55 protein-coding genes, 4 tRNA genes and 1 riboswitch (1 of these 60 running past the window's edge) are annotated in these 57,671 nt (G+C 42.1%); of the genes, 18 read left to right on the top strand and 41 right to left on the bottom strand.

Features of this window, described 5'->3' with window-relative positions:
• The 3 genes from mobQ (ACZYT3_RS06625) to ACZYT3_RS06615 all read right to left on the bottom strand — a co-directional run.
• On the bottom strand, positions 1-1,119 hold the 5' portion of the coding sequence (mobQ, locus tag ACZYT3_RS06625) for a MobQ family relaxase (RefSeq protein ID WP_020990945.1). The gene continues 774 nt to the left of window position 1, outside the view; only the first 1,119 of its 1,893 coding nucleotides appear in the window; its start codon is at positions 1,117-1,119; its stop codon lies beyond the left edge, outside the window.
• A 149-nt stretch (positions 1,120-1,268) separates the two neighbouring features.
• Positions 1,269-1,475 carry a DUF3847 domain-containing protein gene (locus ACZYT3_RS06620; RefSeq protein ID WP_071430988.1) on the bottom strand — a complete coding sequence of 69 codons (207 nt, stop codon included), beginning with the start codon at positions 1,473-1,475 and terminating at the stop codon, positions 1,269-1,271.
• A gap of 12 nt (positions 1,476-1,487) precedes the next feature.
• Complete coding sequence (locus ACZYT3_RS06615; RefSeq protein ID WP_071430990.1) at positions 1,488-1,703, bottom strand: DUF6471 domain-containing protein; 216 nt, start codon at positions 1,701-1,703, stop codon at positions 1,488-1,490.
• A gap of 224 nt (positions 1,704-1,927) precedes the next feature.
• Between ACZYT3_RS06615 and ACZYT3_RS06610 the strand changes: the two genes are divergently transcribed.
• The gene (locus ACZYT3_RS06610) at positions 1,928-2,155 is read left to right on the top strand and encodes a hypothetical protein (protein ID WP_257356361.1); all 228 of its coding nucleotides are present in this window, start codon (positions 1,928-1,930) and stop codon (positions 2,153-2,155) included.
• A 63-nt stretch (positions 2,156-2,218) separates the two neighbouring features.
• On the opposite strand, the gene ACZYT3_RS06605 is transcribed toward ACZYT3_RS06610, so the two are convergent.
• The 4 genes from ACZYT3_RS06605 to ACZYT3_RS06590 form a co-directional block, all read right to left on the bottom strand.
• The gene (locus ACZYT3_RS06605) at positions 2,219-3,520 is read right to left on the bottom strand and encodes a DNA primase family protein (protein ID WP_108980486.1); all 1,302 of its coding nucleotides are present in this window, start codon (positions 3,518-3,520) and stop codon (positions 2,219-2,221) included.
• Positions 3,492-4,121, bottom strand: coding sequence for a CHC2 zinc finger domain-containing protein (locus ACZYT3_RS06600; RefSeq protein WP_101693965.1), 630 nt, complete (start codon positions 4,119-4,121; stop codon positions 3,492-3,494). Before ACZYT3_RS06600 ends, ACZYT3_RS06605 begins: the two co-directional genes overlap by 29 nt.
• Positions 4,122-4,191: 70 nt before the next feature.
• Positions 4,192-6,249: a recombinase family protein gene (locus ACZYT3_RS06595; RefSeq protein ID WP_101692893.1), complete on the bottom strand. Its 2,058-nt coding sequence runs from the start codon at positions 6,247-6,249 to the stop codon at positions 4,192-4,194.
• Positions 6,240-6,548: a transposon-encoded TnpW family protein gene (locus ACZYT3_RS06590; RefSeq protein ID WP_180956844.1), complete on the bottom strand. Its 309-nt coding sequence runs from the start codon at positions 6,546-6,548 to the stop codon at positions 6,240-6,242. Before ACZYT3_RS06590 ends, ACZYT3_RS06595 begins: the two co-directional genes overlap by 10 nt.
• Positions 6,549-6,702: 154 nt before the next feature.
• Here ACZYT3_RS06590 and ACZYT3_RS06585 point away from each other — a divergent pair, with 154 nt between their 5' ends.
• The 3 genes from ACZYT3_RS06585 to ACZYT3_RS06575 are packed head-to-tail and all read left to right on the top strand — an operon-like array spanning position 6,703 to position 9,637.
• Positions 6,703-7,635 (top strand): hypothetical protein, encoded by a 933-nt coding sequence (locus ACZYT3_RS06585; RefSeq protein ID WP_071430998.1) that lies wholly within the window; start codon positions 6,703-6,705, stop codon positions 7,633-7,635.
• A 56-nt stretch (positions 7,636-7,691) separates the two neighbouring features.
• The gene (locus ACZYT3_RS06580; RefSeq protein ID WP_464088112.1) at positions 7,692-8,600 is read left to right on the top strand and encodes a hypothetical protein; all 909 of its coding nucleotides are present in this window, start codon (positions 7,692-7,694) and stop codon (positions 8,598-8,600) included.
• A gap of 11 nt (positions 8,601-8,611) precedes the next feature.
• Positions 8,612-9,637, top strand: a complete 1,026-nt coding sequence (locus ACZYT3_RS06575; RefSeq protein ID WP_071431002.1) for a virulence RhuM family protein — start codon at positions 8,612-8,614, stop codon at positions 9,635-9,637.
• A 48-nt stretch (positions 9,638-9,685) separates the two neighbouring features.
• Here ACZYT3_RS06575 and ACZYT3_RS06570 read toward each other — a convergent pair whose 3' ends face one another.
• The 15 genes from ACZYT3_RS06570 to ACZYT3_RS06500 form a co-directional block, all read right to left on the bottom strand.
• Positions 9,686-10,057, bottom strand: a complete 372-nt coding sequence (locus tag ACZYT3_RS06570; RefSeq protein WP_071431004.1) for a TnpV protein — start codon at positions 10,055-10,057, stop codon at positions 9,686-9,688.
• A complete protein-coding gene (locus ACZYT3_RS06565) occupies positions 10,041-10,394 on the bottom strand; it encodes a hypothetical protein (protein WP_464088111.1) in 354 nt (117 codons plus the stop codon). The genes ACZYT3_RS06570 and ACZYT3_RS06565 overlap by 17 nt, the downstream gene beginning before the upstream one ends.
• Positions 10,391-10,753: a hypothetical protein gene (locus tag ACZYT3_RS06560; RefSeq protein WP_464088110.1), complete on the bottom strand. Its 363-nt coding sequence runs from the start codon at positions 10,751-10,753 to the stop codon at positions 10,391-10,393. The genes ACZYT3_RS06565 and ACZYT3_RS06560 overlap by 4 nt, the downstream gene beginning before the upstream one ends.
• Before the next feature lie 26 nt (positions 10,754-10,779).
• Positions 10,780-12,261, bottom strand: a complete 1,482-nt coding sequence (gene mobQ, locus ACZYT3_RS06555) for a MobQ family relaxase (protein WP_464088109.1) — start codon at positions 12,259-12,261, stop codon at positions 10,780-10,782.
• The gene (locus ACZYT3_RS06550) at positions 12,258-12,578 is read right to left on the bottom strand and encodes a DUF3847 domain-containing protein (RefSeq protein ID WP_250841644.1); all 321 of its coding nucleotides are present in this window, start codon (positions 12,576-12,578) and stop codon (positions 12,258-12,260) included. Before ACZYT3_RS06550 ends, mobQ (ACZYT3_RS06555) begins: the two co-directional genes overlap by 4 nt.
• 300 nt (positions 12,579-12,878) lie before the next feature.
• Positions 12,879-14,573: an AlwI family type II restriction endonuclease gene (locus ACZYT3_RS06545; protein WP_464088108.1), complete on the bottom strand. Its 1,695-nt coding sequence runs from the start codon at positions 14,571-14,573 to the stop codon at positions 12,879-12,881.
• Between the two features lie 9 nt (positions 14,574-14,582).
• A complete protein-coding gene (locus ACZYT3_RS06540) occupies positions 14,583-15,431 on the bottom strand; it encodes a DNA adenine methylase (RefSeq protein ID WP_464088107.1) in 849 nt (282 codons plus the stop codon).
• A 150-nt stretch (positions 15,432-15,581) separates the two neighbouring features.
• Positions 15,582-15,866 (bottom strand): hypothetical protein, encoded by a 285-nt coding sequence (locus tag ACZYT3_RS06535; RefSeq protein ID WP_177455750.1) that lies wholly within the window; start codon positions 15,864-15,866, stop codon positions 15,582-15,584.
• A 148-nt stretch (positions 15,867-16,014) separates the two neighbouring features.
• Positions 16,015-16,215: a helix-turn-helix domain-containing protein gene (locus ACZYT3_RS06530; protein ID WP_231357949.1), complete on the bottom strand. Its 201-nt coding sequence runs from the start codon at positions 16,213-16,215 to the stop codon at positions 16,015-16,017.
• A gap of 70 nt (positions 16,216-16,285) precedes the next feature.
• Positions 16,286-17,218 (bottom strand): RNA polymerase sigma factor, encoded by a 933-nt coding sequence (locus ACZYT3_RS06525; protein WP_250841643.1) that lies wholly within the window; start codon positions 17,216-17,218, stop codon positions 16,286-16,288.
• A 324-nt stretch (positions 17,219-17,542) separates the two neighbouring features.
• Positions 17,543-19,462, bottom strand: a complete 1,920-nt coding sequence (locus ACZYT3_RS06520) for a GLUG motif-containing protein (protein ID WP_464088106.1) — start codon at positions 19,460-19,462, stop codon at positions 17,543-17,545.
• A gap of 372 nt (positions 19,463-19,834) precedes the next feature.
• Positions 19,835-20,419 carry an HAD family hydrolase gene (locus ACZYT3_RS06515; RefSeq protein ID WP_464088105.1) on the bottom strand — a complete coding sequence of 195 codons (585 nt, stop codon included), beginning with the start codon at positions 20,417-20,419 and terminating at the stop codon, positions 19,835-19,837.
• Positions 20,420-20,460: 41 nt separating this feature from the next.
• Positions 20,461-21,348 (bottom strand): beta-propeller fold lactonase family protein, encoded by an 888-nt coding sequence (locus ACZYT3_RS06510; RefSeq protein WP_464088104.1) that lies wholly within the window; start codon positions 21,346-21,348, stop codon positions 20,461-20,463.
• A 7-nt stretch (positions 21,349-21,355) separates the two neighbouring features.
• Complete coding sequence (locus ACZYT3_RS06505; protein ID WP_464088103.1) at positions 21,356-24,487, bottom strand: ABC transporter permease; 3,132 nt, start codon at positions 24,485-24,487, stop codon at positions 21,356-21,358.
• Positions 24,487-25,191, bottom strand: a complete 705-nt coding sequence (locus ACZYT3_RS06500; protein WP_294560995.1) for an ABC transporter ATP-binding protein — start codon at positions 25,189-25,191, stop codon at positions 24,487-24,489. Before ACZYT3_RS06500 ends, ACZYT3_RS06505 begins: the two co-directional genes overlap by 1 nt.
• A gap of 247 nt (positions 25,192-25,438) precedes the next feature.
• On the opposite strand from ACZYT3_RS06500, the gene ACZYT3_RS06495 reads away from it, so the two are divergent.
• Entirely contained in the window at positions 25,439-26,104 is a 666-nt protein-coding gene (locus ACZYT3_RS06495; protein ID WP_464088102.1) for a response regulator transcription factor, read from the top strand.
• Positions 26,091-27,512: a sensor histidine kinase gene (locus ACZYT3_RS06490; RefSeq protein WP_464088101.1), complete on the top strand. Its 1,422-nt coding sequence runs from the start codon at positions 26,091-26,093 to the stop codon at positions 27,510-27,512. Before ACZYT3_RS06495 ends, ACZYT3_RS06490 begins: the two co-directional genes overlap by 14 nt.
• Here ACZYT3_RS06490 and ACZYT3_RS06485 read toward each other — a convergent pair.
• Both ACZYT3_RS06485 and ACZYT3_RS06480 read right to left on the bottom strand, forming a co-directional pair.
• Complete coding sequence (locus ACZYT3_RS06485) at positions 27,507-28,862, bottom strand: HAMP domain-containing sensor histidine kinase (RefSeq protein ID WP_464088100.1); 1,356 nt, start codon at positions 28,860-28,862, stop codon at positions 27,507-27,509. The two genes, ACZYT3_RS06490 and ACZYT3_RS06485, sit on opposite strands and share 6 nt — an antisense overlap.
• A gap of 55 nt (positions 28,863-28,917) precedes the next feature.
• Positions 28,918-29,577, bottom strand: a complete 660-nt coding sequence (locus ACZYT3_RS06480; RefSeq protein ID WP_294560999.1) for a response regulator transcription factor — start codon at positions 29,575-29,577, stop codon at positions 28,918-28,920.
• A gap of 214 nt (positions 29,578-29,791) precedes the next feature.
• On the opposite strand from ACZYT3_RS06480, the gene ACZYT3_RS06475 reads away from it, so the two are divergent.
• From ACZYT3_RS06475 to ACZYT3_RS06460, 4 genes are all read left to right on the top strand, one after another.
• Entirely contained in the window at positions 29,792-30,511 is a 720-nt protein-coding gene (locus ACZYT3_RS06475; protein WP_294561000.1) for an amino acid kinase family protein, read from the top strand.
• A 51-nt stretch (positions 30,512-30,562) separates the two neighbouring features.
• Positions 30,563-30,751, top strand: a complete 189-nt coding sequence (locus tag ACZYT3_RS06470; RefSeq protein ID WP_294561072.1) for a hypothetical protein — start codon at positions 30,563-30,565, stop codon at positions 30,749-30,751.
• Between the two features lie 65 nt (positions 30,752-30,816).
• Positions 30,817-31,806, top strand: a complete 990-nt coding sequence (locus tag ACZYT3_RS06465; protein WP_464088099.1) for a LolA family protein — start codon at positions 30,817-30,819, stop codon at positions 31,804-31,806.
• Positions 31,806-32,138, top strand: coding sequence for a type II toxin-antitoxin system PemK/MazF family toxin (locus ACZYT3_RS06460; protein ID WP_294561070.1), 333 nt, complete (start codon positions 31,806-31,808; stop codon positions 32,136-32,138). The genes ACZYT3_RS06465 and ACZYT3_RS06460 overlap by 1 nt, the downstream gene beginning before the upstream one ends.
• 12 nt (positions 32,139-32,150) lie before the next feature.
• Here the strand turns inward: ACZYT3_RS06460 and ACZYT3_RS06455 are convergent, their stop codons facing one another.
• The 6 genes from ACZYT3_RS06455 to ACZYT3_RS06430 form a co-directional block, all read right to left on the bottom strand.
• The gene (locus tag ACZYT3_RS06455) at positions 32,151-32,837 is read right to left on the bottom strand and encodes a hypothetical protein (protein WP_464088098.1); all 687 of its coding nucleotides are present in this window, start codon (positions 32,835-32,837) and stop codon (positions 32,151-32,153) included.
• Positions 32,821-33,111: a hypothetical protein gene (locus tag ACZYT3_RS06450; RefSeq protein ID WP_464088097.1), complete on the bottom strand. Its 291-nt coding sequence runs from the start codon at positions 33,109-33,111 to the stop codon at positions 32,821-32,823. Before ACZYT3_RS06450 ends, ACZYT3_RS06455 begins: the two co-directional genes overlap by 17 nt.
• A 151-nt stretch (positions 33,112-33,262) precedes the next feature.
• Positions 33,263-33,338: transfer RNA gene (locus ACZYT3_RS06445), tRNA-Asp, on the bottom strand.
• 63 nt (positions 33,339-33,401) lie between these two features.
• A complete protein-coding gene (locus ACZYT3_RS06440) occupies positions 33,402-33,644 on the bottom strand; it encodes an RDAC family protein (RefSeq protein WP_294561068.1) in 243 nt (80 codons plus the stop codon).
• Entirely contained in the window at positions 33,644-34,849 is a 1,206-nt protein-coding gene (locus tag ACZYT3_RS06435; RefSeq protein ID WP_464088096.1) for an FprA family A-type flavoprotein, read from the bottom strand. The genes ACZYT3_RS06440 and ACZYT3_RS06435 overlap by 1 nt, the downstream gene beginning before the upstream one ends.
• A 78-nt stretch (positions 34,850-34,927) precedes the next feature.
• Positions 34,928-36,034 carry an Mbeg1-like protein gene (locus tag ACZYT3_RS06430; RefSeq protein WP_464088095.1) on the bottom strand — a complete coding sequence of 369 codons (1,107 nt, stop codon included), beginning with the start codon at positions 36,032-36,034 and terminating at the stop codon, positions 34,928-34,930.
• A 300-nt stretch (positions 36,035-36,334) separates the two neighbouring features.
• On the opposite strand from ACZYT3_RS06430, the gene ACZYT3_RS06425 reads away from it, so the two are divergent.
• Together ACZYT3_RS06425 and ACZYT3_RS06420 are read left to right on the top strand one after the other, a co-directional pair.
• Positions 36,335-36,411 (top strand) — tRNA-Arg (locus ACZYT3_RS06425).
• A gap of 154 nt (positions 36,412-36,565) precedes the next feature.
• Positions 36,566-37,165, top strand: a complete 600-nt coding sequence (locus ACZYT3_RS06420) for a hypothetical protein (RefSeq protein ID WP_464088094.1) — start codon at positions 36,566-36,568, stop codon at positions 37,163-37,165.
• Positions 37,166-37,272: 107 nt separating this feature from the next.
• On the opposite strand, the gene ACZYT3_RS06415 is transcribed toward ACZYT3_RS06420, so the two are convergent.
• From ACZYT3_RS06415 to ACZYT3_RS06385, 7 genes are all read right to left on the bottom strand, one after another.
• Positions 37,273-38,169: a hypothetical protein gene (locus tag ACZYT3_RS06415; protein ID WP_464088093.1), complete on the bottom strand. Its 897-nt coding sequence runs from the start codon at positions 38,167-38,169 to the stop codon at positions 37,273-37,275.
• Positions 38,162-38,653, bottom strand: a complete 492-nt coding sequence (locus ACZYT3_RS06410) for a hypothetical protein (protein WP_464088092.1) — start codon at positions 38,651-38,653, stop codon at positions 38,162-38,164. The genes ACZYT3_RS06415 and ACZYT3_RS06410 overlap by 8 nt, the downstream gene beginning before the upstream one ends.
• A complete protein-coding gene (locus ACZYT3_RS06405) occupies positions 38,650-39,747 on the bottom strand; it encodes a hypothetical protein (RefSeq protein ID WP_464088091.1) in 1,098 nt (365 codons plus the stop codon). The genes ACZYT3_RS06410 and ACZYT3_RS06405 overlap by 4 nt, the downstream gene beginning before the upstream one ends.
• Positions 39,740-40,231 carry a hypothetical protein gene (locus ACZYT3_RS06400; protein ID WP_464088090.1) on the bottom strand — a complete coding sequence of 164 codons (492 nt, stop codon included), beginning with the start codon at positions 40,229-40,231 and terminating at the stop codon, positions 39,740-39,742. The genes ACZYT3_RS06405 and ACZYT3_RS06400 overlap by 8 nt, the downstream gene beginning before the upstream one ends.
• The gene (locus tag ACZYT3_RS06395; protein ID WP_464088089.1) at positions 40,228-41,901 is read right to left on the bottom strand and encodes a hypothetical protein; all 1,674 of its coding nucleotides are present in this window, start codon (positions 41,899-41,901) and stop codon (positions 40,228-40,230) included. The genes ACZYT3_RS06400 and ACZYT3_RS06395 overlap by 4 nt, the downstream gene beginning before the upstream one ends.
• A 12-nt stretch (positions 41,902-41,913) precedes the next feature.
• A complete protein-coding gene (locus tag ACZYT3_RS06390; RefSeq protein ID WP_464088088.1) occupies positions 41,914-45,363 on the bottom strand; it encodes a hypothetical protein in 3,450 nt (1,149 codons plus the stop codon).
• 720 nt (positions 45,364-46,083) lie between these two features.
• Entirely contained in the window at positions 46,084-46,605 is a 522-nt protein-coding gene (locus tag ACZYT3_RS06385) for a hypothetical protein (protein WP_464088087.1), read from the bottom strand.
• A 202-nt stretch (positions 46,606-46,807) separates the two neighbouring features.
• Between ACZYT3_RS06385 and ACZYT3_RS06380 the strand changes: the two genes are divergently transcribed.
• A complete protein-coding gene (locus ACZYT3_RS06380; RefSeq protein WP_464088086.1) occupies positions 46,808-48,466 on the top strand; it encodes a sensor histidine kinase in 1,659 nt (552 codons plus the stop codon).
• Between the two features lie 32 nt (positions 48,467-48,498).
• Here ACZYT3_RS06380 and ACZYT3_RS06375 read toward each other — a convergent pair whose 3' ends face one another.
• From ACZYT3_RS06375 to ACZYT3_RS06365, 3 genes are all read right to left on the bottom strand, one after another.
• Positions 48,499-49,215: a LytR/AlgR family response regulator transcription factor gene (locus ACZYT3_RS06375; RefSeq protein ID WP_464088085.1), complete on the bottom strand. Its 717-nt coding sequence runs from the start codon at positions 49,213-49,215 to the stop codon at positions 48,499-48,501.
• A gap of 857 nt (positions 49,216-50,072) precedes the next feature.
• A tRNA-Arg gene (locus ACZYT3_RS06370) sits at positions 50,073-50,147 on the bottom strand.
• Between the two features lie 273 nt (positions 50,148-50,420).
• Entirely contained in the window at positions 50,421-51,239 is an 819-nt protein-coding gene (locus ACZYT3_RS06365; protein ID WP_294561055.1) for a MerR family transcriptional regulator, read from the bottom strand.
• A gap of 83 nt (positions 51,240-51,322) precedes the next feature.
• On the opposite strand from ACZYT3_RS06365, the gene ACZYT3_RS06360 reads away from it, so the two are divergent.
• The 4 genes from ACZYT3_RS06360 to ACZYT3_RS06345 all read left to right on the top strand — a co-directional run bounded on the left by ACZYT3_RS06360 (position 51,323) and on the right by ACZYT3_RS06345 (position 55,706).
• Entirely contained in the window at positions 51,323-53,053 is a 1,731-nt protein-coding gene (locus ACZYT3_RS06360; protein WP_294561056.1) for an ABC transporter ATP-binding protein, read from the top strand.
• Positions 53,046-54,827, top strand: a complete 1,782-nt coding sequence (locus ACZYT3_RS06355) for an ABC transporter ATP-binding protein (protein WP_294561057.1) — start codon at positions 53,046-53,048, stop codon at positions 54,825-54,827. The genes ACZYT3_RS06360 and ACZYT3_RS06355 overlap by 8 nt, the downstream gene beginning before the upstream one ends.
• A 240-nt stretch (positions 54,828-55,067) precedes the next feature.
• Positions 55,068-55,153 (top strand) — tRNA-Leu (locus ACZYT3_RS06350).
• A 76-nt stretch (positions 55,154-55,229) separates the two neighbouring features.
• A riboswitch (SAM riboswitch) is annotated at positions 55,230-55,314 on the top strand.
• 74 nt (positions 55,315-55,388) lie between these two features.
• Positions 55,389-55,706, top strand: a complete 318-nt coding sequence (locus ACZYT3_RS06345) for a hypothetical protein (RefSeq protein WP_294561058.1) — start codon at positions 55,389-55,391, stop codon at positions 55,704-55,706.
• Between the two features lie 602 nt (positions 55,707-56,308).
• Here ACZYT3_RS06345 and ACZYT3_RS06340 read toward each other — a convergent pair.
• Positions 56,309-56,740 (bottom strand): RrF2 family transcriptional regulator, encoded by a 432-nt coding sequence (locus ACZYT3_RS06340; RefSeq protein WP_464088084.1) that lies wholly within the window; start codon positions 56,738-56,740, stop codon positions 56,309-56,311.
• A gap of 115 nt (positions 56,741-56,855) precedes the next feature.
• Here ACZYT3_RS06340 and ACZYT3_RS06335 point away from each other — a divergent pair, with 115 nt between their 5' ends.
• The gene (locus ACZYT3_RS06335) at positions 56,856-57,623 is read left to right on the top strand and encodes a 4Fe-4S binding protein (protein ID WP_464088083.1); all 768 of its coding nucleotides are present in this window, start codon (positions 56,856-56,858) and stop codon (positions 57,621-57,623) included.
• The last annotated feature ends 48 nt before the right edge of the window (positions 57,624-57,671 follow it).

Raw genomic sequence — 57,671 nt, 5'->3', positions numbered from 1 at the left:
CCGCAGCAAGGCATTGTCCGCCTTGATCTGCCGGTTGATCTCGCAGCGGTCAGCAATGATCCCTTTCCGCTCCAGCGCCCGTGCGGTCACTCCCTCATGGATGGTAGGCTGCTCATCCAGACCTCTGGCTGCGTTGCTGCGGTGGTCGATTCGCTCCGCCCGTCCGGCGCGCTCCAGATAGAGATTGGTCACATCCGCCCATGCAGCCCGCCATGTCACAAGTTGCTCCTCACTATTCCAACGTTCGGAGATGGGGTTCTGTCTGCCGTAGCGGGTGCTCTTCGGATGCTTGTCAGCCCGGATGAGTCCCTGCGCCTCGGCAGCAGACGGTGTCATATAGACCTTCTTTTTGCCGACCTTGTAGGGATATTGCTTCTCCCAGCCCTCGTTCTGCGCCGCCCGGAACTCGGCGGCGGTGAAGCCTCGTTCTTCACCGTTTCTCATACAGAGATATTCTTTTTCGGTCTTGTACTGCCAGCGTCCCTGCTCATCCAGCGGGCGCACCGTCAGGAGAATGTGGGCGTGGGGATTGTGACCGTCGGTGTCGTGGATGGCAGCGTCGGCGCACATTCCATCGGACACAAATTGCTCCCGGATAAAGTCTTGCAGCAGCTCGATCTGCTGTTCCCGGTTTAGCTCTATGGGCAGAGCCACAACAAACTCACGGGCAAGCCTGCTGTCTTTTGCTGTCTCTACTTCCTCCACGGCGTTCCACAGTTTTTCTCTGTCTTGCCATTCCTGTGGGGCATATTCCGGCAGAAACATCTGCTGCCAGACAAGCCCTTGTTTTTTCGTGTAGTCGTGCTGAATCCCGTCGTAATCGTTATACAGGCGGGAGCAGCTCAAATAGGCAGAAGCAGCTACTGCGGAGCGGCCTGCGCCCCGGCTGACCACCTTCGCTTCCAAATGATAAATCGCCATATCTTCTTCACCTCGTTCTTCCTTTTTCTGTTTCTCTTTCGCAAAAGAGAAAATGCCCCGAAGATGAGCTTCGGGCATAGCCGCAAACAAAGCTGCCGGTGGCAGGTTTGTGCGGGCAGGGTGCAAGCTGTTTCCAAAGCAGAAACAACTGCGACCTGCGCAGACGATGACAGCAGCACCCTGCAAGTGCTGTGGCATTGTCTGGAGGCTGCCGCAGCAGCCGCATCCGCCTCGCAGAGCGCACGATTTCCGCAGGAAATACCACTGCCCTTTAGGGTGGTGAGTAAGTGCGCCCTTACGGGAGGAAAAGAGGAGGCCCCCGGTTTCCCGGAGACCTCCCAGCGGATTCAATTGTGCTGCGGCAGCTTCTGCATCAGGTAATCCTCCAGCGCAGACAGCTCCATCGTCCGCACCTCCGGCAGCACTTTCTCCAAGATTGCACCCTCCTGAATGAGCCTACGGGTACGGACCTTGCGTTCCTTGACCCGGTTCCGTGCCTGCGCTTCCTCCAAGCGGTGCTGTGCTTGCAACAGTTTCTTCTCTGCCTCTGTCATAAAAATCCCTCCTCACTTTCTCCGTTGCCAAACGATTTCGTACCCCAGCGCATCGGCAAGCTGGACGGCTTCAACATAGCGCAGGGACTCCCGTTGGAGCTTATTGGACAGGTTAGATACGCTGTCAGACCAGCCGTGTTCGTCATGCAGCAGATCGACCACCTCCTGCATGGTCATGCCCTGACGGACGATGTACGACTTGATTTCATTTCTCAGATTGGATTTCATTTGGTTTTACCTCCATAATTTCGTATAATCGGTTTTCGTATCGGTGATGCCAGTGTGCTTGTCGGTGAAAAATCCGCTGTGCTGCAAATCCGCTCAGATTTCTGCCCGTGATGCCCTGTTCGCAGCAGCGCCCTATCGGCTTCATCGTTCGGCATGAGAACATACAGAACGGCAGGATATGCCGCAATCCGGAGCAGCGGATTCACGCTTCGGTAAATCACCTGATGGTGCAGTGCGTTCGACCTACGACAAAAATCTTTACGGATTTCACAAGCATTGATTTTGAAGCCGTTAAAATAGGCTGTCCGTGTACGGCTCGGTACGGCATAGACGGCTTGTGTACGCTGCTGTACGCCGGTTTTGTGTACCGAACGCCGATTCAGCGGCAGATTTTACACGATGCTGTGAATTGCTTCACCAAAGGCACAAGCAAAACCGTATTTTGCGGATGAAGTTGAAAAATGCCGTACAGAGTGTACGGCGTGTACGGCAATTTTGAAGTCCGGTTCTCATTTTTAATACGGCAGTGGGTTGACCACTTCAATGCCCATAAAACCGCGCACCCGCTTGCCACCGACATGGACATTGTTGGTGGCCTCTACATTGTAAAGGCGCTCGTTCTGCGCCAGTTCCGAGCTGAGACGATTTGCAGACATGGGCTTTTGCGCATTGTCCTCGCACCAGCGCTGATACGCCTCATACAGTGCCTTGGAGCTGGCTTCACTGTCGGCCTTGAAGCGGATATAGCCCTCAGATTGCAGAAACTCGATCACATTGTTGCTGCTGCGCTTGACCGTCTCCATATTCTCTCTGGCCTTGCCGGAAATGCTGAACTGATAGTTGTTCCCAATCAACCGATGCAGACCATCCAGACACCAGAGGAAGATGCCCTCCTTCTCCCGCAGCAGCTTATCCACCAGAAACGGATCATCCACTCGGCCAGCGGGCCGGTCTTTGGTGGTCAGCACGATCTGGCGGCGAAAGAAGCCGTCGGACTTGTCGTGCAGGGCGGTGAGCGCACCGTTTCCGAAGCAGAGAAAACGCACATAGAGCTGGCTCTGATAGCTCTGGACGCCTTTGCGCTCCATGTCCATCTTGCACTCAGAGGTCACGATGGATTTGATATAATTGGTCTTGGGCAGGGCGCTCATATCCATATCGTCATCCACCATCAGGAGCTTGTTTTCCAAGTCTGCACGGCTGAACCGGTTGCTCTCCACCTTCTGGATGCTGGTGGTGTTCATGCTGTCGCCCAGCAGGGAGCGTATGACCAGACCGATGCGGCTTTTGCCCTCGCCGCCCTTGCCGATGAGCATGAGCATTTTTTGCCCCTTGGTGGTAGGCAGCAGGCAGTAACCGAGAAATTCCTGCAAGGTTGGAATGTCCTCCGGTTGCAGCAGCTCTGATAGGAATTGCAGCCACTTTTTCGGAGTGGGTGCGTCAGGGTTGTAGGCGACCGTCAGCCGGTTGTTGCAGTAGCTCTTATCGGCGGTAAAGCTACCGTTCATAAAATACGTCCCGTTGGCAACGTGGATGCGGTCCGTCTCAATGGGCAGCGGCGGCGAATAGGCTTGTAGTTTGATGCTGGCCAGCAGATTCGCAACCGTCTTGGAGAGATTGGCGGTCAGCACACCGGAGATTTCCTCCAGAATGAGATTGCCGATCTGCCCCTCATCCTCGATCAGTCCGTCCACGGTGAAAAGCCGCCCACGCACACATTTCATGGGGTGTTTCTCCAAAAACTGCTGGCAGAACAGCACCTCGTTGATGTGCCTGCCGTCGTACCACTCAGGCCACGTCTGCGGTGTCATATCCATCTTCCAATTCCTCCTTGTGAATTTTCTCTAACCTCCGTCGCAGCCCGTCCAGCTTTTCGTCCGCCATCTGCTGCTGAATTACTTCGGCACGTTCGTGGGAATCCCCGGCGCACAGAATATCTAAGTAGTATTCTGTCCGGTCGAGGTTACGGCAGGCTTCCACGAACCGTGCGTGAACAGGCTCGTCAGGTGACTGCGGCGCATACTGCACCTTCCAGTCCCGCAGCACATGGGCGTAATCGGATAAAACAGAAAAGCACAGCCGCTCGTTTTCCCTGAGCTGCTGTGCTTCCGTCTGAATGCGTTTTGCGTGGAGCGCCGCTGCGCTGGGCGGCTTGTCCGGGGTAAGGTGAAAGTCCGCTGCCAGCTTCTGTGCCGCCTCATAGAGCGGCAAACCGAACAGCTTTGCGGCAAAGTCGATCACATCGCCGTGTTCCCCGCAAGCGAAGCAATGGTAGTGGTCATCTGCCACATACAGGCTGGGATGCCGGTCATTGTGGAACGGGCAAAGGGCCATGCCGTAATGGTTGACCTCCACGCCGTACCGCTCCGCCGCCTCCCGGCAGCCTACGCCGTATTTTACAATTTCGAAAAGATTCATTGTTCCTCCATTTCTGCGCAAAAAACGGCGGCCTGCCCATTAAGGGGCAAGCCGCCATTTGCGTCTTATCTTATGCTGTTTTTGTTTCTTTCTCCGGCACTGCCGGTTCGATCTTCGCCCCTCGCAAGGCTTTCTTCCGCACGCCCTGTCGCTTGATCTGTGCCTGATAACGGCAATCGTCACCGCAGTATTTGACATCTGACCTCGTTGTGGTAAACACCTTGCCGCAGTTTTCGCAGGTACACTCCCGGCTGCGGCTCTCCGCCGCCTCCTGCCGGTAAAATTTGGAGCGGCAGTTGGGACCGCAGAACAGGGTGTTTGTCCGCTTGGAGGCGAATTCCTGTCCGCAGCATTTGCAGGTCAGCATGAAGGGCTGTCCGACAGCGTGTTCACCGGCCTTGATTTTCTGATACCGCTCCCGGCTCTTGATGCGGTGCCGTTTGAGCTGCTCCTGCCGCTTGATTTCTTCCTCGGTCAGCTCCGGTGCGGGAAGCTCAAACTGCCCGATAAAGCGAAGGTGGATATCCACTTCCTGCACCCGGTCACCGTCGATCTTTTCTGGAGCGTGTACGATGATTTTCTCCACGAACTCGTTGATCATGGGCGTGGTCAGCTCGGAAAAATCCGTGTACTTCTTTGCCAGCTCCAGAAACTGCTTGGCCCGGTCGGTGTCCTCCGCAAAGGCGGACATCTGCGTTTCCATTTCGGAGACGGACGCTGTCAGCGCTTTCTGCTCATTTTCGTAATCTGCCAGCAGACTGTCAAAGCGTTCACCGGTAATGCGCCCGACGGCAAAGGATTCATAGAGCTTCTTGATGATGGTATCCAGTTCGGAAATCCGCTTTTTCTCCTTGTTCAGCCTCCGCTTGGTTTCCTTGGCCGCTTCTGCCTGCCGCAGTTGGGAGGCAGAGCGCACCTTCTCCAGAAAGGCGTCCCGGTCGGAGATGGCAAAGGTGCTGGCTGCCCGGATGGTTTCCAGAATCAGCTCCCGCAGCACCTTGCTGCGGATATAGTGTCCGCTGCAAGCATGGGTGCGCTTCTGATGTGCCAGCGTATAGGTGGAACAATCGTAAAAGTCCGACGGATAAGGATTATTCTCCGTGCCGCCTCTTGAGCGATGGTTCATCATCTTTGCACCGCAGTCCGCGCAGAATACAAGCCCCGTCAGCGGATTGGCCTCGCCCAGCGTATCATGCCGCCGTGGTGTTTTCCGCAGCTTCTGTGCCAGCTCCCATGTTTCTGCATCCACGATGGCTTCATGGGTGTTCTCGAAGATCAGCCAATCTTCCTTGGGATTCATCACGGCGTTTTTATCCTTATAGGACTGCTTGTGGGAACGGAAATTCACCGTATGCCCCATATACTCCGGCTTGGAGAGAATCTGCCCAACGATGTAGCCGCTCCAGTTATAGGGGTTGGGGAACTCCTCCTTGCTTTTCCAGATGCCCTTATTCTGTTTGCCGAAGTAGACCGCAGGCGTGTTGATCTTGTCATCAAACAGGATACGGGCGATGTCGTAGGGGCCTTTGCCCTCAATGGTCAGCTGGAAGATACGCCGCACCACGGCAGCCGCTTCCTCGTCGATCAGCCAGTGGTATTTGTTCTCCGGGTCTTTCTTATAGCCGTAGATGGCACAGTTGGTGGTTGGCTTGCCGGATTCCCCCTTGACCCGAATGGCGGTTTTCTGCTTGCGGCTCAGGTCGCGCAGATACCACTCGTTCATGATGTTGAGGAAGGGCGCAAACTCGTTGCTGTTCTGGTCATCACTGTCCACGCCGTTGGCAATGGCAACAAAGTGGACGCCATGCTGCCGGAAGAATACCTCTGTGTAAAAGCCGGTTTGCAGATAGTCACGCCCCGCCCGGCTCATATCCTTGACAATGACATGGGCCACCTTGCCTGCTTCAATGTCCGCCACCAGCTGTTTCCATGCCGGACGCTCGAAATTGCCGCCGCTCCATCCATCATCAGTATAGTGGCGGCAGTTGGTGTAGCCTCTCTGCTGGGCATAGCTTTCGAGGTATTTTTTCTGATTCACGATGGAGTTGCTATCACCGGCATTGTCATCGTCACGGCTTAGCCGCTCATACAGAGCGGTGATCTTTTCCTCAGTCTGTTTCATGCGCATTCGGCGCTCCTTTCAGACTGACGGCTCATTTGTGGTGCTTCCATTATAGCACAAGTGCCGTCATTTGTAACCCCTTCATTGCGGATCATCCGCAGAATCTTTTCCTCCATGGTCTCCACCGCTGTTTCGCTGAATGCGACCCTTACCTTATAGGTGGTGCCGCCGATGCGCCGAATGATGAACTGTTCCTGTTTCGTTTGCTCCATAGGCTTCCTCCTTGCGTAATTTGTTGGTTTTTGGTATAATAAGTCCGGTTCCGTTGGCTGTAAGCCAATCATGTCTTTATGCTGGTTTTCCATGTTCTTTTTCTCCTTTCTACCCTCTGTGTTTAAGATAGTAACCTTAGTAACTTGCGTTTAGATTACCCTTTCACTAATAGGAGAAAAACGGGGTGTAAATCGGAACTGTTTTTTGAGAAAAAGAAAAATATTTTTTCGAGGAGGTGAAGCTGTCGTGGAACCATGGGAGGATGAACTGCTGTGGGATGATGATTTTTCCGATGAGGAAGAAGATACCGAGGAGCAAATAGAGGAAGCCGACCTTGAAATGGATGAGGATAGCTTTGCCGATTGGGAGGATGCGTCGGACGGTGCGCCGGAGAACGAATCGCTGGAGGAAGCGCTTGCAGAGGAACGCACGCTGGAGCTGGAAAGCGAGCTGGAGCAGGACGAGCATCCCAGAAACTATGCCGCCGAGCTGGAGGACGAGGAAGAGGAAGCCGCGCCCACCAGCGAAAAACGGCTCAAGCGGGAAATTCGCGCAGAGGCTGTGCGGCGGCTGGAGGAAGCAGCCCGGACGGAATCGGATTTTTTGACTGTGGTAGACGAGTGGAACAAGCTGGACAGAAATCGGGAACGCCGGGAGCGTGACCACGAAAACCTGCGCGGGGATGTGCCGTTGGAGTTTCAGGCCGTGCCAGAGCCGAGAATTGCTCCCCTCTGGATGAATCTGCCAAGGTTCCGCCAGCTCTGTCAGGGAAATTTTCTCGACATCATCTTCTCCTGTCCCTACGAGCTGCATGAGCTGACAGCAAACCGTTTTCTCTCCAAGCTCTTCTTCACCCTCAGTGATGAACAGAAGGAGGTACTGTATTACCTGTTCGTCAAGCAATACAGCACCACAAGGCTTGCTGCCATCCGTGGGCAGTCCGACCGGAATATCCGAAAGTTGCGTATGACCATTCAGAAAAAGCTGCAAAGGCGGATGTATGAGCATCTGAGTGAAAAGCTGGAAAGGGACTACAGCATTACTCTGCGGGAGCGCGAGTTCGTAGAGGAATATGAAGCACTGCTGCAAACCATGGGCAAAGATGCCGTGATCCGCCGGGAAAACAAAACCAAACCGAGAAAAAAGAAAGCCGCCCTTGACGATGACAAGGACGGTTGATACAATAGTAATACGGTTAATATATAGTTGGATTACGAGTTGAGAGGAACAGCGCCATGAAGAATCTCTTTGAGCAGTCCCGTTCCCATTGGGTACGGTATGACCGCTATGAACTGAAAACAGCCGCAGACGGCAAGCGGTATATCACGCCGGGGAAGAATGCCAAGCCCGACATATATAATCCCTTGAAGGAAGCGCCGGGAATCGTGCTGGATGCGCTGAATGTGGGAATGCTGATGATGAACCGCAGCCCGGAGGACGAGGTGCAGAAGGCCATTCTGGAATTTGTAACCCATTACGGTCTGCTGGGCCTGATGACAGCGCTGCCCACCACGCCGTCCTTCATGGATTATGAGGCGGTCTATCTGCCGAAAAACCACTTCATCAAGGCAGAATCCATGGAAAGCGAGGACTATCTGGCGCTATTCTATCCCTTTGACCAGCTGGATCTGGTCAAGAAGGGCATTGAGTCCAGATGGAGCGTGTCCGGCGACAACATGATGGTGGCGCTGACCATGACCTTTGCGAGTGAACCCATGGCGAAAACCATGAGCTTCCAGCGAGAGTATGCTGAAGCCTATGACTGGGTGGCGCAGCAGTTCAAGGACTGGGCCTTTACGCTGACCACATCTATTCTGTACTACAACGATTATGACCTGATCGATGAGGATACCCGGAATCTGTATCGCAAAGGCATGGCTGCTTTCGGCGGCATTGCGCCCAGCTATCATATTGAGCTGCTGGACAAACCGACCATCTATTGGGACTTCCATTCGCTGCTGCTGGGCATCCAGATGATGTTCAGCTTCCTGCTGGTGGACGGAGAGAAGCCCCTGCGGCTGTGCAAGCACTGCCAGAAGGTGTTCCTGAGCAGCCGCTCCAATTCCGCTTTTTGCAGTCCCCGCTGCAAGAATCAGTATAATGTCTATAAGAGCCGTGGGAAGAAAACCAGCGAAGAAGATTGAGGTGAAACGACATGGCAGACGCCAAGAAGGATAAACTGCAAATCCGCAACAGCACAGTGGATTTCCTTGTGTTCACGAAAGATGCCCATGAGGATGGCATTGAGGTACGGGTACAGGATCACGACGTTTGGCTGACCCAAAAGGCCATTGCACGGCTTTTTGATGTAGACCGGAGCGTTGTGACAAAGCATCTGAAAAATGTATATGAAAGCGGTGAATTGTCCGAAGATGCAACTTGTGCAAATTTTGCACAAGTTGCGGATAACGGAAAAACCTATCACTATAAGTTCTACTCTCTGTCCGCCATCATAGCCGTAGGCTATCGGATCAATTCCGGCAGAGCCACGCAGTTCCGCCAGTGGGCAACCAAGGTGCTGGACACCTTCACCAAGCAGGGGTATGTGCTGGACAAGAGCAGGCTCATCAATGGGCAGATTTTTGATGAGGACTACTTCGATCACCTGATTTCCGAGATTCAGGAGATTCGGGCCAGCGAACGGCGCTTCTATCAGAAAATTACGGATATTTACGCCACTGCTGTGGACTACTCTCTCGATAGCCAGACCACAAAGGATTTCTTTGCCACAGTTCAGAATAAGATGCACTATGCCGTCCATGGCGGCACAGCGGCAGAGGTCATTATGGCACGAGCCGATCACACCAAGGAACACATGGGGCTGACCTCATGGAAGAATGCTCCTGACGGCAAGATTGTCAAGGCAGATGTGTCCGTTGCAAAAAATTACTTATCCATGGATGAAATGCAGGAACTGAACGAAATCGTCACCATGTATCTGGACTATGCTACCCGGCAGGCCAGACGGCATATTCCCATGACCATGGCAGATTGGGCCTCCAAGCTGGACGCTTTTCTGCAATTCAATGATGCAGAGATTCTGCAAAATAAGGGAAAAGTCACCGCTGCCATTGCAAAAGCCTTTGCCGAAAGCGAGTTTGAGCAGTACCGCGTCATTCAGGATCATCTGTATCAGAGCGACTTTGACCGTCTGGTAGCCAGCACGGAACAAAAGAACTAAAGTGTAAAAATGCCCGTTATCGGCCACGCAACCGATAACGGGCATTTGTCATTCATATACAAGCTCGGTCAAAACGATTTCCTCCGCGCGGCTGCGGATGCTGTTCATGCGGCGTACCCATTCCATTTGATCGGCAGCTTTGAGTGCTTCGGTCACGCCTTCTTGCTTCACCATTGCAGAAACGATGATTTCCATGCGCTCGTTGCAGGCTTGGTCGATCTCGGCAAGGTGCCGATGCAGCGTTCCGTTTGTGAGCAGGTTTGTGTAGAAAATAGGGCGATGTTCTTTCAGATAGCTGCGGCGCATATGTCCATACTTGCCAATCTGGTATTCCGGTTCCTCTGGCAGCGCAAGGTTTGGAATGAGATAATCGCCCTCCTGACGGTAAGTGCCGCCCATTTCCTCAAATAGAGATTTCATAAAAATTAGCTCCTTTTTGTGTTGATTTCCAGCGGTTATACGGACTTTTCTTCTCCTTTCCTACAACTGCTGTTCCATTCACCACAAATGAGCCGCAGTCATATGTATTAGGTGGGAGAAACCACCCTTTACATATTAACTCTTGATTCTGGATGCTGTTGGATTCGTCCTCTTTGCCGCCTTTCTTATCCTCTTTCAAATCTTCCACGGATAAGCGGCAGTAAAGCGCGGTGATTTTATCAGTTGCCCGTAACATTTCTGTTTCCTCCTTCAAAGGGGCAACTGCCAGTACAGGATTGGTTGCTTCTATTGTACCAAGAGACTGCGTATTTGTCATTCAGAATCCTCCATCTTTTCTGTAAACTTTTCGCCCATGATGCGCTCCATCTTTTTATCCAGCGTTTCCGTTCCGTCATAAGTGCCTGTGACAGAGTAGATCGTGCCGCCGATCTCTTTCTGCAAGGTGAACTCCGGCAGCCAGAAAGCGGATGGATTTTTCACACGGATGTGTCCATCCTCGTCAAACCAGAAATTGTGTCTGGGATGGTCAGGCGGCAGCGGTGTGGGTTTAAGATAGGGGTCGGGGTTGGAGAAGTAATATCCCTCCGGCTCGTCATGCTCCTGCGGCTCCCATGCCTCGATTTCTGCCAAAAGCTCCGGGTCGATTTCATGTTCAAATGGTTTCTTCTTGCTCATAAGTGCCTCCTAAAAATGTGTAAAGATTAGTGTTCGATTTCTTGTTTTTTCTGCCGTGTAACAGCGTTCTGTCGCTCCTGCTCATGGATGACCTGCTCCACCTTGTATTTGATCTGCCAGAGCTTTTTCACCTCCGCATAGATGGGAGAAAGCTCCGCTTGCCCGGTCTTGTACTCCTGTTCCAGACGGTCACGCTCTTTGCGCCATGCGGTGATAGGCAGCTTGCCATCCTTGAAATGCGGTTTTAACTTGCGCTCTGCCATGTGATACAGGCGGAGTGCGTTTTCATTTTCGGACATAAACTGCTCCCGCTTGCCTTTCCATTTGATGGTCGCCAATTTGTCGGCAATGGGCTTACCCTCAGTGTAAAACTGCACCATACGGAGAAGTTCGTCCAACTCTTTCATGCGGTTGGATTTGCCACGCATGGAGTTTTTCAAAGTGTCGATGCGGTCACTCAGCATAGACACACGCTCCTGCAATTCCTCCGGCGTTGTGAGTTTATTCTGCATAAGATAATTGCAAATCTCGTTGAACTCTTTGAGATTGCCGATCTTTGCTTTCTGACTCCAAGCCCCGGCGTTACGATTGGTGTAATACTCGCTGAGAAGCTGCGCCAGATTTGGAACTTGCGGCTTGCTCAATTCCTCATGCGCTTCTTTCAGCCAATCAAGCAGCGCAGAGATTTTCTTTTTCAGATTGCGGATCAGATCGTTGGCCGCCTTGATCCAGCGGTTGAGATCACCCTTGTTGGTGCGGATGCCATTTGCTTCCATAGCTCGGACGGTCACACCCTCATGGACAGTAGGGAGCTGGTCGATGCCCTGTCGCTCATAGCTGCGGTGGTCAATCCGGCAGTCCAATTCCTTTTCCGCAAACTTCTGATTGCACAGTTCAGCCCATGCTTGCCGCCAATGTTCCAAGGTGTCGGGACTGCCCCAGTCGGTAGTCGGCACAGCGTTGAATACATAGTTTCCTGCTTCATCACGGATACGCTCGCCATGTTCGTCCAGCAGATATTCCCGCCGCTGTTTGTTGCCCCATCTACCATGTTCATCCAGAGGACGGATAGGACACATGACATGGAAATGAGGATTGGAAATGCCGCCGTCATCCTTGTCGGGAGAGTGAACGGCGAAGTCCACCACCATGCCCCTGCTCACAAACTGCTCCAATAAAAATTGCCTTGCAAGCTCGATGTTCTCCTGCATGGAAAACTCGTTCTGCAAAGCAATGTCAAAGCTGTATGCAAGCTGCGCTTTCTTTCCCCGTTCCGCTTTCTCCACTTCATTCCATAGGGTTTCCCGATCAGAGAAAGAGGGAGGGGCATAGGGCGGCAGCAGGATTTCCGAACAAATCACGCCGCCCTTTTTGGTGTAGTCGCTGTCCTCACCGTAGTATTCGCTGTGCAGCTTTTCGCCGGAGCGATAGGCGGCAGACGCAATAGCGGATTGTCCTGCGCTGCGCTTGATTTGTGTCACATGAAAATGATATAGTGCGATACTCAACACCCCTCTTTCTGTTCAGCTCGGTTGTGTTCATTGACCGCCTCCATGAGCAAGCCCTTAATCTCCAAGACGGCAAGGGCTTTTTCAGCAAAGGCGTAAAACTCGGTTTCGGTCAAAACCTTTGTCAGCGGTGCGATGCTTTCAATGGCTGCGCCACGAGTGATAAGGTGGTGCGCCCGCTTGCGCCGATCACCTTTTTCGTAGTAGGTGATGCGGTTTTCAAGCTGTTGTTTTTTGTGTTGGAGCTGCGAGATCTTGCGTTCATTTTCCGCTTTCTCTGCTTCCAGTTGTGGGATAGTCTTCTGCTTTTTCACCATGTATGACCTCCTTGATTTTGATGTAGGAATATAAAAAGACCGCCTACCGAAAATCGGTAAACGGTCATGGGTACATATTCAAAACTTTGTGAGTGGCGCTGTTTGCATCAGCAAATTGTGCCACTCACAAAGTGTGCAGGGATAGACGCGCAAGCGTCGCAAGGGGTGCAGCCCCTTGTTCGGAACGAAGTGACGCAAAACAGCCCGGGCGATTGAAGTCCGGGCTGTCTGCCTCGCAGAGCGCACATACAGGGCTTCTCCCTGTATAGAAGTGCGCCCTTTGTTCCAAAGGGATTTCATTTATGCGACCAACCACTTATCAACATAAGCAGAAATTCTATTGCTCCAATCAATTTCATCAGTAGAATTATCTATTTCGTCAATGGCCGTCTGCAAAAACTTCTGAACATCTTGTGGTTGAGGTATGCCTTCGCTTGTATAGGAGTTTTCAATCAACCGCATAAACGAATCAAGTTCCAATGGGATAATCTTGGGCTTGCCTCCATAAGCAGCGATATTTCTGATCTGATTTAAGCCGAAGAAGTGTGCCCATGTTGCTCTGTTAATTGACGGAGCTATAAACAGGCAATAGGTGGTTTTTCCTGTCGCCTTTTGCAACTGAGCATAATGCCGTGTGACTGGCTCTCCCTCAGATTCATATTGCCGCTGTCCTCGCTGCAAGGTAACTTCAACCGAAAGAGCAAAGGTATCATAATCACATTCAATGTCCGGCATATTGCCTTGGGCTGTTGATGTGGGTCGCCCCGCGTCGTCAATCCTGAAATTGCCTTTAATAGTTCCGCCGTCCAGCATAGTCATGGCTCGCCATGTATTCCATTCGAGGAACAGGGGAGCATCGTATATCTCATCTGATAAAATCTCGTTGTATGTATCAATGACTTCTTGATACAGCGCATAAGACTTTAGTTCCTCGGTCTGCTTTTGAATAATTGCAGCCCGTTTTGCTTGAACAGCACTATCACGCAAATCTTTCAGCTCTTCGATTGTCTTTTCAGAAAGCTCTCGTTTAGTATACGAAAAATGACGCATCAGTGTATCCTCTAAATTGCTGCGGTCATCTGTATACAGACGAGGCTGTGCGGGGTCAAACAAATAATTCTTAAATGCAGTTACATCATCAATGTAGGTAGGCTCTCTCGGGACAGTTTCCAAAATAAAATCAATCTCTGGAATTTTATCTGGAGCGATCTGTATCGACCTACCATCAGAAACAAACATTTCGGTGAAACGGAAATAGCGGAAACACGCATCAGCATAGTCCCTCATGTTGCGCTTTTCTTTGCTGATAAATGACCGCACATCGCTCGTCTTTGATTCTCTGGTTGCTATGTTGCCGGATTCAATTTCGGTAGAATAAATTTTGGATATTTCCTGATTTATAACATCGTCAACAAATCGCTTATACTGCCCCTTATGTTTTTCCTTTTCTTCTCGGAAAGAAATGATTTGATTTTTTACCGCTTCATAGTTGCGATAGTCCGTCAGTTGCAACGCAAAGATTCTAAATTCATCCGGTGTCAGGTGGTCTAAATCACGGATTAAACGAATGATTTCCAAGTAGGGACGCCCCCAAAATGTCCCTTTGATTTTACTTCCCTCTTTGTGATAGGGAGAGGGTAACTGGAATTTTAAGAGCTGCCGCAAAAAGATTTCATGCGGTCTGTTGCCATGTATAAAAGATTCGCCTGCTTCTGTCAACTGAATTGTTGGAGAAAGATCAACAAACCCCAATCCCTGCGGCGAGCGAGTAATACGATCTCGTGCACTAAATGCAGAATACTTCTTAGAGGTATCTCCCTCAAATGTGGTTGCAGCAGCGAGCGTGCGGGCAAATTCTTCCTGTACTTGCTCATTGCCACTCCATGTTTGCCCAGAAAAGTTATCCACCAACAAAGCGATTTCTGGGATTAACTTTTTGGGTGATCTGGGCGAAGTAGTAAAAAATAATGTACGACTACTTTTAATTACTCCCATTTTGCACTCCTAATAGTTTTTTACAACGATGTGCATTTTATCATTATTGAAACGATTTCTGATATTTACTGCATAGTTTTTGTAATACTCATCGAAGATGTATTCTCCGTAGAGTTCTTCTGTGAGAGGAGTTTTACCAATTACCATTAAGGCGCGGCAGGGGAGATTACGGAAATCGGCAGCCAACCTACGGTGTTCTGCTTCGTCAAAACCATTCATCATGTCAATATTTCCGTAATCATTAAACACACAATCATATGGCGGGTCTAAGAATATAAAATCATCTTCCTGCGCCATTTCAAATATCTGGCTGTAATCCAGACTATATAATTCAGCGCCTTGCAATAAATCACTATGCTGCTGTGTGACCAGTCGAGTGTTCAGATTGGGATAACGACCAAACGGAACATTATATTCGCCGCTGTTGTTATACCTAATCATGCCCGAGTAAGCGGTCTTGTTTATAAAGAAATACAACACGCCATCAAGATAACTACCATCGGGGTGGTTGAAAAGTTCTCTGATGCGATAATATAGCGCCTCATTATCATTTGGGACACGCTCGTCTGGTGTTTTGGCTTTAAGTCTTTTGTACCTTGCTTGATTTTCCTCATATAACTGTTGCAAAGTATCAAGCTGCGCCCTCATCTCAGGATAATTGTCACGCAACTGACGATAGAATATCATTAAACGAGTGTTGACATCATTTATAATTGCATTTTCGGGCTCAAGATAAAAATATACTGCACCGCCACCAAAAAAAGGCTCAATGTAGCGATTGAAGTCATCAGGTATATATTGTAAGAAGCGTGGAATTTCCCGAGATTTTCCACCACGATATTTCAATACGGGATTCATCGTTGCACCTCTCCTCTCATTCCATATTCTCTTTCGAGTAGGGCAAACTAACCCATAATCATTATAGCAGTTTGAATGACTTCAATCAACATCAAATTGTAAATATTCATTGTGTAGAGAGCTTTTTCAGGTAAACACGCCGACAGCTTTTCAACCTTTGATTCCGTTCTTCTTCGCCCATTCACTTGCCGCCTGTTTTCGTTCCTCACTGTACGGCGCAGTCAGCCGGAAGCTCAGCCGTCCTTTCTCAATCTCAAAGGTCAGTCCGCCTTGCTCGTCATCGTCGATCTGGCGGCAGCATTGCGGATATTCTTTCGCAAATGCGGTCAGCCGCTTTTTTAGATCGGTGTTGTGGGTCTGCACCTCGATCATATTGCCATACTCGTCAAAATAGATGCCTGTGGTCTTTTCTCTCTTGGTAAGTCCTGTTCTCATAAAACCTCCTGATTTTCACAAATTTTTCTCAGTTCTTGAATTGGGAAAGTGATGCGATTTTTCGATAGAAACGCTTCAAACGATGCGGAGTATGTTCCGGCTCACGCTATCCGGTGATTTGCTACTTTTCCGGCTCTTGACCGTGTTTTCACGCTTTTCGGTTTGTGCGGCTTTTTAGCCATTCCACAAGCTCATTTTTCATCACCAATTTACGCCCGCCGATCCGTAAGGTTGGAAAATCCGGGCTGTTCAAAAGGTTGTATGCCCCCGCTTTGGAAATCTGCAACGCTTCCGCAATCTGCTTTGCGTCCATCACATCGGGCATGGTTTCAAATGGTTCTCTGCTCATAAAATCCTCCTTTCTTGCATGAAAAAGCAGCAGTCACCACTTGGGTAACTGCTGCCGTTTCTTCGTCTGTTTACTTGTCCAAATACTTCTGATATTCCGCTGTCACATAATCCTCATAAGCGTCTGCGATCTTGGCGATTCGCTTATGGACTGCGCTGGCGGTCTTGTAGCCAACCTTATCTGCGATTTCCTGCTCGGTGTAACCCTCCATACGCAACTTCAATATCTCCCGGTCTTTCTCGGTGATGGTGCTCTCTGCAAAGGTGGCTACCTGCATTTCGGAAATAACTGATTGCTCAAACTCGCTGCGGGGGTCTGCCACATCGAAAATGTCCCCGTCCTCACTCTCCATCATTTCATCCAGAGAGATCGGCTTACCAGAACGGTTGTGATGCCACTTCCGCATGAAATCGGTCTTGACGGTGCTGCTTGTGGTTTCGTAGTCTTCGACGGTCCTGTTTTCCCAGATAGCGTCAATCATGGGCTGCCATTCTTGTTCTGCCACAACCATGTCGGTGACATTGCCGATCAGATTGCTGAATTGCTGATAGGTCAGCCACGGCACTTCCACACCTTGCGGGATGTTGTAAAGCTCTTGAAATCCGAGCCCGTTCTGCTCAAACTTCATTCGGATGTAGGGGATAATGCTGTACGACAAACGCCACAAAGGGAAATATCCTGCATACTGCGTCCAGTTGCCGGGTATGTCACGATAATTTCCCTTGCTGTCTTTCACTTGGAAGAACTGCCATGCGCTCCATGCGTAGCAGTCCCACACAAGCAGCTTAAACATATCATCACATACGATGTGGTCATACTTGTCCGTCCTCAGAACTTCATAGGGGCAGCGGAGCAGATCGTAGGCTGGCTTCCACTTTTCTGCAAGTTCCCTCGGTAGGCTATAAAATAGGGTCAGCCATGACTTGTCGCTGTCCTGCGGTATCTCGATGACCTCACCGGGCAGCACTACAATGAAACCTGTCGGACCTTTCTTCTTGTCCAAAAGCGTCACCTCCAATCGTTTTGAAATAGCCCTCTACTATATATGGCATGAAAAGGGCTGAATTGTTCCAATGTTCCCAAAATTTTTTGAGATTTTTTGAAAAAATCTCGGATTGTTTGGGATAGGATGATTATAGTTTCATTATACTCGAAAACTGTGAATAAATCTATTGCTTTCAGTTAAGGGCAAAAAAATAACGGGTACTCGGATTTTGCACCGAATACCCGTTATCTCGTTTACCAACCCCGTCTGACAGATGCCATAATCGTAATTTCTGAAATTACTTTCTTATGAGCACCCGTGTAATCACAGAGTGCTCTTTTTTTAATGTGTCAATTTCTTTTTGTAATCATAAACAACAAATCCAATCAGACTCATTGCCGCGCCAATCATTATCATCATCCAACAAGTGATGTAGCTATTATCACTCGTTGACGGAGTTTCTGCTGGTTTTTCCTCTAATTCAGATATGGCATCTAAGATAGCCTGTGCCATATCATCGACCTCTTTTTGATGCGTGATGTTCAAATTCTCTACAACCGCATCAATCGCATCACTTACATGTGTAAAATCAACATAATCCTCTGGATTTAAAGCCTCTGCCTTGGCAATCACATCATTGACTGCCGTATAGTCAGCATCTTTATACTCTAAGGCATTGATGGCATCCTCTATAGCTTTAGCCATGGCATTGACTTCTCCCTGATGTGTGATATCTAAATCATAAACTACACCAGCGATAGCTTTTTCCACACCTGAGAAATCTTTATAGAGTTCTGAATCAAGAGCATTGGCTTTAGCAACAGCATCTTCTACCTTCCTGTAATCTGCATCTAACAATACTAATTCATAATTAAGAGTATGAGTAGAGATATCATAGGTAATCGTTACTTGTTCACGAATTGAATGATAATTTTCTTTTTCTATCAAAACCGTATATTGTCCTACCGGTAAAGATACTTGGTGATTCTCAACACTATATTTCGTATTATCCTCAGAAATAAAAGATACCTGTGCATCCTCTGGTGACGTATTAACCGTAATATCAAAGGTCTTTTCCGGAATTAAAGGAGTACCATCTTCATTAAACACATAATTACCACCATTTTGATTAATTTCTTCCAAAAAAGCTAAAGATTCCATATCTTCTAAAGCCATTGATCTGCCTATTTCATCAGAAGTGATGCTCTCACCATCTGAATTTATATATACAACGTTCAATGGATTACGCTGGCTATTTGCAATCGTGTTAAAATCACCCGTCATATAGTAATTATTATAAGCTGTAATAGTATTCTGGTAAGATGTTGACATATTGACGCCGCCAATCAGAGCACCAATCTGATCATTTTGAGTGTGCCCGATGATTTCACCTGCATGATAACAGCTCTCTATCGTCAGTTTTCCAATTAAATTAGGCGATGAATATACCGTTCCGACGATTCCGCCAAAATAACAGGAACCATGGAATGGTCCATTTTCTCCTACATCAATTGTACCTGTATTAAAACAGTTTTTTATGACAGTCGTACCCTGCGCTTGTCCTATAATGCCTCCAAAATAGTCAAGGCCATAGAAATCTGCCATGTTGGCGCAATTGATAATCTCAACATTTGCACCAATACCACAAATTCCGCCGGCATGAACTGAATTGGAAATACCATCATTATAATAACTGCCATCAAAGAAACTGTACGTAATACTTCCATTTTCAATTGCACCTGCTATTCCGCCTATGACATATCCCTGAACGCCACTGAATGTGAAATCTACATAACTCGTACAATTGCTGATATTACCACCAATCAGATAACCTGCAAAACTTCCAGCCATATCTGCCCCGCTTCCATTAAGAAAACTATCTGAGGAAATAATTCCCGACAGATTTAAATTCATAATGTCACAGTCCGAAATTCCAAAAAAGCCTGTATACTGGTAAGATCCTACAGTTATTTTAAAATTACTGATCGTATGTCCATTTCCATTAAAAGTACCTGAAAAAGAATGATCTCTATCAATACCAATCGGCGTCCATTCCATGCCATTCAAATCAATATCTGTTTCCAGATTCACAATAATATCAGTATTTCCTGAATAATTACCCTGATTGACCTCATCTGCAAATTTGACTAACTCATCTGCCGTAGAAATCTGAATCACATTTTCTTGAGCATTCAATTGAATACCACTTATGCTCAAGCATAAAAAGAATGATAAAATAAATCCTATTGTCTTCTTCAACATCTTCTACTCCTTTCTAAAGCACAGAAAAAAAGCGCATTTGTCCTCATGGACAATATACGCCCTTTGTTTCTTCAGAGTCTGACATACGAAAAAATGCACTAAATAATTGCTTGTTTAAAATTGTCACAATTTCTTTCATTCTTGTCAAGCTCCTTTCTGTATTCTTATAACTTTAATTTATCCCAGAGCTTATTGATTGACAAGAATAAATGACAGCTAAAAATATATTTACTGAGGCTTTTTCACCATCTGATAAAACTTCCTTTTTTCAATAATTCAAAAATAGCTCAATCCTTAATAATCCGTCCCTTTCATAACATCACATCAGCTTTATTCTTCATTCAAGACATGATGTTCAGACTTATATTCTTTTTATACTAGAATTGCTTTTTTGATTTCATCTAAATTCTGATGATACACCATAGCTTCAATACCACATTGTCTGGCTGCCTCTACATTACGTGGTTTATCATCTATGAAAAAACATTCTTCTGCTTTTAATTGATATTTATCTAAAAGATAATGATAGATAGCTTTATCCGGTTTAGAAAGCTGAATACTTCCTGAATAAACAGCTCCATCAAATTCCTTCGCAATTGGATACACATGAACGTTTTCTTCAAATATGACAGGTGCATTTGATAAAATATACAAATGATAACCTTCCCTTTTTAATTCATGTACCCATGCCTGTACCTCTTCGATATCTTCCAAGGCCAGATACCATCGATCAAAAAACATACGTATGGCTTCCCAGTCTTTTCTGTCCGACATACGTAATGTCTGTCCAATATAATCCTCATAAGTTATCGTTCCATCATCCAATGCATCCCAGTCATGGAAAATAGCTTTTTTCATAGCTTCATGATAAGCCGGAGTACACAGCTCCAACAACCGATCTGCATTGAAAACTGAAAGGACATTACCAAAATCAAAAATAATGTTTTTAAACCTCATAATTTCTCCTATATTATACTGAAAGGAAGCATTTGCTTCCTTTACTTGATACATACGATCTTATCATAATTTGCACTCTGAATCACATCACCTACATAATCATGATCCAGCTGCATCTTTTCTACTAAACAGCTTCCCTGATAACCAACGACTAATGCATCCTCAAAAAGCTGGAAATCTCTTGGCAAAGAGCCTTTTAAATGAATGCACTGTGCCTCTTGCCATCTTTCATCATATACAAAGTGCTTAAGGATATCCTGTCCTCTTGTCGAAGTGTAAAGATGCTTCTCATCGGCGCTAAGACGAATGGCTGCACCTGTCGTCACGACATCCTCCTTTTCTTTGATTGAAAAGACTTCTTCAACATTGCCTTTGTTATCCAATATAAATAATTGATTGCTTAATTCCGTGATGACCATCAACTGTTTCTCATCTTGGGTATGGACCATATGACGAGGCCCGCTTCCTTTAGGAAACTCAAAGGCTTCAAGAAAATGAAAGTCATAATCATAAAAACAGATCAGATCTAATCCTAAACAGACAACAGCAAATTTATCTTTAAAAAAATCTACACAATGACATTTGCTTCCCTGAGGATAAATAAGCTCATGAAGCAGTGTCAGCTGCTCATCGAAAATCTGAACACAAGCATCATGATAATAGGCACAATAAATACGTCCGTTATATTTTTTGATGAAACAGCCCGGTTTCTTATCAAAAAGACAACAGGCCTTTTCCTTACCGTCATGATCAAAGACGGCGACGCCGCCTTTGTCATTTCTTTTTAATATCGTATAAATCTTTTGCTCATCCACATCAAAATAACTTGTACCCTCATCATCACAGATCTGATGATGAAGACTCAGATCATCATTCAACAGATAAATACCGCGGTTATTTTCTGCCGCATAGCCACCAATATATATCATAAATCTCCTATTCTACTGATTTCAAAGATTCGACCATCGGAATCTTCTTCAGTTTAAAATGCATGACACGGGCAACGATCCATGCAAAGAACATCGTCATCACAAGTGATATCAAATATGACTTCACTTCAATGATGCGGCCAAACATTACGCTGTCAAGCTCTGCCAATGCCATGATCATCCGATGCAGTCCGGTTCCTAATGCCAATCCACATAGCGAACCAATAAGACTGAGAAGCAGGTTCTCACGGAATACATAATTGCTGACCTCTTTATCATAGAAACCAAGCACCTTTAATGTCGCAATTTCACGGATACGTTCTGAAATATTGACATTGGTCAGATTATACAATACCACAAATGCCAGCAAGCCTGCAGAGATCACCAAGACAACAACGATGATCGATAATGAAGATATCATATTTTCAAACGATTCGGCGCTACCACGATAAAATACGATGCTTTCGATACCATCAATGCCTGTTAAAGCACTTCCCAATGCACTGTCGTTTTCTTCATTGCTCTCATCCATGCGAATCAACAGTTGTGTCGGTTTCGCACTTATTCCAAAGGTAGCCTTATACGTATCACCATTCATGATAATGACATGGCCCACATAATTTTCAAAGATACCTTCAACGGTAAATTCTACCGAGCTGCCATTTGAAGTACATCTGAATGCACTTCCGACTTTCAAGCCCATATCACTTGCCATCTTCTCGCTGACAAGCACCCCGCTTTTTGGTATTTCAACTTCCGCATGAGTCCTGCGGTCACGCAATACATGAAAATCCTTATAAGCTTCTTCATCGTCAACGACGATCAGATCAACTGACTGGTCTTTGTTCTTGATATTGGCACTGCCGCTTTGCTGAGCAATCAAGATCGTTTCATCAACATGATCCATCTGATTGACCGTATCCACGATCTCTTCTTTTTCTACAACGTTCTTATCGCTGTTGATCGTAACGCTGACCTGATATTTCTGAAGATCTTCATACTGATTGGAAACGATGCCGCCGATCGAGTCCTGAATACCAAAGCCGGCAACAAGCAACGCTGTACAGCCGCTAATACCAATGACCGTCATGAAGAAACGCTTCTTATATCTAAATAAATTCCTGAATGTTACCTTGCGTGTAAAAGAGAGCTTTTTCCATATGAACGGAATTCTTTCCAGGAAGATCCTTTTACCATTGGAAGGAGCCTTTGGACGCATCAGCAAGGCCGGCGTTTCCCTTAATTCCTTATAAACGGCAAGCCATGTTGCCAACAGGACAATAGCAATACAGCTGACGCTTGCCATGAGGGCAAGATCCCAATAGAAAGTAAAATGAGCGTCCGGCAAGGTGTACATCATGTTCCACAAATGTGTAATCAGTGTCGGGAAAACCGCAAAGCCAACCAAAACACCAACGACACAGCCGCAAACACTGGATATGAAGGCATAGCTCAAATAACGCATGGCAATCGTGCCCTTCGAATATCCCAAAGCCTTAAATGTACCAATGACGCTGCGCTGTTCATCTACCATACGGGTCATCGTAGTAAGACAGATCAAGGCAGCAACCAGGAAGAAGAAGAGCGGAAATATCTTGGCAATCGAATCCATGCGATCTGCACTGCTTCCATAATCCATATAAGAATAATGTGACTGACGATCCAAGACGATCCATTCGCCTTCTGACATATTTTCGATATCGCTTTTTGCTTTATCGAGCTGTTCCTGTGCATCCGTCAGCTCTTCCTCTGCAATTCTGCGATTATTTTCCAGTTCCTTAACACCGTTTTCATAATCGATCCTGCCCTGGGCAACCTGTGCTTCACCCTGAGCAATCTGTTCTTCATAATCGGCCAGCTGCTGATTCAGATCCTCTTCCATCTGGGCAATGCTTTCCTCCTGAGCCGTAATGGCTGCTTGCAGCTGTTCACGGGTCGCCTCGCTGTTAGCAATTTCGATCATCAATTCAAGCATCTGCTGGCGCATCCGCAGATCAAAATAATCTTCATTCGTCAATACCTTATCTTCTTCAGGCAAGGCATCGATCTGCTGATTGACCTCATCCAGCATGCTCTGCAGCTCCTGCACCTGGGCACTGCTGCCACCCATCGACAATTGTGCTTTTAACATCTCCAATTGCGTCCGGGCACTTTCAATCTGGGCCTGTCCCTGTGTTTGAAGCAATTCGATCGCTGACTTCATGTCTTTGATACGATTCTCATTATAGACCAGTTCCTCATATCCGGACTGCAGCTGCTTATCCGCTTCTTCCAGCTGATTTTCAACATCCTGCTTCTGCTGATTGAATTCATCTTCATTTTTCTGATATTCTTCCAAAGCCTGCGCCTTGATCTCTTCTGTACGCAATGAAGCACGCTCTTTACCAAGCTGTTCGATACGGTTGACGAGCGGATCGATCACATCATCAAAATAAGCATCATCATAAGAATTATATGCTTTTGCGCCCTCTGCCGTAATATAAACTTCCGTATAAATATCACTTTTAAAATTATCATCAAACGTCAAAAGAAAACCATCCAGCGAACCATCACCGATACTGCTGCTTCCCTTTTGATAAGAAAGATAATAAGGAATCTTAACCTTGCCGACCACTTTCAGCTCAGTATGATTCAACGTATCTTCAAGCGGCTCATCCGTACCGCTTGACAGCTGAAGGACATCACCGATCTGAGGGCCGTCTGTCATGATCTTGCCTTCCTCTACCACACACTCATCTTCCGACTCAGGAAGCCTTCCTTCGACCAAGACAGCCTGATTGATATAATCTTTATTCGAAGCGCTCATATCTTCAGGCAAAGTCATGACCTTATAGACATATTCTGTCGTATCGATCATGAATACAACATCCACGCTATTGGTGGCATGAATACCTTCAACACCTTCGATATTGCGCAATTCATCAATATCCTCATCAACAAAGCCCAAGGTGGAATAAACCTGAATATCCTGCAAATTATACTCATCAAAATAAGCGTCAGCCGTTTCTTTCATCAGCGGTGCTGATGCCTTCACCCCAGCAAAAAAGGCAACACCGATCGCAACGATCGCAAAGATAGAAAAAAATCTGCCAAAGCTTTTTCTGATTTCCCGTAAGATATCTACGTATATTTTTTTCATTACCACTCAATGCTCTCTACTGGTACTGGGTTTTCATTGATCGTAATGCTGTCGATCTTACCGCTTTTTACTCGAATGACCTTATCACCCATCGGCGTCAGCGCCAGATTATGAGTAATCACGATCACCGTCATATTATTCTTCCGGCAGGTATCCTGAAGAAGCTTCAAGATCTGTTTTCCTGTATTGTAATCCAAGGCACCGGTCGGTTCATCACAAAGCAGAAGCTTTGGATTTTTCGCTAAAGCTCTGGCGATGGCCACACGCTGTTGTTCGCCGCCCGAAAGCTGAGCCGGAAAATTATCTTTACGATCAGCCAAACCGACATTTTTGATCGTTTCATTGATATCCAGCGGATCATCACAGATTTCGCAAGCCAGCTCCACATTTTCCGTCACCGTAAGATTTTGGACAAGATTATAAAACTGAAACACAAATCCGATATCATGACGCCGATAGGTCGTCAATTGTCTTGCATCATAGGCGGCAATATCTTCACCATCCACATAAATCGTACCGCTGGTAGGTGAATCCATCCCTCCTAAAATATTCAATATCGTTGATTTACCGGCACCACTGGCTCCAGCAATGACCACAAATTCTCCTTTTTTGATCTGAAAATTGACACCATCTAATGCCGGAATATCTACTTCACCGACATGATATATCTTTTTAACGTCATTAAATTCAATAAATTCACTCATAAACGCCTCCGATAATAGCCTTATGTCTATTCATATCATTTCATTCATTCTATATATCTCATATTTTACCACATATTTGTTCATAAAAAATGAAAAAATAATGTGAAGTTGATGTGAAGATGACTACATAACCCCTTGATTGTCAAAATATGCGCTTTATGACATAGAAAAACATTTAATCAACTTTTTTGATTGTTTTCAAAAAAATTTCACAATGATGTGTTAAACTAAAGAAAGAGGTGATAACATGCCAAAAATATTAATCGTAGACGATGAAGAAAAGATCCGCGGGCTTATTAAAAAATATGCCCTTTATGAACATATGGAAGCCGACGAAGCCTCCAATGGCTATGAAGCTATTGAAGCTGTTCAAAAAAATCACTATGATTGTATCATCATGGACATCATGATGCCTTATTGTGACGGCTATACGGCAACCAAGCGCATCCGTGAATTTTCAGATACACCTATCCTGATGCTTTCAGCAAAAGGAGAAGAATATGACCGTATCCATGGCTTTGAAATGGATATTGATGACTATGTCGTCAAGCCTTTCAGCATGCAGGAGCTGATGATGCGCATCAAGGCAATTTTAAAAAGGACACAAAATGCACAGAAAAATACATTTACTTATAAAGGACTGGTAGTCAATTATTCGGCACATACCGTTGAAATTGATGGTGAAAGAGCCCATCTTTCACCAAAAGAATATGATCTGCTGACCTATCTGATCAAAAATAAAAATATTGCTCTTTCGCGTGAGCAATGTATTTCTGTTGTCTGGGGATATGATTTTTTTGGGGATGACCGTACTTTAGACACTCATATTAAGACATTGCGTAAAAATCTCAAAGAATACGCTGACTGCATCGTTACTGTCAGAGGAGTAGGCTATCGCTTTGAAACTGAATAGAAAATCCATTCGTTTTAAGATCCCCTTTTATTTATTTGTTTTTGTGATCGTGATGCTTCTTTTATTATGGATCATGGAAATCTTTCTCTTAGATTCTATTTATAAAAGCATCAAAACAGACGCGATCCTGAATGCCGGTAATTATATATCCGACAATATCACCAATCCCGATATCGGTGAATACATCAATCAGCTTGCCATTACGAATGATGTATGCATTGCTGTGGCCGATGAAAACGGTACGCCTATCTATTGGAGCAGCTCCTCCAGCCAATGTGTCAGAGAAATAACGACTACCAATCGTTTCATGGAAAGAATCTCTCTTGCTTATCAAAATGATAACACCTATGTACAAGAGGTCCAGACTACGGAATATATCGAAGATATCAAGCTGGATATCCCAATCTCCATCCGCTCTTATAATGAAATCCAATATACGCATATCATAGAAGGAGCAAGCAATTATTATCTGTTCATGAATTCCACGATCTCACCGATCAATGCTACTGTTGATACGCTTAAAACGATCCTGACGATCGTTACGATAAGCATGAGCATCATCGCCATCCTTTTGGGTCTATACATATCAAGAAAGATCATTGCCCCTATTCGTCAGCTTAATACCAGCGCAAAAAAGCTTGGTAAAGAAGATGTACATTTCAGCGGTAAAGGCTATCTTGAAATCGAAGAATTAAGCTCTACCCTCAATCAGGCCAACAAGGATCTCCATCAGGTTGAAAAGCTGCGAAATGAGCTGATCAGCAATATCTCCCATGACCTGCGTACACCTCTTACGATGATCAGCGGTTATGCAGAAATGATGCGTGATCTTCCTGATGAAAACAACGAAGAAAATCTAAATGTCATCATCAATGAAACAAAATATCTGTCACGTTTGGTCAATGATGTGCTTGATCTTTCAAAGCTGCAGGCAGGAGCTCAAAAGCTGGAGGAAAAGCGATTTGATCTTACGCAGATGCTTCTGGATATGATTGAGCGTGTTCGTTCACTAAGCGATATTCAGATCGATTTCATCTATGACAAACATTTTGATGTCATCGCCGATGAGATGAAAATTTCACAGGTCTTCTATAACATCTTAAATAATGCCATTCACTATACCAAAGATAAGGTCATCGTTCGTCAGATCTTAAAAAAAGATACGATCCGTATCGAAATCCAGGATTTTGGTGAAGGCATTGAAGAAAGTGAAATTGACAAGATCTGGCAATGCTACTACCGTTCGGCCAACCATTCCCGCCAAATCAGCGGCAGCGGCTTAGGTCTATATATCTGTAAACAGATTCTGGATCTCCACCATGCAACCTATGGTGTGACAAGCAGGCTCCATGAAGGAAGTACCTTCTATTTTGAATTAAACATGAAAAAAGACGTGGCCTCATCATGAGGACACGCCTTTTTTACTGTCATTCTTTTGTTTTCTGCGGGATTCACGGCCTTCTTTTTTATGCTCGCGATAGATCCTGAAAATGACGCCATCCGGCATATTTTCACCACTCACGATATAACCATTGGCCGATGTTACCTTGTGAACGATCGACAATCCGATACCAAACTGTCCGCCCTGTCCCTTTTCAAATGGTTTGAATAAGGTCGCCAGTCTTTCCTCAGAAATCTGGGAACCGTTGTTATAGATCGTTACCTCATCTTCATCAACCGTTATTTTTATGACATCTTTCGCATAACGCAAGGCATTATCCATGATATTTTCAATCGTAATGCGCCATGGCTCATAGCTGCCATAGAAATAGACATCCTTCATATCTGTTTCAATTTGAATATCCGAACGAATCATGATCAATGCCTGAAGCACTTCCTCCACGACCTCTTTCATATTCGTTTCCTTTTCACCCGTGTTCTGAGAAACCAGATAGTCTACCCGGTTCAGATATAAAAGCGAATATACCTTCTTTTCCAGACGCTCAGCATTTTTAATGATCACATCCACGCTCTTTTCCAACGTGCCATATGGATAAACACCATCCTTGATGCTTTCACCATAACTTTTGATCGTCGCAATCGGCGTCTTCAGATCATGGGAAATATTATGAATCATTTCTTCCTTTACCCGCTCCTGACGCAAAAGCTCCTGACGCATGCTGATGATGGCTTCTGCCAATTCACCGATTTCATCATTACGGTTGACTCGCAGCTCGGCATCTTCTCCCAATTTGACCTTCTCAATATAATTACGGATCTGATTGAGCGGATGGATCAGCGAAGCCATCCAAATCATCAATACGACAAAAAACAGACCGACAACAAATACCGTGATATTCACCACCGTGCTTAATAAAGTTTCCCTGTAATTCATACGGTATTCGCTCGTAACCACCGTTACGAAAGCAAAATCATCACTCAGGATATTGATGGCATAATATGCCTTATTTTCATCATTTTCATAAGTATAATGCTCCACCTGTTTCTGAAGCGCTGTCTGCTTCCGCATATTTTCAGAAATCTGAATCGAAAGATTCGGCATCGCATTGATCTTTTCACTGGCTGTTGAATAGTTTCCCTCATCTGTATAAAAAATATTATACATCATTGATGTTTCATCCGTTTGCAAACCCATGATGATCTTCGGATCAATATTGCCCCGATACATATTCGTAATCATTTCCTGTGATCGATCAATGACCGTATTCATCTGTTCACGGACAAAATCATCTACCTTACCACTTAAAAAAACAAAGAAAAATGATGCAAAGAAAGTTATGAAAACAAAGATCAGCATAAAAAGCTGCTGGGATAAAGAAAGATTCTTTATCCACTCCCTTAAGCGGCTCATATTATCCTAAACGATAGCCATATCCATAAATCGTATGGATATGAAGCTTCGGAAGCTTTTTACGCAAACGGCGCAGTGTATCATCGACAACACGATCACTGCCAAAATAATTATCTTCCCAGACAAGTTCCAAAATCTTTTCTCGTGAAAAAGCCATTCCCTTGTTGCGAATAAACATCATCAAAAGATCAAATTCCTTGGTAGTCAGATCAATTTCTTTATCATTATCAAAGACCTTGCGCTGTTCTTCATCCAGCTCATAAGAATCAATCTGAATTCGTGTATTCTCTGTTTTATACGTTCTTTTAATGACATTATTTACACGAAGCACCAATTCCTTAGGGGAAAATGGTTTAGTGATATAATCATCACTTCCCTTTTCCAGACCGATGATGCGGTCAAATTCCTTATCACGGGCAGACATGAAGATCACCGGGATATCCTTCCCCTGTAAACGGATTTCCTCGATCAGATCAAAGCCTGATTTATCATCCAGCATGATATCCAAGATCCACAAATGAACATCATCATCGACCGTATGCATGCTTGCCTGTTCATATGTATAATAGCTTCTGACCTCATATCCTTCTTTTTCCAGATAGCGTTTCACTAATTCATTCAAATCTTTTTCATCTTCTACAACACAAATCACTTTTTTCATATCTTCACTTCCTTTATTCTATTGTAACAAAATAATGTGAAAGAATCATGAAATTTTAGTATTTTTATAAAATTTTTATCACTTCTTATCCCATTTATACCCACACTTTTATTTGAACGGATCTAAGCCGGCTGTTCTTGATAAAACTTAAGCTGCAATCATACTGCCCATTCCTATCTATAAAACTTTCATAACCTAAAGTGTGGGTGAGATCATGACATGTAAGATATGCAAATTCGGCGGCACTTCCATCTCCAATGATGAAAGATGTCAATATGCTTTAGATATTGTGAAAAAAATGAGTGAGAACAGTAAGGTAGTCGTCGTTATCTCAGCGATGGGCAGAAAGGGAGATCCCTATGCTACCGATACATTGAGCGATCTGGGAAACGCTTATTTAAGCGAGCAGGAAAAGGCACGTCTGTTAAGCATGGGCGAGCTGGTCAGCAGCATTTCCTTTTGTGCCAAGCTAAGAGAAATGGGATTAAATGCCTATGCATTAAGCTTTCGGGAAAGCGGGATCATTACGGATGATAACTATGAGTGTGCCAATGTCATCAAATTAGATAATACTGAGATCAGCAAATTATTAGAAGCCTATGATGTCCTCATCGTCTGCGGTTTCGTGGCGATGAACAGCCTTGGTGAGATTACGACCTTAGGCAGAGGAGGCAGTGATTATACTACGGTTTTGGTTGCCAAGATGCTTCAGGTCAATGAAGTTGAAATCTATACCGATGTTGACGGGATCTATGACAGCGATCCAAAAAAAAATATTCATGCGAAACGTTATCAGGAAATCACCTATCATCATATGCTTTCTCTTCGATGCCGTGTCCTTCATGATCAGTGTGTTGAATATGCACGTAAAAATAAGATTCGTATCCATCTCAAAGGGACTTTTTCAGGTGAAGCCGGAACAATCGTTTCTTAACATTTATCTTTTTAGTTTTTTGATGTATAATAATAAAGTATGGAGGTTAACATGAAAAGGATCCTGTTGTTTAGAAAGCTGGATGAAGCAGATAAGCAAAAAATCGAGGCTTTGATGGAAAATGAGCCGATCAAATATGAAATCTCTCTTGCCAGCAAGTCGATGTCCATGGACGGCGGCAACGATGAACTGGCTTATGTTAAACGTCTTTTGCTGAGTCACCAGTTTGAAATTCTCTAAATTACCGGCAACGGTAATTTTTTTATTTTTCTTTCATAAAATAGAATGACTAAGGAGAACCATTCATGAAAAAGAAATATATGTTAATTGCTGCAGGTACACTCATTATTGCCGTTTGTCTTTTCATCTTCCGTCCTACCTCCTTTGCGAAAAAAGCCGACCGGGTATTTAGTGATCTAAACACCTATACGCTCAAAGGTGAAATGGAAATCAACAAGGGTGAAGATATTAAGAATTATATGTTAGAAATTAATTTCAAAAAGGGAGAAAATGATCAATATTTCAAGGTTTCTCTTTTTGATAAGAATTTGAATCAGGAACAGATTCTATTACGAAACAAAGAAGGTATCTTTGTCATTACCCCAAGCCTTAATCAGATCTTCAAATTTGAAGGCGAATGGCCGCTTAATTCACCAAAACCCTATCTGATTCAAACGATGTATGACATCATCAGACAGGAAGACAGCATCAGTGAAAAAACAAAGGATGGAACGCTTATCAAAAGCAATGTCAATTATCCGAACAATAAGACTTATAAAACACAGGAAATTCTATTTGACAAAGACTCTAAACCAATCAGTGTGCATATTTATGATGATCAGAATACTTTACAGCTTCAAATTCTTTTTTCCAGCGTAGAGTACAACAACGATATTAAAGACGAAATCTTTGATTCACCGAAAACATTGGACAATACCGTATCTTCTTCTCTTATAAGCGAAGCCGATCTTCCTCTGTATCCTGTCAGCGTCTATGACAGCAAGCTTGTCAACAGCTCTACCTATGAAGTCAACGGTGAAGTACGACATATTTTAGAATATGATGGTGAGCATTCATTTACGGTCGTACAGACGCTCAAAAAAGCTCAAGGTGATACCCAAACCGTATTTAAATCCGGAGAAATGATCGATACGATCGAAATGGTTGGCTTTTATGACGGCGGAAGCTGTTTAGGCTATTATCAGAATTTAGAAATGAATGTATATTCACAAACACTGAGTGTCGATGAAATGATGAGCGTCATGAGCTCTCTGCAAGTCGCCGTCATGAAATAATGATCGAAAGAGGTGATGTCTACTATGCCGATCTAGCAGGAGGTATCGGCAGCGAACAAAAAGGGATTCGTCCGGTGGTCATTGTTCAAAACAACATGGGAAATAAGCATTCAACGACCTTGATCATCGTTCCCATATCAAAAAAACTAAATAAGCCTCCCCTGCCCACCCATGTGATCTTTCAAAGCGAACAGCTGGATTATATCTCCATGATCCTATGCGAACAGCTTCGAACGATTGACAAGAAACGCTTAAAAAGCAAGATCACCCATTTAGATGAACATATCATGTCCATGGTCGATCAAGCTTTAAAAATATCCTTGAATATATAAATAAAAGGTGCTTTATTCAGCACCTTTTGTTGCGCCACAGCTGCAAAAGTAATAATCAATATATTTTTCATAATATCCCTGATCTTCTTCATGAGTCACAGCCGGAATCGTTTTAGTGACATTTTGATAATTGCCATAATATACACCTTCATAAAAGCCTTCATCATCTGCATTCTTAATACCATTTTTTATGATTTCTTTTAAATCATCTAAAGTAAAACCATTTTCAAACCAATATGTCGGACCTTGTGCTACTAAATTTCCTTGCGCATCCTTTACATAAAAACGAGCACCACTTACTTTCTGTTCAGGAACATCAACGACAGTTACGATATTCGATACCCATCTTTCAGCATAATGCGGCTGCCACTGATGCTGATGAGAGGTACCTGTATCCTTATTAGGACTTTTATTCGTATTTTCATTAGTGCCGGTAGGATCAGAAGCAGAAGTATTATTTTCTGATGATGGATTTGATCCTGTTTCTGAATTTGATGATACTTCTTCATTTTCCTTTTCGGTTTTATCCGTAATAGTAATATCGCTCACAACTCGAACAATGACTTCTGTACCTTCTGTATCAAATGAAACTTTTGCCTCATTTTCATCTAAAAACCCACGAAGTGAATCCCCATCAAAAGTTATCGTATAAACGGCCTCATAATTTCCTTTCGTATCATAATCAATTTTGACTATCATCCGTTTCTACATTTTTAATGATCGTTCCATCAAAATCAACAAGTGCCCCTAAATCGACATCACTTCCTTTTTCAATACTCAAATCTTCGATCCCTGAAAGAATTTCTTTATCAAAAAATATCTGAAGTTCCTCAAGTTCCACGTTCTGTATTTTAACTTCTTTTTCATCATTCGGCCTAACCATAAAATAAATCCAAAGAATCAAAACCAGTAAAATTAAAATTACTCCTGTCATAAACGATTTCTTATTAACTAATTTTTTTATAGAATCCATGATTTATCACCTGCCTGCTGTCTAATATTATAAAACGCCATGACTATTAATTCAATATAAGTATTTACAATAAATTTATAATTAAATAATGATCCTCTTTGTCTTAGCATGTAAAAAAACTATGCCGTGGCATAGTTTCCGATATAAAAAATGGCGGTCTAGATGGGACTCGAACCCACGATCTCCTCCGTGACAGGGAGGCATGTTAACCACTACACCACTAGACCATGTAAACTTGCTTTATTATGATACACTAAATGTGACTCATACGCAAGTTTTTTTTTCATATTTTATTTTAACAGGGATTCCGCACGTAAGGATAAATCATCAGATAAATAAATCTTTAACCATTTCTCTTTGAAATATTCATTCATGACAGCTTCAAGTTCCTCATGCCCAATATTTTCTCCCTCACAGAGAAGATAAGCACCACAGGATGAACAGCCGCCAAATAAATGTATGGAATACTCAATACCCTTCTTTTTAAATAACTGATTAATGTCAAAAATATGCTGAAAGCTGATTTCAGCCATCATTCATTCTCCATACTGCAAACGATCGCATCTGCAAGAGCCTCTACATCCTTTTGCTGGGCTTCTTTCATGGAAGATGCAAGCGTTACTTTTTCTTCAAGCACGCGCATGTTTTTCATACCTTCAAAGAAATCCTTCATCTGCTTACCGGCCGCACAGGCCCAACTGCCATTTTCCATCAGTGCCACGGTACGATTCTGCAGGTTATGAGCCTTCAGATCATGAAGCAGATGCTCCATATTCACAAAGATATCGCTGTTATAAGTCACACAAGCCGTCACAAGATGAGAACATCTGAACGCTTCTGCAATCAGATAAGAAGGATGTGTCTTACTGACATCATATACCTTCAAATTCTTTACTCCTCTTGATGAAAGCTCATTTGCTAACACATTGGCAGCATTTTCCGTATTGCCATATACCGATCCATAAAGAATCAAGACTCCCTTATCTTCCGGTTCATAGCTTGCCCATTTCTGATATTTCTCTACATACCATTCGATATCGCTTCGGTGAAGCGGACCGTGCAAAGGAGCAAGAAGCTCGATATCCAACGTCGGCAATTTCTTTAATACATTTAATACCTGAGGACCATACTTACCCACAATATTCGTATAATAACGTCTGGCTTCACTCAGCCATTCGCTCTTGAAATTGACCTCATCATCAAACAGATTTCCATCCATCGTTCCAAATGAACCAAAGGCATCAGCTGTAAATAAAACTTTATCATATGCATCATATGTCATCATGACCTCAGGCCAGTGAACCATCGGTGCACTAATAAACTTCAAGGTATGACGTCCTGTATTTAGGGTATCGTTTTCTTTTACTTCCAAATAATTGTCTAAATTCAAATCAAAAAACTGCTTCAGCATTTTTTTAACCTGCATATTACCCACAATTTTCAAATCCGGATAACGTTGTAAAAGACAGCTCACCATGGAACAGTGATCTGGCTCCATATGCTGGATCACAAGATAATCAAGGGACTCATTTCCTAAAACATATTCAATATTCTCTAAAAATTGCTGGGAGATTGAACGATCTACCGTATCCATCAGCACTTTTTTATCATCCATCAGCAAATATGAGTTATACGTTATGCCATACGGGATCGGATATACGTTTTCAAACAGTCCAAGCCTGCGGTCACTGCCGCCTACATAATAGATATCTTCTTTTACTTTTTTTACACAGTGCATAATTTTTTACCCCCTGAAATACTTCAAAGTAACTTTTATTATTATAATCAACTTACCTGTTATTTTCAATTATTATGACTATTTAAATGGTGATATTTCACTCACATCCCAGATGATCTTCAACATATCGATCAATACCTTTCTGCTTTTGCCATCTAAAGCGCTAATTTCACGAATAGCCATGATTCCCTTAGAAAAATCAAGTCTGGTCAGATCACTTAACGTATGAATCTTTAATTTCTCAAAGACGCTGAATAGAGAAGACACCAGCTCTTCACGCTGCTTAGGTGTATATTCCTCCAGCATACCGTTTAATTTCGCAGAGGCTTTTTCACTTCCTAAAGTCATATCCTCCTGATAAACAAAATGTTGGGCAGTCACATGCCAGCTAAAGGCATCGTGCTGAAAAAGACCGCTTTGATCACTCTTTATGATACTGACTTTTTCAAAATGAGTAAACAACCGTCCAAAAATGCTGCCGGTAGGAATATAGGTATGAATCCTTGGAAGAATTCTTTGAAACGAAGGTCTTTTGCACATCTCTTCATGAAAGCCCGGCCCATCGAAATTATCGACACGCCTGATCTGATCCTGAATCTTTGCCGGAACAGCTGCTGCCGCATACATGGCAAGATTGCCTCCTTTCGAATGACCGCCAATATAATAAACATTCTTTTTCAATGCCCTATCCAGCAGAGAGGAGCTTGCATCGATTTGTTTGATATATTCCATTGCCCGATGCTGTGAGGGGACCTCATTTCGATAGGTCATTGCAAAATCCTCTTTCCATCCGACAATCGTATCATCCGTACCACGAAAAGCAATATATTTCCACACATTCCTATAACAAAACGTCACGGCCGCAAACTGTACTTCCTGTCGCTCATCCACCTCATTCACATAATGGCACATGATAAGTTCTCCAAAACGCACGGTTTTTGCTGCTTCTTTTAGTAATTCATAGCTGCGGTTTGTCAGTGATACCCGATTCTTCAATGTTTCTTCATCATATTTTTGGAAAAAGCGATCAGCAGTTTCCTTTAATGTTTTTTCACTTTCTTTTACAAGGATCCCATCATAATTTTCATAAGAGAGAATGCTTAATATCAAAGAATCAATTTCATTGAATGCCCGCTCTTCAAAACTAAGATCACCACGCCATGCCACATAATCAAGCAGATTCATACGATCACTCCCATATTCAATTGTATATGAAATAAGTCATAAGTCAATCTCCGTTACTGATTATTATATAATGATATCATTGTCTTATATTAATCAGCAATACGAGCAAAAATCTGACATATCCTTTCAAACACAGATACTAACATCTCTCAGCCAAGCCGATGCTTTTATAAATAATATTTTCTCAGTGTGATATTTTATATAAATTCTATTTAAGTGAAACATGAAATTGAAGAAATTGATCAAAAATAAAACTTTTTATGTCTTCACATGAATTTTATGGTATAATTCTAAAGTGATGTGTTAGTAGCTCAACTGGATAGAGCATCAGATTCCGGTTCTGGGGGTTGCGGGTTCAAGTCCTGTCTAGCACGCCATGATAAATAAAAGGGCTGTTGCGATAGCTCTTTTTTTTATTTTGTTCAGTGAACAACAAAAAAAATCATCATACATCTTATTTAATAGTTGAAAAATGTGAAAAAATGTGATAAATATATTTTTGGATAAAATCCTAAAGGAGGCAAAAAAAATATGAAAAAACTTATTACAGTTACTTTCCTGAGTTTATGCTTGCTGGCAGGATGCTCAAACACAAATGAACCGGCAGCTGATGAAGGAAATTCTACAACTTATGTAGACACTTACACTTCTGCTTCTTCCACAAAGCAGATGCTGGATAGCGATGATCTCGAAGCTGCGAAAGAAGAGCTTTCAAGCATTGATTCAGATTTAGCTACACTTGCCCAGACAAAAGAAGAGGGTTATGTAGCTCCAGAAGGAGAAACAATGGTTGAGATCATGTCAGTCAATCCTGATGGAACACCGGGTCTTTCTACGATCCATGCATGGAGAGTTGACGGTGATACTGTAACAGTAGTTTTAACTGATGGACAGAATGCTCAAAACTTGGCAAAAGTAGGAGCAAGAGGTTCAATTTTAGCTCATGGTGATACATATTATCTGATTCATTTAGAAGTGAGCGATGTCGTTGAATTGGAATATACAGATGAAAACTATGAAAATGGTTTATTTAATTCATCTTATTCCGGAGCTTCGAACCAGTTAAGTGAATACACGATCACGATGAATATTTTATCTGTAGAACAGGTAAATCTTTACATCCCTAACTAATGTATCAACTTCTTAGGTGCTATTCAGCACCTTTTTTTATTCAACACCAATAAAAAGAGGATTTGACATTATGTCTTATCCTCTTTTCAATTTTATCTTTGGCAGGATCATTCGACTCTTTGCTTCTTCATTTTAATGAAGCCTATAAGAATGATACCACTTACAGCGAATAAACTTATATAAGCTCCCAGATGGCTATTATCCATCGTAAGCGGTGCTTCTCCTGTTATCTCATCCTCAGAATCTTCTTTTGAATTCTCTTCTGCAGGACTTTCTATTTCCTCCTGTGGTGTTGAATCCGCAGCGCTTGATAAAACAAGATGTCCTTCCTCTAACAAGATCTGTAAAGCAATATTCCCTGTTTTTAAACTCGGTATGATCGATATATGGCCATCTTCAGAAGTCACTGCTTGTAAATCGTTATCCTGCGCTTTTTCAATGTTTAATACGCCATATGCAAGGATATTCTCATTCTGATCCATCAGCACCATCGTATGTAAACCTGAAGAAATATTCGGGAAAATAAAGCTGCCATCCTTGCCGATTATGGTTTTCTTGCCGCCTATTTCCAGACTCAGATTGACTGGTGTTTCATCTGTACCTGTAATCGATCCATTGATGATATAGGTATTCTCATCGGGTGCTTCAATATCCCCATATGTAACTGTCAATGATGCATTGCGTACCAGCTTCGGTGCTGTATATTCATGATCTACAACCTGATCCGTGACATCTACACCGTCATACACCACTGTCTGAATCTCTTTCCCCGCATCCGGAAGGATCCAGTAGGTGACTTCACTGTGACGGTCTGCCTGAATTACTGTATCGGCAACCTTCTGATTCACTACGATGCGCCCGCCTTCGCTCTCTACGGTTACCTCATGCTGCTTTGGTACGCTTGCTGTAACCTTCGTTTCTTTTGCTGATATCGGTGAAACCATGAGGGCAAATACACAACCACTCAGGAAGATGACCATTCCTTTTCTTATGAACCTATTCATTGTCTTCTCCTTCATGCGGATTCGTATAGCTGATCAGAAAGGTCAAAGTAGCGACATAATCGCCGCCTGCGGCCGCTTCCCATGCCTCTTTTGTGATATGAACAGCCAGCGGTGTCTTTGTTCCGATTGCCGTCTGTTCATCATAGACGACACTTTCAAAAACCTCTTCGCCACTATAAAGTGTATAAGGAATCGTATTGTTTTCTTCCTGTTCCAATGGCGATTGTTTTTCCAGTGAAACCGTTACATAGGCATCCGGTTCTAAATTACCTTTTTGATATTCAAGTTCACCGATTGAATTGATTTCACTGTCAAAGGTGATCGTTGCTTCTGAAGGAATCTTTACGAGATAGTCGGGTTGCTGATAATAACTTAGTATCATTCCATTTGGACTTGAATTGTCCTCATTTTCATCTGCCAATACCGGAAAGGAACCCGATACACAAAGGGCACAGACGATGCCTGCCATCATCAACTTTTTCATTCTGTTCCCTCCTCTAAAGTTCTCTCATACGAGAACGTAAAGGTCAGTTTTCCCGTGTATGATCCCGCTTTCTTTTCTCCCGTCAAAGCTCCAAAAACAATCTTGCCACCCTCTGCCGCCGTTAATCCATTATTTTTAAAACTGGCAATAACGTCATTATTGCTAATGGGATTGCCCTGTGCATCCTGTACAGGAACCAAAAGCGTATCAGTTGCATATTGTCTTATCAATACGGCATTGCCTTCTTCATCCAGTCCGCTAATCGAAACATTCAGTGAATCACCTTCCAGCATATTCTTGATACTATATGCAGTGATCTCGGCTTCACTTCCTGTATTACCAATCGTTACCTTTTCTGGAATATTAATGATATATTCCGGTGTTGAATCCGCAGCACCCAATAATACAAGATGTCCTTCCTCTAACAAGATCTGTAAAGCAATATTTCCTGTTTTTAAACTCGGTATGATCGATATATTGCCATCTTCAGAAGTCACTGTTTGTAAATCGTTATCCTGCGCTTTTTCGATGTTTAATACGCCATGTGCAAGGATATTCTCATTCTGATTCATCAGCACCATCGTATGTAAACCTGAAGAAATATTCGGGAAAATAAAGCTGCCATCCTTGCCGATTATGGTTTTCTTGCCGCCTATTTCCAGGCTCAGATTGTCTGGTGTTTGATCTGTACCTGTAATCGATCCATTGATGATATAGGTATTCTCATCAGGTGCTTCAATATCCCCATATGTAACTGTTAATGATGCATCGCGTACCAGCTTCGGTGCTGTATATTCATGATCTGCAACCTGATCCGTGACATCTACACCGTCATACACCACTGTCTGAATCTCTTTCCCCGCATCCGGAAGGATCCAGTAAGTGACTTCACTGTGACGGTCTGCCTGAAGCTTCGTATTAACAACACTCTGATTTACTACAATACGTCCATCCTTACTATCTATGGTTACTTCATGCTGCTTTGGTACGCTTACTGTGACCTCTGTTTCCTCAGCTGATGTCGGTGAAACCATGAGAGCAAATACACAACCACTCAGGAAGATGGCCATTCCTTTTCTTATGAACCTATTCATTGTCTTCTCCTTCATGCGGATTCGTATAGCTGATCAGAAAGGTCAAAGTAGCGGCATAATCACCGCCTGCGGCCGCTTCCCATGCCTCTTTTGTGATATGAACAGCCAGCGGTGTACTCGTTCCGATTGCCGTCTGTCCATCATAGACAACTTTTTCAAAAACCTCTTCACCACTGTAAACTGTATAAGGAATCGCATCTACTCCTTCATCCTTCAATGGCGATTGCTTTTCCAGTGAAACCGTTACATAGGCATCCGGTTCTAAATTACCTTCTAAATATTTAAGCTCACCGATTGAATTGACTTCAGTATCAAAAGTAATGGCCGCTTTCTGAGGAATATATACAACATAATTTGCTTTCTGATAATAATTCAATACCGTTTCATTCGGATTAGGATTATCTTCATTATCATTCGCTAATATTGGAAAGGATATCGATGTAAATAGGGCACAAGCGATACCTGCCATCATCAACTTTTTCATTCTGCTCCCTCCTCCAGGATACTCTTATACGAGAACGTAAAGGTCAGTTTACCCGTATATGTACCTGCTTTCTTATCACCTTTCAATTCACCAAACACGATCTTACCGCCTGCTGTCGGTTCCAATGCATTATTTTCAAAGGTAGCAACCACACCATTATTACCAATGGCATTACCCTGTGCATCCTGTACAGGAACCAAAAGCGTATCTGTCGCATATTGCCTTGTCAATACGGCATTGCCTTCTTCATCCAGTCCGCTAATCAATACATTCAGTGAATCACCTTCCAGCATATTCTTGATATTGGATGCAGTAATCTCAATTTCTGTTTTTTCATCCTCGCTTTCAACAATCGTTACTTCTTTTGGAATCTCAACAATATATTCAGGCGCCAGATGTGAACGGACATCTATCGTAACATCCTGTGTTAGTTTGATCTCTGAGCGATTCTGATTCAGCGTTTCCTTAGTACCATCTTCCCACGTTATATCAAAACCATCCAAGATGCTATCTGACTGATTGCCAAGGAAGACGAGCACCACGGTTGAACCTTTAGCTACCTGGATACCTTCACTCGCCGGATTGCGATCAATAACTGTATTTCCATCCTTATCCTGAAGTTCTACGCTAAACAATAGATGATCATCTTCACCAACATTATTTAATTCACCCCATGTAACCGTATATGTTTCACCAAACGTTGAATACAATTGAGTGATTGGCAGTTCATTGGCAGCCATCACACCCGATACCACAACATTTCCAGTACCCTTAAAGCGAATCGATACAGTATCTCCATAATATTGATCCCATTGGTAGGTATATGTGCTTTGCATATCTGTCAATTTCCAACTTGCTAACGTAGTATTGCCCACGATCAGTTCTGCTGTCACACCACTGCCGGAAGCTGTCAATGTAGCTGATGCTTTGCCTTTTTCCAAACCGCTGGCAACCTGCAAGACATTTTCATCATTTTCCAGTGTTAAACTCAGTGATTGTAAGCTGCTCGTTGATCGAGCTGCAAGTGTGTTAGACGCTAATGATTCTCTCATCATCCGCACCGCACCGGCTGTCTGTATGGATGCTGCTGAATTCTGCGGTGTCCAAGCATCATTGATCACCAACTGGTCAGAGAATGTTTTAGTCGATACTAAATACAGTCCATCATCATACTTCTTCACCACATATGTACCCTGACTTAATCCACCTTCCATTCCATAACCGTCATTTGGTGATACATTAACTGTCAGCACACTTCCTTCTAAAATCAAATCGCCATTTTGTACCCGCACTGTCTTATCACCGACATTTTGATAGATTTGTACTTGTCCATTTGCCACTTCTTTCAAGTTCAATGCTTGCACCATATAAGATTGCTCATTTGCCACAACGGTTGCCGTTTGATTTCCTGAAATCGTTGGAACATATACATAATCCAAACCATTATCATTCACAACACCTAATTCTGTATCATTCATTGTAATGCTGGCATCGCCGAGGCCATTTAACAACACTAAAGGCGAGAGGTTTTCTTTCTCTGCATTTGTTAGTGCAGTACCAAAAGCACTGTCACCATTGCTATTAGTTGCTTGTACAGATGCTGATGCAACTATGATAGAGTTTGCGGACGTTTCTTCACCTGCTCCACTGCCAATTGCTGGATTTCCCATACCCGTCAGACTTTATGTACCTCTTTCCAGATGAATTGTTCCGGCAACTTCATTCTGATTACCACCAATTGCAGCTGCATAAAGTCCACCGGTCGCATTCAATATGCCTCCATCCACAAGCCCCGTTTCCGAATTCACATAAGCTTTAATCTTCAAAGTAGCGCTTTCTGGTACTCGAATAGCAGCTTCATTCTTTGAAGTCAGCTTATTCGTTCCACGTAACACCAGTGTTACATCTGTGTTTTCACCTAGTTCAATGCAACTGAGATCTGTTTCCATGGTAATGTTATCCAAAAGAATTGTCACAGGTCTTGTCGTATTGATAATGATACGGTTTTTTATTATTTGTGGATTAATATTATTTGTATTTCCTATTTCAAAATAATTTTTTAATAGATCATCAGGGTAATCATAATCTTCTTTTCTATAAAAACCTCCATCATACTTGAAGAAGAAATACCTTTGATTTTCTAATGACTTCATATTCAAAATTTCAAGATCGCTCTTTGTAATGTCAATTCTCGCAATTCTTGCACGATATGTTTCCCGATCATCCGTTACAACATCCATGATCTGCTCTTCTTCATTAAACGTTAATAGATAAGTATTATTATTACTTCCTAAAGTACCACCACTTTGTCCTATGGTTTTAGAATCCTTTGTTACATATATATAATAATACGCATCATTTTGATGTGCTAATTCTGTACGTGAAAGAATACCTGAGCTGTTTTCAAAAACGCGATATTGACCACTCTTCATATCTGATTGCAAAATCTTTGTCAGATATACGGCGTTTCCATCAAGATTGGTTGCACCTACTATCGGACTGCCATCCGTCATTTTGACCGACGCATAATTGATCTTAATATCATCACAATCCAACGATGCCAGTGTATATACTCCATTTCTTAGATCGACGGAATTTGTTTTTATATTAATGCCTTCTGTTGTTATACCAGAGCCATAAATCATAACACTGCCATCTCCGTCAATGGTCTTATTTTTTCCAATAAAGCTAATACCTGTTCCAACATCGATTCTAATATTCACCTGATCGTGCAAAGTGATATCAGGAATCGGATAAGTAGTATTACGATTATATGTCCGTATCTCTTTGACTATCGCATTATCGCCACCTACATAGTTAAACTTATAAATTTGATCATCATATACCCAGAATTTTTCATAAATATCTATATGGCTATTGGCTGTTGCATTGCTTGGGAAAGTTTCTGAAATTTGAGAGAAGCTATTTTGTTTGAATGACATTGAACCATCCAAATCTTTATCTACATAGTAATAATATGGATTTCCATTGGCATCCTCAAAATATAATTTCTTTCCTGCATCTGAAGGAGTCACTACCGTTGTATAAGTACCATTACCATCCGTCCATATATCCGCATTACTAAAATCACCCAATCCTACATTAGGATCACTCGATTTAGCAATCTTTGTCAAATGCTGGTTTGCTGGTAATCCGCTGATGGATATGACTCGTGCAGTGCTGCTGCTTGTGAGTTGTTCATCGAGCTGTACATCAGCAGACAGGACGGAAGCACCTGCACTAACCTTCACTGTGCCGGAAATAATATTCTGCAAAGTTGTTGGAGCTTTTGTATAAGCATCTCCGCTTTTTATGAAGGTACCACCTTTTGCTATCAAATCACCTGATTCACCTGCTGATTTACCAGAATCATAATAGGTCTGATCGAAAGTCATGCTGCTGATCGCAAGACGACCCTTATTTACTTCAATCTGAGGCGTACCACTAAATGCTCCGCTTCCTCTTTTGAATCCCGAAACGATTCTATTGATGGTAACCTTTCCTTCGCTATTCATCATAATATCAGCATCACTGTTTGTACCTTCTTGCTTACTGAGAGAGTATTCATTGTTGTAGACAGCACCCGCAACCGGATATCTTGTGGTTATTGTACCAAATAATTTTGAACCACTTGCATTTGTTATCGGGGAAGGTTCATCCCATTCCCAGCTTGTGCCGGCATAATCACCGATCGTCAGGGAACTGTTTTCATCTCCTGTAAATTCAATGGTCATTCCATTATTATTCATCATGCTCATTGCTTTAATGGTCGCACTTCCCAGTGTTTCGATCGTTACCGTGCCCCCTGAAAAATCATTGGCATGTCCGAGATACATATCTCTTATATAAGTAGATTGATCTATAATAAAATTGTAATCCCGGCCATCGGAGGCAAGAAGAACGCCTCCCTCATAAGTATAATACTCATAAACAGGGGGATATTGATTTGCACTCGGGTCATAGCAGTATAATTCAAAGGTTGTATTTTCGGTAATATTTCCCCTCGATGGCCCGGTCGTTCCGGTATAAGCGAAAATATCAATACCTTCACTCGCAAAAACATCCCTATTATAAGCTTGGGTTACACTCGTTCCAATCGTAAACCATTGATTTCCCCAAATGACAAGAGTCGTATTATAAATATTGATCTGATTGACAACTACTGTCGGGTTTTTGATATCGACCGTACCATTTTTTACTGTCACTATAAATTCCGTCGTAGTAGGATAAGATACAGTGATATTATAAGGATCATTGGATTCTTCCAGCCATACACACATGTGTCCGTTGGATGCATCACCAAAACGCATGGTCTGTGTGGAACCGTTGATGGTAACGTCCGTAGTCATACTATTACTTAAACCTGTTGTAATGCTTGGATAAATGATAGCACCATAAAGTTTCTTTCCTTTGGCATTGACCGGCTGAACGATGTTATCCGTTTTTTCTACATACAACTGACCGCCGGTTATACGTAAGGTCCCGCTGTTTGAACCGTTACCACCACCGGAGCCGATATCCTGTGCGCCTTCGCCGCCTTTAGCAGTAACGACACCACCCGATAAGATGACCGTACCGCCGTTACCTTTGTTTCCAGCCATCTTGCCATTGTTTCCGGAAGATGCTTTTCGTTCGGAATCCTGACCGATACCTGCCACTCCTCCATTGCCGGGTGAAGTACTGCCAATACCGGCGGTTCCACCTTTGGCATTTGTTCCGGTTACACCATTAAAAGCTGGCTCATCTGCCGGATCAGTAGCGGCATTACCACTGGCTCCACCAGTTCCATAGGTAATTAAAGGTTCTCGATTCGGATGGTAAACTTCACTTACCGAACCGCCGCCGGAACGTACAGAGATTTCCGCAACATGGGTTTCACCGGCACCTCCGCCGCCTCCGCTGACATAACCTTGGCCGCCTCCGCCGCCTCCGCCACCGGCAGCGATAAGAACATCTTCGTCAACTATATAGGCAAAGCCGTTAAAGATAGCCATCCCTTCTCCATAATCTTGGGCAGGAATACCACCGGCACCACCATCTCCACCAGCAGCACCGCCGGAACCGATACCTGCGGCAGGATAGCCTCCGCCCCCCGCCGCCATTTCCGCCATAGCCGCCTTGACGTGTTGCATAAACATCCGTAGAGTACCATAATATCGGGACCGAAATATTCTTTTCATCATAAAATAACTGTGAATAACGGCCGCCATCGGATCCACTTCCACCAATACCGCCTTCGCCACCTTTTGCTACGATGCGAAGATTATCATCATTGATCGTGATCGTACCTGCCTGCGGTGTGGAGCCGGATGTAGATGCACCACGACTACCGATACCAGCGCCGGCACCTCCGCCACCTTTTCCAATAGAGCCATAATCTTTGGATCCGGGTTCTGACGGCATAGTACCCGGTGTACCATCTGAAGCATCACCACCGGTCACATTCAGCGTACCACTGCCCTTGATCGTCACCGCAGAGCCACTCGGTACTTCAATACCTGCACCACCGCTATACGATGTATATACGTTAGAGGAAAAGCTTACATAGCCATCACCACCATTTACGTTAACAATCCCTTCAATGACAAGCGTCCCGCTGCCTTCTATATAAATCGCCGATTGTCCCTGTGCCGCATTGATCGTCACATTTTTCAAAGTCAGTGTCTTTCCGGATTTCACAATCACTGCCGCACTTCCTTCATCACCCGTGATCGTCTGGTTCTCAATCGTTTGATCCTCATTTACGGTGATTGTTTGTGCAGCTTCTACATCCATGGTTGCTGTCGGTAAACAGGTCACCCATAATGTAAACACCAAAAGCAATGAAATTTTTCGAAATCTCTTTTTCATCGTCATACTACCTCCAATGTCAGTTGAACTTCACCGCCATTTAACTCACTTAAGTTATCATCCATTGCAAAGCATTCATATTTCAAGATACTATTTTCATAAGTACCAGCAGAAAGTGTCTGATTTAATTCAATTTCATATAATCCCTTACCCGGTGCAATCAGTTTTGACTTCCAAAGCTCCGTTCCATCTTCCAGCAATAAACTGATTACAAAATAACAGTCATTGACTTGTGGATTATAGAAATTCACCTGTTGCTCCCGCTGATCTGCTTTTAATCCAATGACCTTATAACCCGGAATCGCAATTCCTTCCTGCTCTTTGTCACCTTGTTCGATTGGAATTTCCCCTTCCCAATCTAGTGCATTTTCATCCAGATCAGGCGTAACTGCACTTATCGACGGTTCATTTTGATTGACAAGCTGCATTCCCAGCATTACACCGCCAATGACCAATAATAAAGCTATCGCAGCAAGAGCAATTGCTTTTTTCTTCGTCAGAACGATGCCTTGTTTTTCAGACATGATATCCCTCCTTATATTTATTTAATTTTCATAAAAAAGCAACATATCTCTGATTTTATTGTAATACTTTTTTCGCAAATATTGTGTAGTTGTTTACGCTTTAATCGTAACCGTTTACGAAAGATTTTCTTTATGCTTGTAAAACAGATGACACTCAAGTAAAATAAATAAAAAAGTAAGATATTATATGGAGGAGAATAGGATGGAAAAAGTATTAAAATGGATATATGGCCTGATGTTTCTATTACTATGTATTGCTGTTTTCTGGTTTCTGCACCTATTCACCGTAACAAAGCAAGAAATCATTTATATTGACTGGCAAACTTCCATGCAAATCTTGGAAAATGGTGAAGAAAAACCTTTTATCATTGACGAATATTCGACAAATTCTGAACAGAAAGGAACATATCGTTTTACCGCTTCGCTTCCTGAAAATTTAGGAAACGGCTCCCTTTTATTTGAAACAAATGGTTTGCAGTTAACTTTATCCCTCAATGGAAAAGAAATCTATCAATCTTCGGCAATACTTCCCTTTTCGATATATTCCATGTCTTCCGCACAGATTCCCCTCAATGATGAAGTCAGTGGTGAGCTTATCATGACCTGTAAGATCTTAGATAATACAAATGTGATGTTTCCGCCGATGCTACGATTCATCCCTGAAGGCTATAATGACACCCAATCGATGTCCTATGCTAACCTTTACGGTATTCCTGCCGGCTTTTCTGCCATGGCTTTATTATTGGTATTCGGATTATTTATACTAAGTGTTTTACGCAGACAGATCGAATGGAGCCTGCTGCCTCTTTCCATTGCTTTAGTAGGCTTATGTGCCTATCGTCTGATACAAAGCTGTGGTTATTACTTTCTTCCGCAAGAAGCTGTCAGCTTTTTTGGGCGAGCTGAGTTTTCATGGCTGTCACCTTGTGCATTAATGATCTATATCGCCATGAATCATCGCCGTAATTTCTGGACCTTTTTAGGAAAAGCTGCGATATGCAGCAGCATTGTCCTGATTGTCGCCTATTTCTTCTCTGCCATGACTGGAGGTTATCTTGCTGATTATTTGAATGGTGCTATTAAAGGCCTGCTTACATATGGTTACTATGATGGTCTTCTGTACTGGCTAACATTATGGCTGGCTATTATCTGTGCCATGATTTCTGCTTATTGGCTCATACAATCCATTGCCCAACAGCATGCCCATACCCAAATGCTCACGTTGAAAAACCAACTGATCATGAATGATTATCACAACATGGAATCAAAAATTCGACAAACGGCATCCATACGTCACGAAATGCGCCATCAATTGACCGTACTGGAAGCTTTAATTCATCAAAAGGATTATGAAGGATTAGATACATTGCTTGAATCATTGAAACAACAAACCTCAAATCAGATACAAACTGTTTTCTCTGACAATATCACTGTTAATATCATCTTACAAGATGCGGCAGCACGGGCCATGGAACAAAAAACCCTTTTTGATGCTCATGCCCATCTTCCAAACGAGCTGCCAATTTCAGATAATGATCTCTGTACACTTTTAATGAACATGCTGGATAATGCCTTAGAAGCAACAAATCATCTTGGTGAATCACAAAAGCGTTTCATTTATTTCAAAGCAGAATACAAAAACGGTTTTCTAGCCATTAAATGTGAAAACAGCTTTGATCATCAGATCAATGAAGGTGAGAACGGACTCCCACAGACGACAAAAAGCGATACGCATTTCCATGGCTTTGGTCTGACACAGATGTCTGCCATCGCAGAGAAATATCACAGTATGCTTGATATCTCTTATACCAATAATGGTGTCTTTACAATACAAACAGCCCTGCAGCTGCCAAAGCATTAAAAAACAATGATCACATTTCGATCATTGTTTTCTTATTTATTCATATATTGAATAAAAGCTTGCTGAAGCGTCTTATAGTAGGTTCGTCCAATCGGAATCTTGCTTCCTCCACGAAGCGTAAGTGATGATCGGGTAATTTCTTCTACATAAGCAAGATTCACTAAATAGCTGTTATGACAGCGGCAAAACTGATCGGATGGCAGCTGATTTTCTAAACGGCTCAACGAAAATGAAAATGTTTTTTCCTCATTTTTCTCCAGATGCACGATAATATCATGATTATAACTTTCTATATAACAAATCTGATTCAAAAGTATCGAAACATTTTTGCTTCCCACACGCAGTAAAATTGATTTAGGTTTATGATTGAGCTCCCAATCTACTCGCAATGCATTTTCCAAAGCATCGCTGCGTATTGGTTTTAATAAAAAATGAACCGGCTGTACTTCATAGCCTTCAACAAGATAATCTTCACATCCGCTTACAAAGATCACACTGACACGATCTCCACGTTTTCTTAATGTACGGGCTAATTCCATGCCGGTCATGCCTTCCATCTGAATATCTAACAGCAGTAAATCAAAAGGATGACTTTCTGCTATTAATTTCTTTTCAAGATCAATTGCTGAAGAAAAATCCTGAATTTCATGTTCAATCTCTTTATCTATTAAGATTTCATGACAAAGCGAACAAAGCTCTTTACGAATACTGTCATCATCTTCACAAATTGCCAGACGATAAATGCCCATCTCTTTGCCTCCTTTAAATATTATAAATATAACAATTTCAAACAAATTATTCAAGAATAGATCTTTTTTATCATAAAATATGGTAAAAAGACTATTTTTTCTTTAATTAACAAACCATCCTTTTTCATTAGCCAAAAACTTTCGCTAATTCTCAATGTCGCCTCTGGGGGAATCGAAACCTCAACTAACTCCTAGGAGCACCGATACTTAAGCATAGGAGCTTAGTGACAGATTTTGAAATTTTGTCATGACTATATTTCAAAAAAATGGTTTTCTTAGAATCAATCTCTGCAACTTGTTATTGTTATCTATATACACTATTATCCCATATTCATATCATTTATTATGTTATGTATTGGAATAATTGTATTAAAAGTTTTAGTAACGTAATTTGTAATTTCTTTAAGTAATAAGTGTTGATTTTATCTTCATACTAACATTACCTGTTAGTATGAGGATAAAATATGAAATTTTAAAAGAATCTTTAAGTAATCGGATATGATGACATCTAAATCGATCTTCTTTATAATTCAAGGAAATTTACCCCTAACTTTAAATTAAATATACCAGAAACTATATTTAAAAGTTAGGGGATAGTTACCGTAAGTTTAAACTATAATCCCATCATTTCTATGATCTTATCGCTCATTTTTACTGTTCCCACAAGAATCAGCATATTTAATGCCAGTTATCCTATATATGATCAAACCTGAGTATGTTAATAGTTCCCTTATTTTTGAACATTTTGATTAACACGCTAATCAATTGTGTGATGACTTTAAGTATTATTTTATTTTTGACTAAATAATAAAAAAACCGAAAAACTAATACATAAAAAGTTTTTCGGTAATTCTCAATGGCCTCCTCAGTAGGAATCGAACCTACAACTAATCCTTAGGAGGGACTTGTTATATCCATTTAACTATGAGGAGAAAGGTGTGATAGATGAGCCCAGTACCATGTTAACATAAGAACTTCTACTTAGGAAGATCTTGTATATCCATTTACCTAAGAAAACATTTAAATCATTTCAAAGAACATAAGTATTATACTCTATTTTTTGGATGAAGGGAAGAAGGAAATGAGAGGATCAAAAATCATGATGAATATCAAACATGATTCCGTCATACCACTTATAATTGAAAGAAAGAATTTTATGAAGATGAAATCAAGGAATATTTCATATACATTTAAAGACGAAAGAATCAATCAGGATCCATTTCCATACGGATATAAGTGACATACTGATCATGATCTTTTTGAGCAATTTCCGCAATCAAATATTCTTCATAAGCATACGTACCTAATCGCAATTGATGCATTGCTGCATAGTCAATCATTTTTTGATACGTCTGATTGATCGTATCATAATTACCTCTGTGCCAGCCACAAAGATATTTTCCTTTTTTACGAATATGTGTATTTTGATCAAAATGTTGGTCGGTGATCATAAATAAATAAGAAAAATCTAAATAATCCTGATTTTTGATCTTATCGATCTTCAACATGCAACCCACCGCTTCTTGAGTAAAAACATGATTTTCACGGCAAAAATGAGCATACTCCTCCATAAATGAAGCAAAGCTTTTACTTGAAGTATTTTCAAGATCATTGCTGCAAAGCAAAATTTCTTCAGGATATTCCCTGATACAAATATCTTCCTCTTTATGGGTCACAGCAAACAAGGTGCTCTCTTTCATCGAGTTCATCATCTTTTTTAATGAAAGCAATTGTTGGATCTCACGATCGACTTCTTCAAACTTTTCATCAAGAAGTCCAAGAAATAAATGCGGATCACGTTGTTGAAGAAAGGATTGGATATCTTTTAATGACATGCCAATTTTCTTTAGATTGAGGATGGCAGAAAATGTATCATATTGGTGATAAGAATAATAACGATATCCATGTTCATTGACATAGATTGGTTGGAATAAACCAATATCGTCATAATGAAACAAAACATGTTTTGGAACACCACAAATCTTGGCAAATTGACCGGCTGTTAAATATTTTTCTTTTTTCATCACGATCTCCCCTTGACTATCATGTTACATTATAGTTTATGATAAATGAGTTCGCACAATTCGTCAAGAAAGGATGTGAAAGTTTGAAACTTATTTTAAAATATTTAAAGCGATATAAAAAATTATTTTTAATCAATGTCATCTCAGCATTTGGATTTGTGCTTGTTGAGCTGGGAATTCCAACGATCATTGCCGATATGATCGATGTTGGAGTTCAAAATGCTGATACGAATTATTTGATTCAAATGGGATTGATCATGGCAACGATTTCTGTTATTGGAGTCAGCATGACGATCTTGCTTGGTTATTGTTGTGCCAATATCTCCACGGCAATTACGCGTGATATCCGAAATGATATTTTTGCTCATGCGCAGACATTTACGGCTTACGAATTCAATCAATTTGGAATTTCATCAATGATCACAAGAACAAATAACGATGCCTTCCAAATTCAAATGTTTGTGAATGTCTTGTTACGAACCGCGCTCATGACACCGATCATGTTTATTGCGAGTTTTTTTATGACTGCAAAAGCATCGTTACCTTTAAGTGGTATCATTGCCGCAACAATTCCTTTGATCATTTTAGGGGTGGTATTTGTTGCGAAAATAAGTCAGCCGATTTCTGAAAAACAACAATCGCTGCTTGACCGATTGAATCGTATCTCACGTGAAAACTTAAGTGGGATCCGTGTCATTCGTGCGTTTGATAATGATGCATATGAACAGCAGCGTTTTGATGAAACCAATGAACAATTCACTTCTCAATCAAAGAAATTGTTTAAGATCATGATGATGACATCACCTATTTTCTTCATGCTCATGAATGTTGCAGGTCTATGTATTTATTGGGTTGCTTCATTATTGATTCAAAATGGCCAGCTCTCATTAGGACAACTTGTGGCTTTCATGGATTATTTGTTCCATGCGATGTTTTCAATCATGTTATTCTGTACTGTGTTTATGATGTATCCGCGGGCAGCAGTCAGTGCAAAACGTATCCGGGAAGTCTTAGATACAAAACCATTGATTCGGAATGAAGGAAGCATGAGTGGAAATGAACAAGATGGAACGATTACCTTTGATCATGTGACTTTCGTCTATCCGGATGGTGAAGAACCTGTCTTAAAAGATGTCAGCTTCACTGCGAAAAAAGGAGAAACGATTGCCTTTATCGGAAGTACGGGTTCAGGAAAAAGTACCCTTGTTAACCTGATTCCTCGTTTTTATGATGTCAGTGAAGGAGCTATCCGTATCAATGGTGTCGATATTCGTGATTATGATGTGATGGACTTACGGTCACGTTTAGGAGTCATTCCTCAAAAAGCCTTTTTATTCCATGGAACGATTGCGGATAATATTCGCTTTGGAAAACCTGATGCGACAAGAGAAGAAATCGAACATGCTGCCAAAGTGGCACAAGCTTATTCCTTCATCATGGAAAAAGAGCATGGTTTTGATGAAGAGATTACGGAAAGTGCGACCAATATTTCAGGCGGTCAAAAACAACGACTCTCTATTGCACGTGCTTTAGTGAGAAAACCTGAAATCTATATTTTTGATGATTCTTTCTCAGCGCTTGATTTTAAGACAGATGCGACATTACGTAACGAATTGAAAAAAGAAACTAAAAATTCAATTGTGATCGTTGTTGCTCAACGTATTTCTACGATCATGGATGCTGATCAGATCATTGTGTTAAATGAAGGAAATGTGATTGGCCACGGAACTCATAAAGAATTGTTGAAGAACTGTCAAATTTATCGAGAAATTGCATTATCTCAATTAAGTGAGGAGGAATTGGCTCATGAATAAGAAATTAACTTCGATTACGAAAACAATTTCCGGAATCAGACCTTTTATCGCTCCTTATAAATGGCAGTTTATCGGAGCTATTGTCATGGTCATCCTCAGTGTTGTAGCCATGGTCTTAGCACCAAGTGTTGAAGGAATGATCACCACTCAATTAGCGGATGACATTACGCTTGCTGAAAGCTTAGGCAGATTACAGATCCAATTCGATGCCATTATCAAGATCATAGTGATCCTGGCTCTGATTTATCTTGTGAAGACACTCTCCCAGGTCTTTGCGATTACTTGGTTAACCAATGCGATCCAGCATGCGATGCGAGATTTACGAAATGCATTGCAAAATAAGATTCGTCGTTTACCGGTCCGTTATTTTGATAATCACCCATTTGGCGATGTGCTAAGTCGTATCACCAATGATGTGGATGCAATCAGCAATGCCCTCCAACAGAGCTTTGTCAATGTAGTCAGTGGTATCTTAACGATTACCTTAGCGCTTATCATGATGATTCGTATTTCACCTTTGATGGCGTTGATTGCTTTTATGATCATTCCCTTATCGCTTTTGATTACGATCTTTATTGTCACCCGTTCACAAAAACGATTCCAAGCACAGCAGGATGCCCTCGGTGCTTTAAATGGTGCGATCACGGAAATGTACACGGGATACAATGAAATCTTGTTATTCAACAAACAAGAAGATTCGATTGAAAAGTTTAAGAAGCTTAATGAACATTTGCGCAGCAATGCATGCAAAGCTCAATTTATTTCAAGTACGATTGGACCTTTAAATTCATTAGTTACATATTTGACGATCGGAACTGTTGCTGTTGTAGGAACCTTCCAGATTCTGGCAGGTAATATTTCTGTTGGAAACTTACAAGCATTTGTCCGTTATATTTGGCAAGTCAATGACCCTCTTTCTCAAATTTCTTCACTTTCATCGCAAATTCAAGCAGCCTTTGCTGCCATGGAACGTGTGATGGAAATCTTAAATGAAGAGGAAGAAATTGCTGAGCTGGATCCACCAAAGCATATCGAAAACATGAAAGGAAATGTTTCATTCAAGCATGTACGATTTGGTTATGGTGAAACAGATCTGATAAAGGATCTCAACATTGAAGTCAAAAGTGGTCAAATGGTGGCAATTGTTGGTCCGACAGGTGCAGGTAAAACAACTTTGATCAATTTGTTATTACGTTTCTATGATGTACGTGGCGGAAGTATTTGTATTGATGGTGTAGATATCCGAGATATGAAACGTGGTGAACTTCGTGATATGTTTGGAATGGTCCTTCAAGATACATGGTTATTTTCAGGCAGCATCTATGATAACATTCGTTATGGCCGTTTAAATGCACGTAAAGATGAAATCATTGCCGTAGCAAAAATGGCCAATGTTCACCACTTTATTCGAACATTACCGGATGGTTATCATTCATTGGTCAATGAAGAAGCCAACAACATTTCACAAGGTGAAAAACAGTTGTTAACGATTGCCCGTGCCATCTTAAAAGATCCAAAGATCTTGATCTTGGATGAAGCAACATCTTCTGTTGATACACGTTTGGAAAAAATGATCCAGGAAGCGATGCACCGTGTCATGGAAGGAAGAACAAGCTTTGTGATTGCACATCGTTTATCAACAATTCGGAATGCTGATTTAATTCTGGTCATGAATCATGGGGATATTATTGAACAAGGGACTCATGAAGAATTGTTGGCAAAAAAAGGCTTTTATGAAAAACTGTATAATTCACAGTTTGCTGATGCTGAATAAAATAGCGACTCGATCCAGTGATCGAGTCGTTTATTACGATTTACTTAAAGGAAAAGCTTAAATTTCTGACATAAGTTTTGCGCTTACCATTTTATAACATAAAAATATCTTTTACCCTCTAAAAAATAAAAATATATATTTTTCATTATTTACTTCTCGATAAATTGTAATCGAAAAAATATAATTTCAAAAAATTCTCTTTACTTATTTAAGAAAAATGAGTAATATATATAAGTACCTGCGGACGTGGTGGAATGGTAGACACGCTACTTTGAGGGGGTAGTGAGTGTATGCTCGTGTGAGTTCAAATCTCATCGTCCGCACCATATTGATATAATGTGCCTTGTTGTGGCACTTTTTTTATGTTCTGTTCTATTAACCTCAAATATGATATAATAAGATTACCTATAAAGAGTGTGCGAGAGACAAGCTCAATGACCACACAGCAACCTGCAAAAGCAAGGTGCTAATGCTTGTACGATGGGAAATAAAAAAATACGATCCCATTGTAGCTATGGGGTCGTTTTTCTCTTTATAGGAATTGATAAGGAGGAAATATTTATGAATTATGTAGAAAAAGTATTACAGGAATGTAAAAGTGACAGTGTTTGGTTTTACTTGAAAGATGAAGAAACCAAAGAACATTTCAAAGATGAACTTCTTTCTTTAAAAGCAAGATGGGTCGATGGCAATCTCTTTGAAAAGAGCCATCATATTTCATCATTCATGGCCGTCCATTCAGATCATAAAGTAGCTTTTATTTCCATTCTGTGCTGGAAAATCGCATCAACACCAAAATATAAAGATACGATTATTCGAGTTGATTATAAGAAACTAATACAACATGACACTTACTTGATGAATGAATCATCGAACTGAGATGATATTTTACTCTTTATTATGAGATGCATCAAAAAAACAGATTTAAAATTTTATATCCCCCCTGTTTAATCACTAAAATTCTTCTATCCAAGGAAAGAATGTTTGTTTCTTATTTAATTGATGAAGCTGTCGACTTCTTTAGCACGTACCGATATTTATCATTATTTTCAGAGAAAAGAAGAGATTTTTTAGCTCTTCTTCAACAGGAATATGAACTTTGGAATCATGATTTACAAAAATTATATGATACTTATGAAAAAATATCTATCGAAGATTTCGCAAACGAAATCGCCGGCTCATTAGAAAAAAGAACACGATTTTTAAAACTGATGTCCCATATACAGATTTAAAATATTATCTACTTTTTTTCCATTTCTTTTTGGTGTTTATCCCTATACTGTTGTATCGGATAAACAAAAGAAAACCATGGATAAAGCAAAGGCAAATTATGTATTTTTCTCTGCATGAAATTACATATACATGTGTAATAAATTTATTAGAAAAATATGAATAGCATTAAACGACAGCTGATGTAGATCAACTGTCGTTTAATTTATAAGATAAATATTTTTATAACTTCTTTTATTTTCCTTGCTGTATTACTGATTCATTTTTTCATAATCAGAAATAACTTTTTTCATCGTTATGGTTTCAAGACTCTTTTTTAAATCATTCCTGATGATATCATAAGACATATCCAATACAGCATGAATATTCTTTCCTACCGGACATAACGAAGATGGAGAATCATGAATACCTATTAAATGTGATAAAAAGTCTGGTTCAAGTGCCTGACATATCCGATAAAGAGAAATATCTTCTAATGGACATTGGATCAAGGCTCCTCCTGTACCATTTTTTACAGATAAGATACCTTCTTTTTTCAAACTGCTGAAAATATTACGAATGGTAACTGCGCTAATGCCTGTAGATTTTGAAACAAGATCACTGGTAACCTTTACCTTATCCCCATATTCATGAATGAAAATAAGGCAATGGATCGCAATTGAACATTTTTTACTTATATGCATATAAATCACTTTCCTTTTGCTTATTATATCATAATTGATTAACCTGTAAATATTGACTTTACAGCTATGCGGTATTATACTTGTTGTAATGTTATTTTTTACAGGAGGTTTTAATATGAAATTTATTCAAATTGTTTTCAGTCCAACAGGCGGTACACAAAAAGTAGTAGATACGATCATGACATCATGGGATCCATCTTTTGAAAGAATTGATCTGTCAGATGCAAATAAAGATTTCAATGAAATCCAATTACAAAAAGAAGATGTTGCATTGATCGCGGTACCATCTTTCGGAGGAAGAGTACCGGAATTGGCCATCAGCCGATTAAAAGAAATTCATGGTAATGGTGCAATGAGCGTTCTTGTATGTGTCTATGGAAATCGAGCTTATGAAGATACATTAGTAGAATTACAGGATACAGCTGAACAATGTGGCTTCCAAACCATTGCCGCTGTTGCTGCAATTGCCGAGCATTCCATCATGCACCAGTATGCAACCGGAAGACCTGATGAAAAAGATAAAGAAGAATTACATCAATTTGCGAAACAGATTCTGGAAAAAATCCATACAAATCCTTCCGGCTGGACAACAGCTAACATCCCGGGCAACCATCCATATAAAAAGGCCGGAAGTACACCTTTGATTCCAAAAGCAGATAAAAATTGTAATTCTTGTGGGATCTGTGCAGAAAAATGCCCTGCTCAGGCCATTGACTTGAATAATCCAAAAGAAACAAATAGTAAAAAATGCATTTCATGTATGCGATGTGTTTCAATATGTCCGCAATCTGCCCGAAAAGTAAATGGTGCCCTTGTAGCAATGGCTGCATTAGCTATCAAAAAAGCTTGTTCGGAAAGAAAAAACAACGAATTATATTATTAGTATAGGTTAAAAGCAAATCGTAGAAATAAGATTAAAGATTCTGATGAT

The sequence above is a fragment of the Traorella sp. mt218 genome, assembly GCF_055420025.1.
This window is presented reverse-complemented; position numbering and strand designations above follow the sequence as displayed.

What these genes read in the sequence shown, in the direction of transcription:
- ACZYT3_RS06375 (WP_464088085.1), bottom strand. Translation starts at nt 49,215, where the DNA reads ATGGGCATTTATCGTCTGGCAATTTGTGAAGATGATGACAGTATTCGT.
- ACZYT3_RS06405 (WP_464088091.1), bottom strand. Translation starts at nt 39,747, where the DNA reads ATGAATAGGTTCATAAGAAAAGGAATGGCCATCTTCCTGAGTGGTTGT.
- ACZYT3_RS06570 (WP_071431004.1), bottom strand. Translation starts at nt 10,057, where the DNA reads ATGAAATCTCTATTTGAGGAAATGGGCGGCACTTACCGTCAGGAGGGC.
- ACZYT3_RS06595 (WP_101692893.1), bottom strand. Translation starts at nt 6,249, where the DNA reads ATGCGCATGAAACAGACTGAGGAAAAGATCACCGCTCTGTATGAGCGG.
- ACZYT3_RS06575 (WP_071431002.1), top strand. Translation starts at nt 8,612, where the DNA reads ATGGCAGACGCCAAGAAGGATAAACTGCAAATCCGCAACAGCACAGTG.
- ACZYT3_RS06600 (WP_101693965.1), bottom strand. Translation starts at nt 4,121, where the DNA reads ATGAATCTTTTCGAAATTGTAAAATACGGCGTAGGCTGCCGGGAGGCG.
- ACZYT3_RS06515 (WP_464088105.1), bottom strand. Translation starts at nt 20,419, where the DNA reads ATGAGGTTTAAAAACATTATTTTTGATTTTGGTAATGTCCTTTCAGTT.
- ACZYT3_RS06420 (WP_464088094.1), top strand. Translation starts at nt 36,566, where the DNA reads ATGAAAAAACTTATTACAGTTACTTTCCTGAGTTTATGCTTGCTGGCA.
- ACZYT3_RS06465 (WP_464088099.1), top strand. Translation starts at nt 30,817, where the DNA reads ATGAAAAAGAAATATATGTTAATTGCTGCAGGTACACTCATTATTGCC.
- ACZYT3_RS06610 (WP_257356361.1), top strand. Translation starts at nt 1,928, where the DNA reads ATGGTGCAGTGCGTTCGACCTACGACAAAAATCTTTACGGATTTCACA.
- ACZYT3_RS06355 (WP_294561057.1), top strand. Translation starts at nt 53,046, where the DNA reads ATGAATAAGAAATTAACTTCGATTACGAAAACAATTTCCGGAATCAGA.
- ACZYT3_RS06440 (WP_294561068.1), bottom strand. Translation starts at nt 33,644, where the DNA reads ATGGCTGAAATCAGCTTTCAGCATATTTTTGACATTAATCAGTTATTT.
- ACZYT3_RS06540 (WP_464088107.1), bottom strand. Translation starts at nt 15,431, where the DNA reads ATGAATCCCGTATTGAAATATCGTGGTGGAAAATCTCGGGAAATTCCA.
- ACZYT3_RS06495 (WP_464088102.1), top strand. Translation starts at nt 25,439, where the DNA reads ATGCCAAAAATATTAATCGTAGACGATGAAGAAAAGATCCGCGGGCTT.
- ACZYT3_RS06435 (WP_464088096.1), bottom strand. Translation starts at nt 34,849, where the DNA reads ATGCACTGTGTAAAAAAAGTAAAAGAAGATATCTATTATGTAGGCGGC.
- ACZYT3_RS06385 (WP_464088087.1), bottom strand. Translation starts at nt 46,605, where the DNA reads ATGTCTGAAAAACAAGGCATCGTTCTGACGAAGAAAAAAGCAATTGCT.
- ACZYT3_RS06475 (WP_294561000.1), top strand. Translation starts at nt 29,792, where the DNA reads ATGACATGTAAGATATGCAAATTCGGCGGCACTTCCATCTCCAATGAT.
- ACZYT3_RS06590 (WP_180956844.1), bottom strand. Translation starts at nt 6,548, where the DNA reads ATGGAAAACCAGCATAAAGACATGATTGGCTTACAGCCAACGGAACCG.
- ACZYT3_RS06450 (WP_464088097.1), bottom strand. Translation starts at nt 33,111, where the DNA reads ATGGATTCTATAAAAAAATTAGTTAATAAGAAATCGTTTATGACAGGA.
- ACZYT3_RS06460 (WP_294561070.1), top strand. Translation starts at nt 31,806, where the DNA reads ATGATCGAAAGAGGTGATGTCTACTATGCCGATCTAGCAGGAGGTATC.
- ACZYT3_RS06335 (WP_464088083.1), top strand. Translation starts at nt 56,856, where the DNA reads ATGAAATTTATTCAAATTGTTTTCAGTCCAACAGGCGGTACACAAAAA.
- ACZYT3_RS06620 (WP_071430988.1), bottom strand. Translation starts at nt 1,475, where the DNA reads ATGACAGAGGCAGAGAAGAAACTGTTGCAAGCACAGCACCGCTTGGAG.
- ACZYT3_RS06510 (WP_464088104.1), bottom strand. Translation starts at nt 21,348, where the DNA reads ATGATATATATTGGTGGCTATGCGGCAGAAAATAACCGCGGTATTTAT.
- ACZYT3_RS06345 (WP_294561058.1), top strand. Translation starts at nt 55,389, where the DNA reads ATGAATTATGTAGAAAAAGTATTACAGGAATGTAAAAGTGACAGTGTT.
- ACZYT3_RS06470 (WP_294561072.1), top strand. Translation starts at nt 30,563, where the DNA reads ATGAAAAGGATCCTGTTGTTTAGAAAGCTGGATGAAGCAGATAAGCAA.
- ACZYT3_RS06485 (WP_464088100.1), bottom strand. Translation starts at nt 28,862, where the DNA reads ATGCTGATCTTTGTTTTCATAACTTTCTTTGCATCATTTTTCTTTGTT.
- ACZYT3_RS06380 (WP_464088086.1), top strand. Translation starts at nt 46,808, where the DNA reads ATGGAAAAAGTATTAAAATGGATATATGGCCTGATGTTTCTATTACTA.
- ACZYT3_RS06415 (WP_464088093.1), bottom strand. Translation starts at nt 38,169, where the DNA reads ATGAATAGGTTCATAAGAAAAGGAATGGTCATCTTCCTGAGTGGTTGT.
- ACZYT3_RS06605 (WP_108980486.1), bottom strand. Translation starts at nt 3,520, where the DNA reads ATGGATATGACACCGCAGACGTGGCCTGAGTGGTACGACGGCAGGCAC.
- ACZYT3_RS06390 (WP_464088088.1), bottom strand. Translation starts at nt 45,363, where the DNA reads ATGCAACACGTCAAGGCGGCTATGGCGGAAATGGCGGCGGGGGGCGGA.
- ACZYT3_RS06340 (WP_464088084.1), bottom strand. Translation starts at nt 56,740, where the DNA reads ATGCATATAAGTAAAAAATGTTCAATTGCGATCCATTGCCTTATTTTC.
- ACZYT3_RS06530 (WP_231357949.1), bottom strand. Translation starts at nt 16,215, where the DNA reads ATGAGCAGAGAACCATTTGAAACCATGCCCGATGTGATGGACGCAAAG.
- ACZYT3_RS06500 (WP_294560995.1), bottom strand. Translation starts at nt 25,191, where the DNA reads ATGAGTGAATTTATTGAATTTAATGACGTTAAAAAGATATATCATGTC.
- ACZYT3_RS06535 (WP_177455750.1), bottom strand. Translation starts at nt 15,866, where the DNA reads ATGAGAACAGGACTTACCAAGAGAGAAAAGACCACAGGCATCTATTTT.
- ACZYT3_RS06505 (WP_464088103.1), bottom strand. Translation starts at nt 24,487, where the DNA reads ATGAAAAAAATATACGTAGATATCTTACGGGAAATCAGAAAAAGCTTT.
- ACZYT3_RS06480 (WP_294560999.1), bottom strand. Translation starts at nt 29,577, where the DNA reads ATGAAAAAAGTGATTTGTGTTGTAGAAGATGAAAAAGATTTGAATGAA.
- ACZYT3_RS06545 (WP_464088108.1), bottom strand. Translation starts at nt 14,573, where the DNA reads ATGGGAGTAATTAAAAGTAGTCGTACATTATTTTTTACTACTTCGCCC.
- ACZYT3_RS06580 (WP_464088112.1), top strand. Translation starts at nt 7,692, where the DNA reads ATGAAGAATCTCTTTGAGCAGTCCCGTTCCCATTGGGTACGGTATGAC.
- ACZYT3_RS06560 (WP_464088110.1), bottom strand. Translation starts at nt 10,753, where the DNA reads ATGAGCAAGAAGAAACCATTTGAACATGAAATCGACCCGGAGCTTTTG.
- ACZYT3_RS06455 (WP_464088098.1), bottom strand. Translation starts at nt 32,837, where the DNA reads ATGATAGTCAAAATTGATTATGATACGAAAGGAAATTATGAGGCCGTT.
- ACZYT3_RS06430 (WP_464088095.1), bottom strand. Translation starts at nt 36,034, where the DNA reads ATGAATCTGCTTGATTATGTGGCATGGCGTGGTGATCTTAGTTTTGAA.
- ACZYT3_RS06520 (WP_464088106.1), bottom strand. Translation starts at nt 19,462, where the DNA reads ATGTTGAAGAAGACAATAGGATTTATTTTATCATTCTTTTTATGCTTG.
- ACZYT3_RS06615 (WP_071430990.1), bottom strand. Translation starts at nt 1,703, where the DNA reads ATGAAATCCAATCTGAGAAATGAAATCAAGTCGTACATCGTCCGTCAG.
- ACZYT3_RS06395 (WP_464088089.1), bottom strand. Translation starts at nt 41,901, where the DNA reads ATGGGAAATCCAGCAATTGGCAGTGGAGCAGGTGAAGAAACGTCCGCA.
- ACZYT3_RS06400 (WP_464088090.1), bottom strand. Translation starts at nt 40,231, where the DNA reads ATGAAAAAGTTGATGATGGCAGGTATCGCTTGTGCCCTATTTACATCG.
- ACZYT3_RS06410 (WP_464088092.1), bottom strand. Translation starts at nt 38,653, where the DNA reads ATGAAAAAGTTGATGATGGCAGGCATCGTCTGTGCCCTTTGTGTATCG.
- ACZYT3_RS06565 (WP_464088111.1), bottom strand. Translation starts at nt 10,394, where the DNA reads ATGACAAATACGCAGTCTCTTGGTACAATAGAAGCAACCAATCCTGTA.
- ACZYT3_RS06365 (WP_294561055.1), bottom strand. Translation starts at nt 51,239, where the DNA reads ATGAAAAAAGAAAAATATTTAACAGCCGGTCAATTTGCCAAGATTTGT.
- ACZYT3_RS06550 (WP_250841644.1), bottom strand. Translation starts at nt 12,578, where the DNA reads ATGGTGAAAAAGCAGAAGACTATCCCACAACTGGAAGCAGAGAAAGCG.